This window comes from Phytopseudomonas argentinensis, from assembly GCF_900113905.1.
In the GTDB taxonomy this organism is placed as follows: Bacteria; Pseudomonadota; Gammaproteobacteria; order Pseudomonadales; family Pseudomonadaceae; genus Aquipseudomonas; species Aquipseudomonas argentinensis.
This window is the reverse complement of the sequence record NZ_FORC01000001.1, coordinates 1,355,713-1,412,325: the sequence shown is the minus strand read 5'-3', so window position 1 is coordinate 1,412,325 and position 56,613 is coordinate 1,355,713. Positions and strand designations below refer to the sequence as shown.

The 56,613-nt window shown below is 61.8% G+C and carries 50 protein-coding genes and 3 tRNA genes (2 of these 53 cut by a window edge); 23 read left to right on the top strand and 30 right to left on the bottom strand.

What is annotated here, in order from left to right:
• On the top strand, positions 1–945 hold the 3' portion of the coding sequence (locus BM154_RS06410) for an iron-containing alcohol dehydrogenase (RefSeq protein ID WP_074881509.1). 219 nt of this gene lie to the left of the window's left edge; only the last 945 of its 1,164 coding nucleotides appear in the window; its start codon lies beyond the left edge, outside the window; the stop codon is at positions 943–945.
• A 75-nt stretch (positions 946–1,020) separates the two neighbouring features.
• Positions 1,021–1,455, top strand: coding sequence for an acyl-CoA thioesterase (locus BM154_RS06405; RefSeq protein WP_074881508.1), 435 nt, complete (start codon positions 1,021–1,023; stop codon positions 1,453–1,455).
• A gap of 43 nt (positions 1,456–1,498) precedes the next feature.
• On the opposite strand, the gene BM154_RS06400 is transcribed toward BM154_RS06405, so the two are convergent.
• The 6 genes from BM154_RS06400 to BM154_RS06375 form a co-directional block, all read right to left on the bottom strand.
• Positions 1,499–1,933: a glycine zipper domain-containing protein gene (locus tag BM154_RS06400; RefSeq protein WP_074881507.1), complete on the bottom strand. Its 435-nt coding sequence runs from the start codon at positions 1,931–1,933 to the stop codon at positions 1,499–1,501.
• A 201-nt stretch (positions 1,934–2,134) separates the two neighbouring features.
• Entirely contained in the window at positions 2,135–2,854 is a 720-nt protein-coding gene (locus BM154_RS06395; RefSeq protein WP_074881506.1) for a TorF family putative porin, read from the bottom strand.
• 519 nt (positions 2,855–3,373) lie between these two features.
• Complete coding sequence (locus BM154_RS06390; RefSeq protein WP_074881505.1) at positions 3,374–5,695, bottom strand: FdhF/YdeP family oxidoreductase; 2,322 nt, start codon at positions 5,693–5,695, stop codon at positions 3,374–3,376.
• A complete protein-coding gene (gene fdhD, locus BM154_RS06385; protein WP_074881504.1) occupies positions 5,692–6,525 on the bottom strand; it encodes a formate dehydrogenase accessory sulfurtransferase FdhD in 834 nt (277 codons plus the stop codon). Before fdhD ends, BM154_RS06390 begins: the two co-directional genes overlap by 4 nt.
• A gap of 165 nt (positions 6,526–6,690) precedes the next feature.
• Complete coding sequence (locus tag BM154_RS06380; RefSeq protein ID WP_074881503.1) at positions 6,691–7,035, bottom strand: PilZ domain-containing protein; 345 nt, start codon at positions 7,033–7,035, stop codon at positions 6,691–6,693.
• Between the two features lie 9 nt (positions 7,036–7,044).
• Positions 7,045–9,312, bottom strand: a complete 2,268-nt coding sequence (locus tag BM154_RS06375) for a DUF1631 domain-containing protein (RefSeq protein ID WP_074881502.1) — start codon at positions 9,310–9,312, stop codon at positions 7,045–7,047.
• Positions 9,313–9,502: 190 nt separating this feature from the next.
• Between BM154_RS06375 and BM154_RS06370 the strand changes: the two genes are divergently transcribed.
• The 3 genes from BM154_RS06370 to BM154_RS06360 all read left to right on the top strand — a co-directional run bounded on the left by BM154_RS06370 (position 9,503) and on the right by BM154_RS06360 (position 9,745).
• Positions 9,503–9,578: transfer RNA gene (locus tag BM154_RS06370), tRNA-Asn, on the top strand.
• 9 nt (positions 9,579–9,587) lie between these two features.
• Positions 9,588–9,664: transfer RNA gene (locus tag BM154_RS06365), tRNA-Pro, on the top strand.
• 5 nt (positions 9,665–9,669) lie between these two features.
• Positions 9,670–9,745 (top strand) — tRNA-Lys (locus BM154_RS06360).
• Between the two features lie 201 nt (positions 9,746–9,946).
• On the opposite strand, the gene BM154_RS06355 is transcribed toward BM154_RS06360, so the two are convergent.
• The 7 genes from BM154_RS06355 to pilB all read right to left on the bottom strand — a co-directional run bounded on the left by BM154_RS06355 (position 9,947) and on the right by pilB (position 16,770).
• Positions 9,947–11,245, bottom strand: coding sequence for an NAD(P)/FAD-dependent oxidoreductase (locus BM154_RS06355; protein ID WP_074881501.1), 1,299 nt, complete (start codon positions 11,243–11,245; stop codon positions 9,947–9,949).
• Positions 11,246–11,487: 242 nt separating this feature from the next.
• Positions 11,488–12,015, bottom strand: a complete 528-nt coding sequence (locus BM154_RS06350; protein WP_074881500.1) for an MOSC domain-containing protein — start codon at positions 12,013–12,015, stop codon at positions 11,488–11,490.
• Positions 12,016–12,054: 39 nt separating this feature from the next.
• On the bottom strand, positions 12,055–12,255 hold the full coding sequence (gene yacG / locus BM154_RS06345; protein WP_070884463.1) for a DNA gyrase inhibitor YacG: 201 nt from the start codon (positions 12,253–12,255) through the stop codon (positions 12,055–12,057).
• Positions 12,252–12,860 (bottom strand): dephospho-CoA kinase, encoded by a 609-nt coding sequence (gene coaE, locus BM154_RS06340; protein WP_074881499.1) that lies wholly within the window; start codon positions 12,858–12,860, stop codon positions 12,252–12,254. The genes yacG and coaE overlap by 4 nt, the downstream gene beginning before the upstream one ends.
• Before the next feature lie 107 nt (positions 12,861–12,967).
• The gene (locus tag BM154_RS06335; RefSeq protein ID WP_074881498.1) at positions 12,968–13,840 is read right to left on the bottom strand and encodes a prepilin peptidase; all 873 of its coding nucleotides are present in this window, start codon (positions 13,838–13,840) and stop codon (positions 12,968–12,970) included.
• A gap of 3 nt (positions 13,841–13,843) precedes the next feature.
• Entirely contained in the window at positions 13,844–15,067 is a 1,224-nt protein-coding gene (locus BM154_RS06330) for a type II secretion system F family protein (RefSeq protein ID WP_074881497.1), read from the bottom strand.
• Between the two features lie 2 nt (positions 15,068–15,069).
• Positions 15,070–16,770, bottom strand: coding sequence for a type IV-A pilus assembly ATPase PilB (pilB, locus tag BM154_RS06325; protein ID WP_074881496.1), 1,701 nt, complete (start codon positions 16,768–16,770; stop codon positions 15,070–15,072).
• 260 nt (positions 16,771–17,030) lie between these two features.
• Between pilB and BM154_RS06320 the strand changes: the two genes are divergently transcribed.
• Genes BM154_RS06320 through BM154_RS06305 form a run of 5 tightly spaced genes read left to right on the top strand, consistent with a single transcriptional unit; the run spans position 17,031 to position 21,922 of the window.
• On the top strand, positions 17,031–17,459 hold the full coding sequence (locus BM154_RS06320) for a pilin (RefSeq protein ID WP_074881495.1): 429 nt from the start codon (positions 17,031–17,033) through the stop codon (positions 17,457–17,459).
• Positions 17,460–17,483: 24 nt separating this feature from the next.
• On the top strand, positions 17,484–19,442 hold the full coding sequence (locus tag BM154_RS06315) for a tetratricopeptide repeat protein (protein WP_074881494.1): 1,959 nt from the start codon (positions 17,484–17,486) through the stop codon (positions 19,440–19,442).
• Positions 19,439–20,290, top strand: coding sequence for a glycosyltransferase family 2 protein (locus BM154_RS06310; protein ID WP_074881493.1), 852 nt, complete (start codon positions 19,439–19,441; stop codon positions 20,288–20,290). The genes BM154_RS06315 and BM154_RS06310 overlap by 4 nt, the downstream gene beginning before the upstream one ends.
• 31 nt (positions 20,291–20,321) lie before the next feature.
• Positions 20,322–20,630, top strand: a complete 309-nt coding sequence (locus BM154_RS23760) for a hypothetical protein (RefSeq protein ID WP_139225393.1) — start codon at positions 20,322–20,324, stop codon at positions 20,628–20,630.
• A 2-nt stretch (positions 20,631–20,632) separates the two neighbouring features.
• Positions 20,633–21,922, top strand: a complete 1,290-nt coding sequence (locus BM154_RS06305) for a lipopolysaccharide biosynthesis protein (protein WP_074881492.1) — start codon at positions 20,633–20,635, stop codon at positions 21,920–21,922.
• Here BM154_RS06305 and BM154_RS06300 read toward each other — a convergent pair.
• The 5 genes from BM154_RS06300 to BM154_RS06280 form a co-directional block, all read right to left on the bottom strand.
• A complete protein-coding gene (locus BM154_RS06300) occupies positions 21,824–22,753 on the bottom strand; it encodes a glycosyltransferase (protein WP_074881491.1) in 930 nt (309 codons plus the stop codon). The genes BM154_RS06305 and BM154_RS06300 overlap by 99 nt on opposite strands.
• A 4-nt stretch (positions 22,754–22,757) precedes the next feature.
• On the bottom strand, positions 22,758–23,801 hold the full coding sequence (locus BM154_RS06295; protein ID WP_083414462.1) for a class I SAM-dependent methyltransferase: 1,044 nt from the start codon (positions 23,799–23,801) through the stop codon (positions 22,758–22,760).
• Positions 23,798–24,676 carry a glycosyltransferase gene (locus BM154_RS06290; protein WP_244157064.1) on the bottom strand — a complete coding sequence of 293 codons (879 nt, stop codon included), beginning with the start codon at positions 24,674–24,676 and terminating at the stop codon, positions 23,798–23,800. Before BM154_RS06290 ends, BM154_RS06295 begins: the two co-directional genes overlap by 4 nt.
• A gap of 74 nt (positions 24,677–24,750) precedes the next feature.
• Complete coding sequence (locus tag BM154_RS06285) at positions 24,751–25,824, bottom strand: glycosyltransferase family 4 protein (protein WP_244157062.1); 1,074 nt, start codon at positions 25,822–25,824, stop codon at positions 24,751–24,753.
• An 85-nt stretch (positions 25,825–25,909) separates the two neighbouring features.
• Positions 25,910–27,220, bottom strand: coding sequence for a nucleotide sugar dehydrogenase (locus BM154_RS06280; protein WP_074881487.1), 1,311 nt, complete (start codon positions 27,218–27,220; stop codon positions 25,910–25,912).
• 338 nt (positions 27,221–27,558) lie between these two features.
• Here BM154_RS06280 and BM154_RS06275 point away from each other — a divergent pair, with 338 nt between their 5' ends.
• Positions 27,559–29,961: a membrane-bound PQQ-dependent dehydrogenase, glucose/quinate/shikimate family gene (locus BM154_RS06275; RefSeq protein ID WP_074881486.1), complete on the top strand. Its 2,403-nt coding sequence runs from the start codon at positions 27,559–27,561 to the stop codon at positions 29,959–29,961.
• 86 nt (positions 29,962–30,047) lie between these two features.
• Here BM154_RS06275 and BM154_RS06270 read toward each other — a convergent pair whose 3' ends face one another.
• Entirely contained in the window at positions 30,048–31,631 is a 1,584-nt protein-coding gene (locus BM154_RS06270; RefSeq protein ID WP_074881485.1) for a peptide chain release factor 3, read from the bottom strand.
• A 166-nt stretch (positions 31,632–31,797) separates the two neighbouring features.
• Between BM154_RS06270 and BM154_RS06265 the strand changes: the two genes are divergently transcribed.
• The 5 genes from BM154_RS06265 to BM154_RS06245 all read left to right on the top strand — a co-directional run bounded on the left by BM154_RS06265 (position 31,798) and on the right by BM154_RS06245 (position 35,271).
• The gene (locus tag BM154_RS06265) at positions 31,798–32,229 is read left to right on the top strand and encodes a DUF192 domain-containing protein (protein WP_074881484.1); all 432 of its coding nucleotides are present in this window, start codon (positions 31,798–31,800) and stop codon (positions 32,227–32,229) included.
• A gap of 111 nt (positions 32,230–32,340) precedes the next feature.
• Positions 32,341–32,958 (top strand): GTP cyclohydrolase II, encoded by a 618-nt coding sequence (gene ribA, locus BM154_RS06260; RefSeq protein WP_074881483.1) that lies wholly within the window; start codon positions 32,341–32,343, stop codon positions 32,956–32,958.
• On the top strand, positions 32,955–33,368 hold the full coding sequence (locus BM154_RS06255) for an MFS transporter (RefSeq protein WP_074881482.1): 414 nt from the start codon (positions 32,955–32,957) through the stop codon (positions 33,366–33,368). The genes ribA and BM154_RS06255 overlap by 4 nt, the downstream gene beginning before the upstream one ends.
• A complete protein-coding gene (locus BM154_RS06250) occupies positions 33,368–34,165 on the top strand; it encodes a helical backbone metal receptor (protein ID WP_074881481.1) in 798 nt (265 codons plus the stop codon). Before BM154_RS06255 ends, BM154_RS06250 begins: the two co-directional genes overlap by 1 nt.
• A gap of 95 nt (positions 34,166–34,260) precedes the next feature.
• Complete coding sequence (locus BM154_RS06245; RefSeq protein ID WP_074881480.1) at positions 34,261–35,271, top strand: AI-2E family transporter; 1,011 nt, start codon at positions 34,261–34,263, stop codon at positions 35,269–35,271.
• A gap of 121 nt (positions 35,272–35,392) precedes the next feature.
• Here BM154_RS06245 and dxs read toward each other — a convergent pair whose 3' ends face one another.
• The 3 genes from dxs to BM154_RS06230 all read right to left on the bottom strand — a co-directional run bounded on the left by dxs (position 35,393) and on the right by BM154_RS06230 (position 38,521).
• The gene (gene dxs / locus BM154_RS06240) at positions 35,393–37,276 is read right to left on the bottom strand and encodes a 1-deoxy-D-xylulose-5-phosphate synthase (RefSeq protein WP_074881479.1); all 1,884 of its coding nucleotides are present in this window, start codon (positions 37,274–37,276) and stop codon (positions 35,393–35,395) included.
• A gap of 118 nt (positions 37,277–37,394) precedes the next feature.
• Entirely contained in the window at positions 37,395–38,282 is an 888-nt protein-coding gene (ispA, locus tag BM154_RS06235; RefSeq protein ID WP_074881478.1) for a (2E,6E)-farnesyl diphosphate synthase, read from the bottom strand.
• Positions 38,279–38,521 carry an exodeoxyribonuclease VII small subunit gene (locus BM154_RS06230; protein WP_013792851.1) on the bottom strand — a complete coding sequence of 81 codons (243 nt, stop codon included), beginning with the start codon at positions 38,519–38,521 and terminating at the stop codon, positions 38,279–38,281. Before BM154_RS06230 ends, ispA begins: the two co-directional genes overlap by 4 nt.
• Positions 38,522–38,659: 138 nt before the next feature.
• Between BM154_RS06230 and BM154_RS06225 the strand changes: the two genes are divergently transcribed.
• A complete protein-coding gene (locus BM154_RS06225) occupies positions 38,660–40,594 on the top strand; it encodes a DNA topoisomerase III (RefSeq protein WP_074881477.1) in 1,935 nt (644 codons plus the stop codon).
• A 73-nt stretch (positions 40,595–40,667) separates the two neighbouring features.
• Here the strand turns inward: BM154_RS06225 and BM154_RS06220 are convergent, their stop codons facing one another.
• Positions 40,668–41,546 (bottom strand): M24 family metallopeptidase, encoded by an 879-nt coding sequence (locus tag BM154_RS06220; protein WP_167364651.1) that lies wholly within the window; start codon positions 41,544–41,546, stop codon positions 40,668–40,670.
• Positions 41,547–42,172: 626 nt separating this feature from the next.
• Between BM154_RS06220 and BM154_RS06215 the strand changes: the two genes are divergently transcribed.
• Complete coding sequence (locus BM154_RS06215) at positions 42,173–43,585, top strand: amino acid permease (protein WP_074881476.1); 1,413 nt, start codon at positions 42,173–42,175, stop codon at positions 43,583–43,585.
• A 74-nt stretch (positions 43,586–43,659) separates the two neighbouring features.
• Here BM154_RS06215 and BM154_RS06210 read toward each other — a convergent pair whose 3' ends face one another.
• Both BM154_RS06210 and BM154_RS06205 read right to left on the bottom strand, forming a co-directional pair.
• On the bottom strand, positions 43,660–45,444 hold the full coding sequence (locus BM154_RS06210; RefSeq protein ID WP_074881475.1) for an IlvD/Edd family dehydratase: 1,785 nt from the start codon (positions 45,442–45,444) through the stop codon (positions 43,660–43,662).
• Between the two features lie 64 nt (positions 45,445–45,508).
• Complete coding sequence (locus tag BM154_RS06205; RefSeq protein ID WP_074881474.1) at positions 45,509–46,687, bottom strand: fumarylacetoacetate hydrolase family protein; 1,179 nt, start codon at positions 46,685–46,687, stop codon at positions 45,509–45,511.
• A gap of 115 nt (positions 46,688–46,802) precedes the next feature.
• Here BM154_RS06205 and BM154_RS06200 point away from each other — a divergent pair, with 115 nt between their 5' ends.
• The 4 genes from BM154_RS06200 to BM154_RS06185 all read left to right on the top strand — a co-directional run bounded on the left by BM154_RS06200 (position 46,803) and on the right by BM154_RS06185 (position 51,037).
• A complete protein-coding gene (locus BM154_RS06200) occupies positions 46,803–47,744 on the top strand; it encodes a LysR family transcriptional regulator (protein WP_074881473.1) in 942 nt (313 codons plus the stop codon).
• A 280-nt stretch (positions 47,745–48,024) separates the two neighbouring features.
• A complete protein-coding gene (locus BM154_RS06195) occupies positions 48,025–49,419 on the top strand; it encodes an MFS transporter (RefSeq protein ID WP_074881472.1) in 1,395 nt (464 codons plus the stop codon).
• Positions 49,416–50,159, top strand: a complete 744-nt coding sequence (locus BM154_RS06190; protein WP_208609415.1) for an SDR family oxidoreductase — start codon at positions 49,416–49,418, stop codon at positions 50,157–50,159. The genes BM154_RS06195 and BM154_RS06190 overlap by 4 nt, the downstream gene beginning before the upstream one ends.
• A gap of 29 nt (positions 50,160–50,188) precedes the next feature.
• A complete protein-coding gene (locus BM154_RS06185) occupies positions 50,189–51,037 on the top strand; it encodes an ureidoglycolate lyase (RefSeq protein ID WP_074881471.1) in 849 nt (282 codons plus the stop codon).
• Positions 51,038–51,093: 56 nt separating this feature from the next.
• On the opposite strand, the gene BM154_RS06180 is transcribed toward BM154_RS06185, so the two are convergent.
• On the bottom strand, positions 51,094–52,098 hold the full coding sequence (locus BM154_RS06180) for an ABC transporter substrate-binding protein (RefSeq protein WP_425272829.1): 1,005 nt from the start codon (positions 52,096–52,098) through the stop codon (positions 51,094–51,096).
• A gap of 337 nt (positions 52,099–52,435) precedes the next feature.
• Here BM154_RS06180 and BM154_RS06175 point away from each other — a divergent pair, with 337 nt between their 5' ends.
• A complete protein-coding gene (locus BM154_RS06175; protein WP_074881469.1) occupies positions 52,436–53,341 on the top strand; it encodes a LysR family transcriptional regulator in 906 nt (301 codons plus the stop codon).
• A 63-nt stretch (positions 53,342–53,404) separates the two neighbouring features.
• Here BM154_RS06175 and BM154_RS06170 read toward each other — a convergent pair whose 3' ends face one another.
• The 4 genes in view from BM154_RS06170 to BM154_RS06155 are tightly spaced (each overlapping or abutting the next) and all read right to left on the bottom strand, a layout consistent with a single transcriptional unit that may run on beyond the window.
• Entirely contained in the window at positions 53,405–54,490 is a 1,086-nt protein-coding gene (locus BM154_RS06170) for a DmpA family aminopeptidase (RefSeq protein ID WP_074881468.1), read from the bottom strand.
• Positions 54,483–55,343, bottom strand: coding sequence for an ABC transporter permease (locus tag BM154_RS06165; protein ID WP_074881467.1), 861 nt, complete (start codon positions 55,341–55,343; stop codon positions 54,483–54,485). Before BM154_RS06165 ends, BM154_RS06170 begins: the two co-directional genes overlap by 8 nt.
• Positions 55,340–56,227 (bottom strand): ABC transporter permease, encoded by an 888-nt coding sequence (locus BM154_RS06160; protein WP_074881466.1) that lies wholly within the window; start codon positions 56,225–56,227, stop codon positions 55,340–55,342. Before BM154_RS06160 ends, BM154_RS06165 begins: the two co-directional genes overlap by 4 nt.
• Positions 56,227–56,613: the end of an ABC transporter ATP-binding protein gene (locus BM154_RS06155; protein WP_074881465.1), read on the bottom strand. It continues 720 nt past the right edge of the window; only the last 387 of its 1,107 coding nucleotides appear in the window; the start codon falls outside the window, past its right edge — the gene reads right to left on this strand; it ends in the stop codon at positions 56,227–56,229. The genes BM154_RS06160 and BM154_RS06155 overlap by 1 nt, the downstream gene beginning before the upstream one ends.

Genomic DNA, 56,613 nt, shown 5'->3' with positions numbered 1-56,613 from the left:
GAAAACGTGATTGATGAGGCCGCGCAGTTCGCCACCGACGTTCAGGCCAATCTGGTGATCGGCTTTGGTGGCGGCAGCTCAATGGATGTGGCCAAGCTGGTCGCGCAGCTGGCGCACCCCGATTGTCAGCAGACGCTGAGTGACCTCTACGGTATCGACAAGGCGTCTGGACAGCGCCTGCCGCTGATTCAGGTGCCGACCACGGCCGGCAGCGGGTCCGAGGTGACGCCGATCGCCGTGGTGACCACCAAGCATGCCACCCGTGTCGCCGTGGTGTCGGCGCGCCTGCTGCCGGATCTGGCACTGCTCGATGCCGAACTCACCCTGCACTTACCGTCATCGATTACCGCCGCTTGCGGCATGTTGGCCATGGGGCATGCTGTAGAGGCCTATACCGGAGCGCGGCGCAAGAATCCGCTTTCCGACATGCTGGCCCGTGAGGCCCTGCGCCTGCTGGGTGCCAGCCTGGACGAGGCGGTCAGCAACGGCGCCAATCGTGAGGCTCGCCAGGCCATGCTATTGGGCGCCTGCCTGGCGGGGCAGGCTTATGCCAATGCGCCCCTGGCCGCGGTGCACGCCCTCGCTTATCCGTTGGGCGGGCATTGCCAGGTGCCCCATGGAGTCAGCACGGCGGTGCTGTTGCCCCATGTACTGGGTTTCAACGCCTCGGTGGCGGCGCCGCTCTACGAGGAGTTGGCGCCCTTGCTGCTGGGCGAGCGCCTGCGCGATGGTGATGCGACTGATCGCACCGAGCAGTTCATCATCGAACTGGCAGACCTTAGCGAGCGCAATGGCCTGCCAGGGCGTCTGCGTGATCTGAGCGTCGAGCAGGCGCTGTTGCCGCGCCTGGCCGCTGACGCCATGCTGCACGAGCGCCTGCTGGTCAACAATCCGCGGGAGATGACCCAGGCCCATGCGCTGGCCATTTATCAGGTTGCCTATTGATCAAATCGCCAGGTTGTCACTGACGCGGGAGGTCGGCAACATGCCGGCTTCCTTCTTCTGCAAGGTGTCGTTCCCATGCAACAGCCGCAGCACCTGCGCGAGCACTATCGGCATTTCCAGGCGATCACCACGCGCTGGCATGACAACGACCTATATGGCCACGTCAACAACGTTACCTACTACAGCTATTTCGACACGGCGGTGAATAGCTATCTCATCGAATTCGGCGGCCTGGATATTCAGGGCGGGGCGATAGTGGGGTTCGTGGTGAGCTCGAGTTGCGACTATTTCGAGTCCATTGCCTTTCCCGAGTGCATAGAGGTCGGCCTGCGTGTCGGCAAACTCGGCAACAGCTCGGTGCAGTACGACCTGGCGGTATTCCGCGAAGGGCAGATGCAAGCCTGTGCAGCGGGGCGCTTCGTGCACGTTTTCGTGGAGCGTGAGAGCAACCGACCGGTGGCGATTCCCCAGGCGTTGCGCCAGGCCATGGAGGGGTTGCTGGTGCGTTGAACGAGCAAGGGCGCTGCGGCGCCCTTGCTCGTGGAATGGATGATCAGCGGTGACGATGTTTGTGATGACGTTTATGGTGCTTCTTGCCATGGCGATGGCCGTCGTCACGATAGCGTGATTCATGGCGGTTGCTGTCCGCCACCTCATTGGCCAGCGCCCCACCGGCCGCGCCGCCCAGGCCGGCACCGATGGTGGAGCCGGTGCCGCCGCCGAACTGATTGCCCAATACCGAGCCGCCGGCCGCGCCCAGGCCGCCACCCAGGGCCGCCTCGGTCTTGTTGCGTGAGCTGATGGCACCACCCGCTGCGCCACCCAGGCCGGCGCCGATGGCGGCACCCGTGCTGCCGCCCAGGTGTTGGCCGACTATATTGCCCAGCGCGCCGCCCACCCCGCTGCCAATGGCAGTCTTGGTGGTGTCGGCATAGGCCAGGGGAGAAACCATTGCACTGAAGGCCAGTGCGGTAAGGAATGTACGCATCGCGCAACCCTCGAAAATGACCCTTGCGGGCGTAGCCCATGGCGAGGCCATGGTTCTAGCGGTCAACCGCGCAAGGCGGTGACATCACTTAGAGGAGCAGGAGGGGCAAAATTCCCGGCAGGGAATTTAAAGATACATGAATGAATGTATCAATATGTGTATAGGGGCGGATTTCTGCTGCTCAGGTTGCCCCCGCGAGGCCTAGAACAGTGACCTTGAGGCCTTGATCGAGAACCAGCCTTCGCACTCGGTGTTGTGGCCGGAGTAGGCCGAGCAGGCATCGCCGCTGAGGCTCGAGTCCGAGTAAGAGAAGTCGAAATCGATGCCCTTCCAAGGCCGCGAAAGGCTCAGCGACCAGTCGTTGAAGGAGCTGACCTGACCACCGCCGGAGATGTTCTTGGGGGTTTCGAGCAGGTGATTGCCGTAACGCACGATCACGGCCATCCCAAGCAGCTTTACCCGCCCCAGGTCAGCGAGCACGGTGCTGTTGAATCGATTTGGATCGTTGCTGAAGGAAAATCCGAAACGGCGCGCGTCGTAGGTCAGGCCGGCATAGACGTCCTGACTGTCGAGGTGGGTGTAGCCCGGATGGCTGTAGCGAATGGTGCCAACCTCGTAGCCCAGCGAGTCGACGAACTGCTGGCGATAGCCGACGTAGCTGTTTAGCTCCATGCGGCTGCCCGGGCTGATCCCCAGGTTGGGCGACCATTGCCCCAGATACCAGCCACTTGGGTGGCTCAGGTCGAGTCCGCCGTGAAAGGCACCGCCGCTCTGGGGCTTGACCAGCCCCTGTGCCATGCTGCGACTTGGCGTGGTGCCCAGATTGAGTTCGTAATCACCCAGCTCGCGTTCCATGATCGCCGCCTGGGCATTGATGCCCAGCAGCGCCGCCCCAAGCAGGACGGCAGATGAAAACCGCATGGTATTCCCTCCCGTTGCAGGCCAAGACTTCAGTGCCAGGCGGCGTGGTAGGGGCCTGGGCAGTCAGTGGCACGGTTGTCGCTCGTTTGGCAGAACCCGAAGGGCCACATCGTGGCTTGGGCTGAAACTACGCGCTACGTTCGAGCGCTTGGCAGGTACGTTAACCGAGGTAGGTAACGGCAAGGGGACATCAGAGGGGATTTTCGGCGATAAGTGCCGCAGTTTCCGACGAACTGCAGGCTGCTGCAGCAGATGCGGGGTGGTACTCCGCCTCGTGCCTGCGGCACCGAGGCGCAGAGCCAGTAGTTGGTCGTAGAGCCGTTCACGATACTTCTGAGGCGTAACCAACGTGCCACCTGCGTAAGCAGCAGCTGATCTACGACCTATGGGAGCGGGCCAGGCCTGCGATTCGCGTATATGGGCTCGGCACTTCCGTGTGCTCCTACAATGGATCGAACAGCCTTGTGACCGTCGATCCGTAGGCGTTGCGCTCCCAGCCGCAAGGATCGTGAACAGGCTTTACAGGATGCGCGCGGTTTCCTGGGCAGCGTGCAGGCGGATGGCCACGAACTTCGAGGTCGGCGTGTGGCTGCCAATACCAACGCTCTGCAGCGGTACCAGCGGGTTGGCTTCCGGATAGTAGGCGGCAGCCTGACCGGCCGGAATGTCAAAGGCCAACAGCGTAAAGCCCACCACCTTGCGCTCGACGCCGTCGTCCCACAGCGAGGTGATATCCACCTTCTGGCCCGGCTTGTAACCCAGGCGGGTGATATCGGCTTCGTTGACGAACAGCACGTCGCGCTGGCCACGAACGCCACGGTAGCGGTCGTCGAGGCCGTAGATGGTGGTGTTGTACTGGTCGTGGGAGCGCATGGTTTGCAGGATCAGATCCGGTGTCTGGCCACTGTTGCGCACTTGCGGTGGCAGCAGGTCGGCAAGCAGGGCATTGGACTTGAAATTGGCCTTGCCGGTGGTGGTTTTCCACTGGCGCGCGCCCGCCGAGTTGCCCAGGTAGAAACCGCCCGGGTGCTGCACGCGGGTGTTGAAGTCCAGGAAGCCCGGGATGGTGTCGGCGATCAGCTCACGAATGCGGCTGTAGTCGGCGATCATTGCATCCCAGTCGACCGGGTGATTACCCAGGGTCGCCTTGGCGATGCCGGCGACGATGGCCGGCTCCGAACGCATCTGCTTGGACAGCGGCTCCAGTTGGCCATTGGAGGCGTGGATCATGCTGAACGAGTCTTCCACGGTGATCGCTTGCGGACCGGTGGCCTGAATGTCGATATCGGTACGGCCCAGGCACGGCAGGATCAGCGCGTCCTTGCCGGTGGTCAGGTGGCTGCGGTTGAGCTTGGTGCTGATCTGCACGGTCAGGTCGCAGTTCTGCAGGGCCTGGTGGGTGCGCGGGCTGTCCGGTGTGGCCTGGGCGAAGTTGCCGCCCAGGGCAATGAACACCTTGGCTTGGCCGTCCACCATGGCATTGATCGCTTCCACGGTGTTGTGGCCGTTATCGCGCGGCACCTTGAACTGGAAGCGCTTCTCGAGGTTGTCGAGCAGCACCACCGGCGGGCGGTCGTTGATGCCCATGGTGCGGTCACCCTGCACGTTACTGTGGCCACGTACCGGGCACAGGCCGGCGCCGGGGCGGCCAAGGTTGCCGCGCAGCAGCTGCAGGTTGACGATCTCCTGGATGGTGGCGACCGAGTGCACGTGCTGGGTGATACCCATCGCCCAGCACATGATGACTTTCTCGGCGCGGCGGTACATCAGCGCGGCCTGTTCGATTTCCTCGAGGCTCAGGCCGGACTGCTCGACCAACGACTCCCAGGTGGTGGCGTCGAGCACGGCAAGGTAGGCGTCGACACCGTCGGTGTGCTCGGCGATGAAGGCATGGTCGAAGACCGGCTTGTCGCCCTTGGCGACCGCCTCGCGCTCCCACTGCAGCAGGAACTTGGCGATGCCGCGCAGCGCCGCCATGTCGCCGCCCAAGGCCGGGCGGAAGAACGCGGTGTTGAGGGGCTCGGAGCCGTTGGTAAGCATTTCCAGCGCGTGTTGTGGATGCTGGAAGCGCTCCAGGCCACGCTCCTTGAGCGGGTTGAAGGCGACCACCTGGGCGCCTCGCTTGACCGCCTCACGCAGCGGCTCGAGCATGCGCGGGTGGTTGGTACCCGGGTTCTGGCCGAGCACGAAGATGGCATCGGCGTGTTCGAAGTCATCGAAGGTCACGCTGCCCTTGCCGATACCCACGCTCTGGATCAGCGCGACGCCGCTGGCCTCGTGGCACATGTTCGAGCAATCGGGGAAGTTGTTGGTGCCGAATGCGCGCACGAACAGCTGATAAAGAAACGCTGCTTCGTTGCTGGCGCGGCCCGAGGTGTAGAACTCGGCCTGGTTGGGGCTCTCGAGGTTCTTCAGGTGCTTGGCGATCAGACTGAAGGCGTCGTCCCAGGAAGTCGGCACGTAACGGTCGGTGGCCGAGTCGTAGCGCATCGGCTCGGTCAGGCGGCCCTGGTACTCGAGCCAGTAGTCGCTCTGCTCGCGCAGCTGGCTGACGCTGTACTTGGCGAAGAACTTGGCGTCGACACGGCGCTTGGTGGCTTCCCAGTTGACCGCCTTGGCGCCGTTTTCGCAAAACTTGATGCGGCCATCTTCCGGCGAGTCGCCCCACGCGCAACCCGGGCAGTCGAAGCCGCCGTTCTGGTTGGTCTTGAGCAGTGCACGCAGGTTCTTGAACGGCTGTTTGCTGTCCAGCCAGAACTGGGTGACGCTGATCAGCGCACCCCAACCGGCGGCAGCGCCTTTGTAGGGTTTGTAACGCGGGTTAACGGGTTGCAGGCTCATGGCTGTTCTTCTCTTGCAGGCGGTGCGGGGCTATAGACCCGCGGCGCGCTGTGGTGGGGCAAATGGATCAGGTTGAGGTTGTGTCGGCGCGCCCATTGCACGGTCAAGGCGGTTGGGGCCGAGAGGCTGACCAGGTTGCCGATGCCGGCCCTGACCGCCTTGTGAATCAGTTCCAGACTGCAGCGGCTGGTAACCACCGCAAAACCCTGGCGCACCTCGTGCTTATCGCGCAGCAGGGCGCCGATCAGCTTGTCCAGCGCGTTGTGCCGGCCGATGTCTTCTCGGCAGGCGCGGATCTCGCCACTGGCGTCCACGTACAGTGCTGCGTGCAGCGCACCGCTGCGGCGGGCCAGATCCTGCACGGCGGCGATACGCTCGCGCAGGTCGAGCAGATGCGCAGCATTGGGCAGCTCGGCCTTTTCCAGGGTCGCCAGCTGGGGCAATGCCTGGTCTAGCGCCTCTACGCCACACAGCCCGCAGCCACTGGTGCCGGCCAGCTGCCGACGCTGCTGTTTCATCGCCCAGAACGCCCGGCTGCTGATCTCGACCTCGGCGCTGATGGCAGGGCCGAGATGGTGCAGGCGAATGTCATAAATATCGTTGATGGAATCGACGACAGCGCTGCTCAGGCTGAAGCCGGCAATGAAATCCTCCACCGCTGTCGGCGACACCATCATCACTGCATGGCTGATGCCGTTGTAGCTGATGGCCAGCGCACTCTCCTGGGCCAGAACGGCCGAGCCCGCAACTGCAGGGCTGCCCAGTTCGGTATAGGCGTAACCCTCCGCCTGGGGGGGGGCGGGCGCGGTATGGCTGGAATCGGTGGACATCTCGGCTGACCGGGGCACGGCAAGCTCCCCTGCGACGGATTGACACAGAGAAGCCTAGGCGTTTGCCAGGCAAGCGTCTAATCGCTGTTGCCGATACCTTGATCGACGGTGTTTATCATTGATGCGTGAAAGGCTCTGTGTCGGGGCCTCAATACAATTCCAGGCTCAGCTTATGGCCTGTAAATGCTGGAGTAGCCTGCCCAGGATCTGGGCATTGAGCGCGTCTATGTCGATGATCTGATAGCCCGCCCAGGATTGCTGGCCAGTTGCGCCTTCGCGGCTCCACAGGCAGTCGGCGGTGAACTGCAGATCGTCCACGCCTTGCAGCTCTGTGTTGCATGTCAGGCGACATTCCACCAGCGTATCGGCGGCCTGCGGCAGGGCGCTGCACAGCATGAAGCCTTCGCTGGACAGATCGGCGACGCGTCCCAGATAGCGCTTGCTATGTTGCTCATATAGCTCGAGCAGCGAGGCCGCCTGATAACGAGGGTGTTGGCGACGTTCATCCATGGGCGGCTCTCAGGTGGTTCGTCCGGTCAACTGCTGGAGAACACGGTAGACGGCGTTCAAGGCGCGGTCGACCATCGGCGCCGATCGATCAGGTTTGCTACGACGTGCGGTACCCAGCTGCATTTCTTCGAGCAGTTGGTCCGCCGATTTGACTGCCGCGCGCTGGCCGTTACGGTCGACGAACATGTAGTTGTGAGTGGTGGGGCTGTACCAGGACAACTTGAGCGTTTGCCGCTTGCCGCCCAGCAAAAAGTCGAACCAGGTGCCGAACTCGAGATTCTCCAGTTCGCGAACCAGATTCTGATCGGCCGGCTGGTGCGGGCGGCTTCTTCGCGAAGTCGCGAGAAGCGCCGCCTCGTCGTCGAGCATTGCACCCAGTGAATTGCGGCTTGGTGGCAGGCTCAGCTTGAAGGCGAGATGTGGTTGCCCAGCCTGCACGGCATGCTGGCAGGCCACCAAGTCCTGCAGCAGCCGGCGGATATCGCTTTCGTGATAGCCGCCGAGCAGCATCAGGCCATTGCGCAGTTCGTCGAGCATGGCGACGCGCAGGCGTTGCAGCCGGTCACGCTGGGCGGCATCGAGCAGCGTGCCGCTCCAGGCCAGTTGATCGGCTGTTTCGCACGCGCCCCGCCATTGCTCGCTCGCCGCGCCATGGCGCAGCTGGATGAACACCAGTACGTCGATCCAGGTGCGCTCGAGGAATTGCCGGATGATTGGCGGTGGCGCGCGCTTGGCCAGCGCCTGGGCAATCGCCTGCGCGGCGCTGTGGCGGGCGGCCATGAGCTTGTCGCGGCCTTTTGCGGTTTCCACGGCACGGCGCTCCTGCAGTTCCACCCGCTGCTTTATTCCATGTACGAATTCATCGAATTCGCCAAGCAGCGCTTCGAACAGGCGCAGGTCGCCGTTGAATTGTTGCACCACCTGGCGAACCACCCAGCGCACCTTGTTCAGCAATCCATGGCTATCATCCTGAGCGCCATATAGCGTGCCGGCCTGGGACATGGCGTCGATCAGTCTGCGCGCCGGATGCTGAGCTTGCTTGAACAGCGCACGATCGAGCAGGGCCACTTTCAGGCAGGGGGTGTGCAGGTGAGAGAGGGCGACCTTATAGGGTTGCGGCAGGCTGTCGTCATCAAGGATGAAATCGAAGAGCATGCCCACCAGGTCGATGACATCGGTGTCATGGTTGCCTACCCGGTATTGCTGGGGTGCATCGCTATGGCTGGCCAGTTGCTGGTTAAGGTCGGTCTTCAGGTCGTTGACCTGTAACGGGCGATCCGGATGCTGCGCCAGTTCGACAGCGGATGCGTGCTGCAGGCGATTGAGGGCGGCCAGCAGCTCACCGGCTTCATAGGTACGCCTGGCGCCCTGCGGCGCAAAACTGGCCATGCTGGGGCTGCCAGGCAGATCGATGGCATGTTGCTGCTTGCGGTACTCGGCCAACAGCCTGTCGAGACCTTCGGCCAGTTGGTCGGCATCCGCGGGAGGGTTTGCAGGCAGGTCGAGTGCCGGCGGCCCCGGGCGGCGGTCTGCCGTTGTGTTGGCGGCCGGCGTCGCGGGTTCGGGGCTACGCGTCGGTACGAACTTGAGGTTGGGCAGTACACCTGCGTCGATCAGGCGCTGGTTCAGGGCGTCGTAGAGGGCGTCCAGCCCCTGCATCAGTTGCTTGTCGAACAGGCCGTAGAGCACCAGCTTGATGCGCAGCGGTAACTCGCTTGGCTTCAAGGCCGTCAGCAAGGCGTGGGCAATGTGGTTGGGCGAAAGTGGATTGGCTTGCGGCGCTAAAGGCTGACCGTTATTGAGCAGCGCCAGGCGTTTGTCCAGCGCGAACAAGGCCTGCGCGCAGCGCGTCTGCACCCGGTGAGCCATATTGGTCACCTGGAGCATTTCTTCGTAATCCTCGTTTTCAATCAGCGCCAGATCCTCGGCGTGCAACTCGGTGGGTGCAGCCTTGGCGACCAGCTTGCCGTCGAGAAAATCACTGATGCCCTGTGAGATGCACTGGTGGTAGAGGCGTTCGATCTGCGGCCTTAGCTTGCGCATGTGACGCATGCTGTCGAAGAACATGGCCTGAACCTGATTGTTCTCCGCTTGCTCGGCGCATTGGAAGAGGGTGTCGTCGACCTGGGCGAAGGTGCGGGCCAGGTGGTCCGCCAGATGATTGAGCACCAGCTTGCGGCAGCTTTGACCCAACGCGTTGAAGCGCGGCTGGATGCCTCTGCTCGCCAGGGTGCTGGGCGAGCGGGTGGAGGACGGCGGCGTGCCCGGAGTAGTCATCTTTGATCCTGATTGCGGCCCGATGCGCTGCGTCTGGCTGTGCAGGTATGCCTCGAAGGTAATGCAAATGGCTACCCGTTCGCAAAGCATTGTCATAAAAGCAATTTAGGGGGTTGACAGCGGTTCGCGAAACCGTAAAATGGCGCGCCTCTGCAGCGGCAACGCAAACAGAGAAAAGAAAGAAAATAGTTCCGCGATAGCTCAGTCGGTAGAGCAAATGACTGTTAATCATTGGGTCCCTGGTTCGAGTCCAGGTCGCGGAGCCAATCTTTCCTCGGGGTGTAGCGCAGTCCGGTAGCGCGCCTGCTTTGGGAGCAGGATGTCAGGAGTTCGAATCCCCTCACCCCGACCATATTTGGGTCGTTAGCTCAGTTGGTAGAGCAGTTGGCTTTTAACCAATTGGTCGTAGGTTCGAATCCTACACGACCCACCATTTCAAGCACTGCTTGAGTAAAGAACCCGCCTAACGGCGGGTTTTTTGCTTTCTGGTTCCTGGTCAGCACGGCCCGCTCCTGCCGGCATCGCGGCAGGAACGGTGGATTTCACCTAAGCGACCTGACCCATAGTATGACCTGCGGGGATCGGTCGTAGGATGGGTGAAACCCATCAACTACCTGTTCGGCGCCCTGTGGAATCAGTGCAGCTTCAGGCGCGGGTCGGTACTGCGGCCAATGCGGTCGCTGAGCATCAGCAGCAGCGTGCGGAAGGGGCCGTACAGCGCCATCTGGTGCATGCGATACAGCGAGACGTAGAACATCCGCGCCAACCAGCCCTCCAGCTTCACACTGCCCATCAGGTTGCCCATCAGATTGCCGACGGCGCTGAAGCTCGACAGCGAGATCAGCGAGCCGTAATCCTTATAGGTGTAGCTCGGCAGTGGCTGGTTCTGCAGGCGCAGGGCGAGCGATTTGACCAGCAACGAAGCCTGCTGGTGTGCGGCCTGGGCGCGCGGTGGCACGTTACGCTCGCTGCCGTCACCCATCGGGCAGGCCGCGCAGTCGCCAAAGGCAAAGATGTTTTCGTCGCGCGTGGTCTGCAGCGTACTGGTGACGACCAACTGGTTGATGCGGTTGCTTTCCAGGCCGTCCAGCTCCTTGAGAAAGGCCGGCGCGCGAATGCCGGCCGCCCAGACCTTGAGGCTGGCGGGAATGGTTTCGCCGTTGGCCAGCACCAGCCCCTCGGCGGTGACCTCTTTCACCGCCGCGCCGGTCATGACGTTCACGCCGAGTTTTTCCAAAGTCCTGTGCACGGGCGCGCTGATGCGCTCCGGCAGGGCAGGCAGCACTCGCGGCCCGGCTTCGACCAGGCTGATGCGCATGTTCTCCGGGCGAATGCGGTCCAGGCCGTAGGCCGCCAGTTCCCGCGCGGCGTGGTGCAGCTCGGCAGCCAGCTCGACCCCAGTGGCGCCGGCACCGACGATGGCGACGCTGATCTGGTCATTGTCACCGTTGCCTGCGTGGGCGCGCAGGTAGTGACTGAGCAGCTTGCGATGGAAGCGCTCGGCCTGCTCCCGGGTGTCGAGGAAGATGCAGTGGTTGGCCGCGCCTTCGGTACCGAAATCGTTGGTGGTGCTGCCTACCGCGATCACCAGCGTGTCGTAGGGCAGTTCGCGGGCGGGCACCAGTTCGCGGTTCTCTTCGTCCAGGGTGGCGGCCAACTGAATGGTCTTGCGTTCGCGATCCAGCCCGCTCATGCGGCCGAGCTGGAATTCGAAGTGGTTCCATTTCGCCTGGGCCACGTAATTCAGCTCGTTCTCCGTGGAGTTCAGCGAGCCGGCGGCTACTTCGTGGAGCAGCGGCTTCCAGATATGGGTGAGGTTGGCGTCGGCGAGGGTGATGTGCGCCTTGCCGCGCTTGCCGAGTTTCTGGCCCAGGCGGGTAGCCAACTCCAGGCCGCCGGCGCCGCCGCCGACAATAACGATTCGATGGGTCATGGTGAGTCTCACAAGGCTAGGAAATCGGTGGCGAGTCCGGGCGAGCGAGGCTCCAGCGCCGGGCGACTCATGTGCCAATACGCGCAGGCTGGTGCCTGCGCGTCAGAAATCGTGTCGTGCTGCATCGAGGCTGCGTGCGTTGCGTCAACTCATCGACAGAAAGCCTGCCGCCTGGGTTCAATTCCTCCGCGACGCGTCCGCGCATTCTAACAGTGTGGCGCGCACCGGGAGCGAGGGCGTGGCTATTGCAGCTGCTCCAGCGGCTCGACCTCGAGCGAGTCGCCCAGGCGGATGATTCCGCTGTGAATCACCCGCGCGGTAATCCCGCCATGGCCTCGAACGGCCTGGAACGTGCCCAGGCCCAGGCGCTGTTCGAGCTTGGCACAGGGCTGGCACCAGCCGGTGGTTTCCAGGATCGCCTGTCCGATGCGGAAGCGCCGGCCCTTGAGGCTGAACAGATTGATGCCGCTGACGGCGATATTGCGCCTGAGATCCTCGGGCTTTATCCCATGCGCGGGGTCGCGGCCAAGCAGGGCGCTGACCACGGCCAGGTGCTCCCACTGGATCAGCGTGACCTGGCGGGCATTGCGCGGGCCGGGGCGAGCATGGTCGCCGGTCAGGCCTGCTTCGCGGCGGGCCTCGACCGCATCGAGAATCAGCATGTCGCCAAGCCTTTCAGGTCGCACGCCGATCCAGCGCACTTGGCCGCGTTGCGGCACGGCGGCGATCAATGCCTGGAAAGGGCTGGCCGGGTAGGTGTCAGGCCTCAAGGCGTGGTTCCGCCGTCACCGGGGACAAGGAACTGTGGCTCAGTGCCGGCTGGGCGGCAGGTCGTCGGAGAACAGATCGTCCTCCAGCGGATTGCCCGGGATCGCATGTTCTTCCGAGGCCCAGGCACCCAGGTCGATCAGCTTGCAGCGCTCGGAGCAGAATGGGCGGCTCGGGCTCTGCGGGCCCCATTCCACGGGCGCTGCACAGGTTGGGCAGGCGACGAGAGTAGGTGTGGTCATGGTTGGCCTCCGTTCAAGGTCAGGTAAAAGGCATGCAGGCGTTCGACCTCCTGTTTGACCCAGGCCAGGTCGCGGTCGTTTACCAGTACGTCGTCGGCATGGCTCAGGCGGGCCGCGCGGGTGGCCTGGGCGGCCATGATCGCGTGCACCTGTTCGGCAGACAACCGATCACGCTGCATGGTGCGCTCGATCTGCAGCTGCTCGGGCACATCGACCACCAGGATGCGCTGCGCCAGCTTGTACTGGCCGGACTCGATCAGCAACGGCGAGACCGTGATGGCGTAGGGCGACTTGGCATTGGCCAGAAACTGCGCGGTTTCCGCGGCGATCAGCGGATGCAGCAGTCCCTCCAGCCAGCTGCGTTCTGCAGGCGATTGGAAGATCAGTTCGCGCAGTGCTGGGCGGTTCAAATGCCCGTCTGCTTGCAGGACCTGATCGCCGAAGTGCTCGGCTATCGCTGCCAGTGCCGGGCGACCTGGCTCGACGACCCAGCGAGCGGCCTGGTCCGAGTCGATCACGTCGACGCCCAGTGCGGCGAATTGCGCGGCCACGGCACTTTTGCCACTGCCGATACCGCCGGTAAGCCCGAGCGTCCAGGGTTTCATGGTGAGCTGCCCCTCAAAAAATCAGGGGCGGATTGTAAGGGAGTCGGGCGTATGTGGCGAATCAGGGCGACCGTAGACAGGATTAAGCGTCAGGGCCATTGGGCGTGTCAGTTGAAACCCGCGAAGCGCAGATAACCTTCGGTAATCTGCTTGCCCCAGAGCAGCGCGATAAATCCGGCAATGGCCAGGTACGGGCCAAAAGGAATCGGTGTGCTGGTTCTGGCGTCACGCAGGCGCAGCATGATAACCCCGAGCACGGCGCCGACCACCGAAGACAGCAGAATGGTCAGCGGCAGAATCTGCCAGCCGCCCCAGGCGCCAAGCATCGCCAGCAGCTTGAAGTCGCCATAACCCATGCCTTCCTTGCCGGTCACCAGCTTGAACAGCCAGAACACCGACCACAGGCTCAGGTAGCCCGCCACAGCGCCCCATAGAGCATCTTCCAGGCTGGTAAACAGCCCGAAGTTGTTGGCGATCAACCCCAGCCACAGCAGCGGGAGCACCAGCGAGTCTGGCAGCAACTGGTGATCGGCATCGATCAGGCTCATCGCCAGGAGGCCCCAGGCCAGCACCAGCATGCCCGCCGCTTGCCAGCCGAAGCCGAAATGCCAGGCGATATAGGCCGAGATAAGGCCGCAGCTCAGCTCGACCAGTGGATAGCGCAGGCTGATCTTCGCCTGGCAGCCAGAGCACTTTCCGCGCAGGAAGAGATAGCTGATGACCGGGATGTTTTCCCAAGGGCGGATTTCATGCTGGCAATGGGGGCAGCTGGAGTGGGGGAGTACCAGGTTGTAGGTTTCACCAGCAGGCTCGGCTGGTAGCTCAAGCACTTCACGCGCTTGAGTGCGCCAGTCGCGCAGCATCATCTTTGGCAAGCGGTGAATGACTACGTTGAGGAAGCTGCCAACCAGCAGGCCGATGATCAGCACGCAGAAAACAAAGGCCGGCGTATTGCCGGCCAGAAAGTCGATGATGGTCATGGGTCAGACGACGGAGCCCAGTTGGAAGATCGGCAGGTACATGGCGATGATCAGGCCGCCGACCAATACGCCCAATACGGACATGATCAACGGCTCCATCAGCGCGGTCAGGCCGTCTACCGCGTTATCCACTTCGGCCTCGTAATAGCTGGCTACCTTGTCGAGCATGGAGTCCAGTGCACCGGATTCCTCACCAATCGCCGTCATTTGCACGGCCATGGCCGGGAAGGCATTGGTCGAGCGCATGGAAAAGTTCAGCTGCATACCGCTAGTGACATCCTGTTTGACCTTGGCGACGGCATTGCGGAACACCACGTTACCGGTCGCGCCGGCCACCGAGTCCAGAGCCTCGACCAGCGGCACGCCGGCGGCGAAGGTTGTCGATAGCGTGCGCGCATAGCGGGCAACGGCCGCCTTGTAAACGATATTGCCGACGATAGGGGTCTTGAGAATGGTGCGATCCAGCGTATCCCGGAACTTCTCCGAGCGCTGTTTGGCCTGTATGAAGGCGTAGCCCGCACAGATCAGGGCAATAAGGAAAATGAACCACCACTCTTGCAGCCCTTCGGATATACCAATAACAAAGAGTGTAAATGCAGGCAGTTCGGCGCCGAATCCAGCAAAAACCTCTTTGAACTGCGGCACCACTTTTATAAGCAAAATACAAGAGACAATGATCGCGACCGCAATGACGGCAATCGGATAATTCATGGCTTTCTTGATCTTGGCTTTGAGTGCCTCGGTTTTTTCTTTATAGGTGGCGACCCGGTCAAGCAGGCTCTCCAGTGCGCCGGATTGCTCACCTGCATCAACCAAGTTGCAGAACAGGTCGTCGAAATACTGGGGTTTGGTACGCAGCGCGGCAGCAAAGCTGTTACCTGCTGCCACGTGCTGTTTGAGCTCGTCCACCAGCTTACGCATGGCAGGCTTTTCCACACCGTCGGCGATGATATCGAAGGACTGCAGTAGCGGCACGCCAGCCTTCATCATGGTGGCCATCTGGCGCGCGAACAGGGCGATATCCAGCGGTTTGATCTTCTTGCCCGTGCCGCCCAGGCTCATGCCTTTCTTGCGGACCTTGGTCGGGTTGATACCTTGCTTGCGCAACTGCGCCTTGACCAGCGCCGGATTCTGGCCGTTTAGCTCGCCTTTGACGATGCTGCCCTTGCGATCCTTGCCTTCCCAGACGAAGGTGCTGGTCTTGGGCGCTTTTGCTGCTGCTGCCATGGTTAATCCTTGGTCACGCGGTTGACTTCCTCAAGGCTGGTCACGCCTTGCATGGCCTTCACAAGGGCCGAGGTGCGCAGGTCGTTAAAGCCGTCTTTGCGCATTTGCGCGGCAATATCGATCGAGTTGCCTTCCTCCATGATAATCCGCTGCAGGCTCGGCGTGTTTTTAACCACTTCATAAATACCGACACGACCTTTATAACCGTTCTTGCAGTTTTCGCAGCCAACCGGGCCATAAATCTTAAAGCTACCGATCTTGTCTTCCGGGAAACCTTCCTCCAGCAGCACCTCGCGTGGCACATCCGCTTCCTTCTTGCAGGAGACGCACAATTTGCGCGCCAAGCGCTGGGCAATGATCAGGTTCACCGAGGTGGCGATGTTGAAAGAAGGCACGCCCATATTGCGCAAGCGGGTGAGGGTCTCCGCGGCGCTGTTGGTGTGCAGGGTCGACATCACCATATGTCCGGTCTGCGCGGCTTTGATGGCGATGGATGCCGTATCCAGGTCACGAATCTCACCAACCATGATGATGTCCGGATCCTGGCGCAGGAATGCACGCAACGCCTGGGTAAAGTCCATGCCCTGCTTGGGGTTGACGTTGACCTGGTTGATGCCTTCCAGGTTGATTTCTACCGGGTCTTCGGCCGTGGAGATATTCACATCCGGGGTGTTGAGGATGTTTAGGCCGGTATACAGGGATACGGTCTTGCCCGAGCCGGTCGGGCCTGTGACCAGAATCATGCCCTGAGGCTGTTTGAGCGCATTGAGATACAGCTCCTTCTGGCTCTCCTCATAGCCCAGAGCATCGATCCCCATTTGCGCACTTGAAGAGTCGAGAATCCGCATCACGATCTTCTCACCCCACAGGGTGGGCAAGGTGTTGACGCGGAAGTCGATGGATTTGCTCTTGGAAATCTTCATCTTGATACGGCCGTCCTGCGGCTTGCGCCGCTCGGAAATATCCAGACCGGCCATGACCTTCAGGCGCGCAGAGATACGGGGTGCCAGCTGAATCGGCGGACGCGCCGTCTCGTGCAGGATGCCGTCGGTACGAAAACGCACACGGTATGTCCGCTCGTAGGGTTCGAAATGAAGGTCAGAGGATCCACCCTTGATGGCGTCGAGCAGCATCTTGTTGACGAAGCGCACCACTGGGGCGTCATCGGCATCCTGGCCGCCCTCCGGCTTCTTGTCATCGTCGACGCTCTCGGTTTCCAGCCCGTCCAAATCCACATCGCCTAAGTCCTCCAGCCCGCTATGGCCGGTATCGAAGAACTTCTCGATGGCGTCGCCCAGCTTGTCGTCCTCGACTAGCAGCGCCTCGGTAGAAAGGCCGGTGCTGAATTGAATATCGGTAACAACCTGGTGGTTGGAAGGGTCGGAGATGCCAATAAACAGCTTGTTGCCCCGGCGCCACAAGGGCAGGGCGCGGTGCTGGCGCACCAGCTTTTCGCTGACCAGGTCTTTCGGCTGGCTTTCCTTGTCCAGGGCGTTGAGGTCGAAATAAGCGATGCCGAACTGATCCGCCGTCAGCTCCGCTAGGGCGCGGCTTTTCACCAGCTTGTTTTGAGCCAGATAATGAACAAGAGAGAGCTTGTTGCGTTTGGCTTGCACCTGCGCCTGTTGAGCGGCCTTTTCGTCCAGCAGCTCAGCCAGTACCACCTGCTTGGCCAGGCCGGAAAGGGGAATGTTCTCGCTCATGGGCACCTCAGCATCAATAGATGGGTGCGTTATAGCGTAGATGTCAGGGGCTGCCAAATTGCCAATGCCAAGGTGACGCAAAGTGTCACAAGGTGCGCATCAATGCGTTTGGCGTAATGGCCATGGCGTCGCCGGGAGTGGTGACTATGTGAGGGCGTTGGCAGTAATTATGGCCAGCCGCCGGCGTTCAAGACTTGGCACGGCTTCTGCTATGTCATCGTCAGGCTTGTCTGCCTGATACTTAATGACTGGAGAGTTACATGAAAGCTCAAATGCAAAAGGGTTTTACCCTGATTGAATTGATGATCGTTGTTGCGATCATCGGTATTTTGGCTGCCATTGCGCTGCCTGCCTACCAGGATTACACCAAGCGTTCTCACGTTTCCGAAGGCTTGAGCCTCGCTGGTGGTGCCAAGGCTTCCGTATCCGAGTTTTTGTCCAGCAACAATCGTTATCCTGCTAACAATACCTCCGCTGGGCTGGCTACCAATACATCCATCACAGGCAATGCTGTTACTAGCGTTACTGTTGCGAATGGCCTTATCACTATCGCGTTTAATGATAAGGTATCCAGTGGCGCTACCTTGGCGCTGAGCCCAACTACTAATGCTGGCGGTATTCGCTGGAAGTGCAAGCCAGGCGCCACCACTCCGATCGATACAAAGTTCATTCCTTCGAACTGCCGATAATATCGTAGGTTTCAGAGGGAGGCGATGCTTATTTATAAGCATCGCCTTTTTATTTTTATGAAGAATATATTTGTAGTGCAGCCATTTTTGTTGCTGTCTGTCGTGTTGTTAAGTGTCTGCTTTGTCTATTGGCCTGGCCTAAGTGGTGGTTTTTTATTTGATGATCAGCCCAACCTGGAGACAATGGGAGATCTCGGTGGCGTAAGCAACTTAGAAACCTTTCGGGCTTTTGTTTTTAGTGGCTGGGCCGGTCCGACAGGGCGCCCTTTATCGCTAGCCAGCTTTTTGCTGGATGACAATACCTGGCCAAGTTACGCGCCGTGGTTCAAATACACCAATTTGCTGATTCATATATTGTGCGGCTTGTTGCTGTGTTGGGCAACGCTATTGCTGATGCGCAATCTCAAGTCAGTCAGTGAGCGGCAGGCACAATGGATTGCCGTTCTGACCTGTGCGCTTTGGGTATTGCACCCCTATATGGTGTCTACCACGCTGTATGTGGTGCAACGTATGGCGCAACTGGCCACGCTGTTCTGCTTAGTGGGAATTGTGCTTTACCTGTCTGCGCGCTTGCAGATGGCTATACGCACTAGGCGTGCCTATGTGCTGATGACGTTGGCGATAGGTGCAGGCACGCTGCTGGCCACTTTCAGCAAGGAAAATGGTGCTTTGCTGCCGTTGCTTATTCTGGTTATTGAGTTCTGTCTGCCGAAGGATGGCAAGCCTGTCTGGCAGTGGCGGGCTGTATTTCTCTGGCTTCCCTCCGTTGCTATCGCCGTTCTATTGGCTCGCTACATTGACTTTTCCGATAACCCGTGGCCGAGTCGCAACTTTAATCAGGTTGAACGTCTGCTAACCGAAGCCCGAATTGTCTGCGAGTACCTGCTTCATCTGTTTGTGCCCAGAATTGAAGGCAATGGCCTGTATCAGGATGGTTACGTTATTTCCAATGGGTTGTTTGAGCCGGTTAGTACTTTTTTTGCCATTGTTTTCTTGTTTGCTCTTGTTGTGTTTGCCTTCTTACTGCGTAAAAAAACACCTCTGATCAGTCTGGCTATTCTGTTTTTCTTTGCGGCCCACTTGATGGAATCCACAGTGGTTGGGTTGGAGTTGTATTTTGAGCACCGCAATCATTTGGCAGCCCTGTTTCTATTTCTACCGTTGGCCTATCACTGCGTCATTTTGACTGGCCGCTTCAAACTGCTGCCAGTCGTTGCGGTTGCCATTCTTGGTGTTCTGGCCTCCATGACTTGGCTGCGCGCATCGCTTTGGAGTAATAGCGAAAAGCTGGAGCTGTACTGGATGCAGGCTGCCACTGAATCGCCGCGCGCCATCAACAGTATGACAGCTTATTACATGAAAAATGGGCAGTACGAGAAAGCTAACGAGTATTTGTTTGCGGAAAGTGAGCGGTTGTCCCATAGCTCACTGCTAACAGTCCGTCTCTTGCTGCAAAAGGTATATGTAGGAGCGGCTTCAGAGCAGGACTTTATTGAAGCCGGCGAGCGGCTCAAGGTGCAGCAGTTTGATGCACAAACTGTGAAAGGCGTGCGCACCATTGTTGAGGCAGTGCTGGAAAGTAACTCGCCAGAGTATGTTCGCTATACCTTGAATTTATTGGGTGCGATGGATAGCAGTATTGTCTACAATCAATTTCCCTTGTTTATTCGCTTAGTGGCTTACCTGCGTGCCCAGATTTACCTGCATCTTGGTGATACTGCCCAAGCATATGAATACTACAGCCTGGCGATGAGTCTCTACCAGGAAACCGATGCAGCCTTAGCCATGGTGGCGGAAGTGGCGTCTGGTGGACACCCCAAAGAGGCATTAGCTCTGCTCGAGCAAGCTACCAAAGTGTTGGCACAGCAGGATTCGCGCAAGCTGAAGCGTTCGCGTACTTCCTATGAGCAAGATATAGCCTATCTGGATAGCGCCTTGAAAGAGGCAATAAAAACCGAGAACCCTGCTACGGAAGCGCCATGAATATAAGCATCGTCCTCCCCGCCAAAAATGAGGCGTTAGCCATTGGTGCAACTGTGGCTGGCATTCGCCAGTTCTACCCGGATGCCGAGGTGATTGTGGTCAATGACGGCTCCACTGACAGCACGGCAGAGGTTGCTGCCGCAGCGGGAGCCAGGGTTGTGCATCATCCCTACAGCAAGGGTAATGGTGCTGCGATCAAGAGCGGGGCACGTGCCGCCACGGGCGAGGTAATTGTGTTTATGGACGCCGACGGCCAGCATGATCCAGCGGATATCCCCCGTCTGCTGGTGTTGACTGAGCAGGGGCACGACATGGTAGTGGGTGCGCGTCAGAAAGGCTCACAAGCCAGCATTGGGCGTGGGTTTGCCAATGGCCTGTACAACCGCCTTGCAAGCTGGATGACGGGGCACCGAGTTGAAGACCTAACGTCGGGTTTTCGCGCTGTACGGGCAAATAAATTCCGCGAATTTCTCTATCTGCTACCCAACGGGTTTTCCTACCCCACTACCAGTACCATGGCTTTTTTTCGTGCCGGTTACTCTGTTGCCTATGTGCCGATTCATACGGCCAGGCGTATCGGCAAAAGCCATATTCGCTTGTTGCACGATGGCTCTCGCTTTTTGTTGATTATTTTTAAGATCGGCACGTTGTTTTCACCGTTAAAGATATTTGCGCCGGTGGCGGTGATCATGTTCATGCTGGCCTCCGGTTGGTACGGCTATACGCTCAGCACAGAAGGTCGCTTTACCAATATGAGTGCCTTGCTTTATAGCGGGGCTGTGATGGTGTTCTTGATGGGGCTGATCTCCGAGCAGATCACCGCCTTGATGTACAAGGATAAGGGCTGAACTCGGCAACGCGGAAGGCGGTGCGGTGCTAGTGGGTTACGATAATCAAGGCCAGGCTGTAGGTATCCAGCGCGCGCAAAAATTGCTGGAAGAGATTCCGAACAAAGTGCGCGATGTACTGTGTATCGTGATCGACGTGAATCTGCAGTTGCACGGTGCGTTGGAGATTCTGGAGGTCATTACGGCCAATCAACCCGTTAACGCAAGCGCAATAGCTGCCCCTTATCCCGCAGGTTACTCAAAGAACCATCGAGCGCTGCCAAAAAAACTGCGCGAGCAAGGGGAAATAGAATTTCAGAGCGCACCTAAAATGGGTGGCTACTTCGTAAAAGAACACTGATCATGTTTAGAGGTCCGATCGCTTTAGCCGCTCTACGCACCAGTGTGGTACTGGGGCTGCGCCTGATCGTACAGGCCGGCATCTTGTTGTTGGTGGCGCGGATGCTTGGCCCCGGGCAATTTGGCAGCTTTGTCGGTGTCGCTGCGTTAGCGGTGCTGCTGGGTACGCTATCTACCTTCGGTACGCATCTGGTGCTGTTAGGTGCGATGTCTAAAGACCCGGTCAGCCGAGCGCAAATACTGTCGTATGCTTTGCCGACCACCTTGCTGTGCGGCGGCGCGCTGCTGATCGCCTTTGTATTGATTTGTACCCAGCTACTGCATGCCAGTGGCGTGGGTTGGGGCGTGTTGTTGGCGCTTGGGGTGGCAGAGATGCTGCTGATGCCGCTGTCGGCCCTGGCGGTGGTTGAAGTGCTGGCGGCTGAACATACGGCGCGCTCCCAATTGTTGCAGACGCTACCATTGGCGCTGCGCCTGGTGGCGGCCGCAGCTGTGGGCTGGCTGGCACCGGAAGATCCACTGACGGTCTACGGCTATGGCTACTGTATGGCGACTGCAATTGGTTTGCTGGTGATGCTGGCGTGCCTCCCGCGCCGCTGGCCGCACCCACGTGTGTGGCGCCGGCCGAGTGGGCAGGAGCTGCGTGAGGCGGCCAGTTATGCCGCGCTCAATATCTCGGCGATTGGGCCGGCAGAGTTGGACAAGACGCTGGCTATCAGATTGCTGCCCTTGCCTGCCGCGGGCTTATACGCGGCGGCTGCACGTGTGGTGGGGGCAGTCACACTACCTGTGACTGCCTTGATGCTATCGGCATTGCCTCGCTTGTTCCGCGAAGGGCATGAGCAACCGCAACGCACTGCGCGCCTGTTACGTTGGATTTTTGGCGCTACAGCTCTTTACGGTATGGGGCTGGCGGTGGCGCTTTGGTGCTGTGCGCCGTTATTCGCCTGGCTGCTGGGGGGAAAATACGAAGGGGTGGATGAGGTGGTCCGCTGGTTGTGCCTTGCCGTGCCCGGTATGGCCCTGCGCATTGCGGCTGGCAATGCGCTGATGGCGCTGGGCAAGCCCTGGATGCGAGCAGGGTTCGAGGTGGCTGGTTTGGTGGTGTTGAGCGTGGCGGCCATGCTGCTGACGGCATATATAGGCATATTTGGTATGGCCTTGGCGCTGGTGTGCTCCGAATGGGCAATGGCGTTATTGGGGAGTGGGTTGGTGGTGCGGGTTTGTTGTGGTCGGCGGTGGCGTAAGGCTTCGGCATCTTCCACACAATACATCGAAAGTTGCCATAAGTAAGCCCTTCCAAGCGACCAGTGACCGAAAGCGCAAACTCCGTATCAGGGCACGTAAAGGTAGCGTCATGCACCGAGCTGTGATGAACGCGCACAGCTCCAGCCGGTTGCGAGCCAGCTTGCAGGCCAGCAACCAGTGTGACCGGTTGATGTGGTATTCGTAGAACAGCGAGCCGTTCTTGGCGCTGGACGAAGTGGCGTGTGAGGCACTTGCTTGCGGGCATTCCTGTTCGGCGATCTGGTTTTGCTCTGTAGTAAAGCCAAGCATGACGTCCTCACCATAGAAGAAGAAATCCTGATCAAACAACGGTGCATGCGCTTGATCGACGCGAACCAAGAGGCAGCAGCCGCTGGCATGGCGCAATGGCATGGCGTAGGGCTTGCGCGTGATCAGACCTAACAAGCGGTCGTAGTAGGCGAAGGGTGATGTATGCGTTTCATTGCCTTGCGCAATGCGCGGCGCCACGATGGCGGCGGTTTGCAGCGCACGGCGCATGTGGCTGAGTGCGCAGGGGGTCAGTTGTGCATCTGAGTTGATTAGCAGTACGTGGCTGGCTTGGCTGGCAGCAATATGTGCAAGCCCCATATTGACGCCAGCTGCAAAGCCGAGGTTGCGCCCAGGGTTCAATACCTCTGTATCAAACCCGGCGTTGTGCAGCGCATCCAGATCGTCCTGCATAGCTGCGATGGATTGCCCACCATCTTCTGAGTTGTCTACGACGATGACCTTGCGGATACCTTCCTGCTGAAGGGATCGTAGACAGACCAGTGTTTTTTCTGGTGTACGAAAGTGAAGAACAAGACCGGTGATTGGTGTGTTGGTATTTGCCTTCATCGAATCAATCCGGCTTTCGCGCTAATAGCACTGTTTCTTCAGTTCGGTACGGGCTGATTGTTGCCAGGGCATCAGCGAGCAAGCGCCAAGCGAACAAGCGGCCAGGCGACGGAGCGACAATGACTTCTCGTTGAGCAATGGCTTGGGAGATTCGCCATATCTGACGAACATGCGCACCACGCCTTAAGAGTTGTATCTCGGAGAAACCTTGTTCCTTGAGCCAGTTCGTAAGGATAGCTTGGCTGGGAATACACAGGTGATAAGGCGGGTGCAAGGCATGCCAAGCTGAGTTGGATACGAACAGCCCAATGCTCTGAGGGTTGGGTACTGCCAACCAGAGCCAGCCGCCAGGACGAAGTAGGTCGTGAGCGCGCTGCAGCAGGGCCGGCTGGTCATGCACATGCTCAATCACATGGCTCATGGTAATGACGTCGAACGATTGTTCGACCAGTTGCGGCGCAAAGGCATCGCCTTCGATCACGTCAATGCCAATGCTACGGCAGGCGGCAACGGCTTTGGGATCGATCTCGCAGCCGTGAACCTGCCAGCCCATGCTCTTGGCGCGATCCAGAAAAGCACCATTGCCGCAGCCGATGTCTAGTAAACATCCGGGCCTGCCGACGCGGTTGTATGTCAGGTGCCTGCCGTAGTAGTCGAGCTTGAGCCGCCAAGGCTCAATGAGCGAGAAAATGGCATACCCCCATCCGGATTCAGGTTGGCGGTGCATGCCAAAGCGTCGGTTGAGGTAGCCGTTGATCAGCCTCCACGCTAGACCGCTGCCGCCGTTTTGCGGCACATCGTCGGCCTCGGTGTCGTGTGTGTAGTAATCGTCATAGGCACGCGGCAACGATTGTGCATCCGGACGCGGGTCAAGCCAGATGGACTGGCAATCGATGCACTGCACCATGCGCCATAGATCGGGCATAGCACCTTCGTTGTCGCGACGTGTGAAGTTGGCTACAGCACGATTCTCGCTACTGCAGGCAGGGCAGTTCGCAACGGATTCCAGTTGGCCGCGTGACCATTGATTTTGCTGGGCAATGTTCATTTTTTGCCAAATCCTTGTCGTAATCCGTACCACATGTTTTTGATTTGCTGCCAGCGTGACGGCCCTGTTATCGCCATGACGAGGGTGGTGAACAGTAGCTTTATCGCGGCCCAGGTTTTCCACACCATGGGCACGTAGGGGCGTTTCATCAGCATGGCCGCGTTGCGGTACAGGTAGTAATGCCGGTGTGGCGGGCGTACTGGCCACACGCGCCATCCCAGCAGCCAGAAGCGCACGCTGGCCTGACCCATACTGTGCGCGAACACCGCGCTCGGGATGCCCCATAGGCTGTAGCCATGTGCCATGACGCGGAATGCCCATTCAGTGTCCACATGGTCGATGAATAAGGCCTCATCGAGTCCGCCTAGCTGCTGAAATAGTGCCAGTGGTACCAGCGTGCCGCTGCCGTTGAGGTTTGCGCACGGTACGGGAGTGGCAGTACCGGCAAGTGGGTAGGCCCGTGTCCAGCGCCAGCGGGTGCTTTGGTGAAACCCGTGCGTCAGGCCGGTGTCTGGGTCGGCCAGCAGCGGTCCCACGCAACCCACCTTGTGCCCTTTGGCCCGCAACTGACCGAATCCAGCAAGCAGCGTTGCAATGCTGCCTGGCTGCGGCTCACTGTCCTGATCGAGCAAGAGCACGAACTGGGGAGTGGGTGTCAATGTGGCCAACCAATCCACACCATAGTTGAGGGCGGCTGCCAGGCCAAGATTGGTTTCACTTCGTATCAGATGGATGTTTTGAAACTTGCCGGCGAGAGCTACAACTTCTTCCCAGATATCCGGCTTGGATGCGTTGTCCACAATGACCTTGATGCAGTGTGCGGGTAAGACGTGCAATTGCGCTTGAAGCTCTGCCAGGGAGGGGTTGAAGGTCACGGTAACTGTCGCCAGGTCTCCGGGAGCTGTAGCTGTGATAAAGATCGGCTCAGATGGGGAAGGTTGGGACGTGGTCATTCTGAGTCAGCCATTAAAGCGGTACCTATACGTTGGCCAAAATATGACCATGCAAACTCTTGAGCAAAAAGGGTTGTCGTGTTGGTGTGCTCTGCTGTCTTGCCACTGGTAAGAATCTGCAGTACTGCCTGAGCCAGCTTCGCATAGTCTCCAGACTCAACAAGATGCCCGGACTGCCCCTCAGCAACTGCATCGACCACGCCACCCGTGGCAAACGCCACGGTCGGCAACCCGTGCGCGGCAGCCTCGATGGCCACCATGCCAAAACCTTCCGGGTCATTGGGGATATGGCGTACAGGGAACACGTGTACATCGGCAGCCTCGTAGGCCGTGGCCAGTAAGGCCTTGTCGGTGATTACACCCAGGAACCTGATCTGCTCACATACGCCGGAGTGTTCTGCCTGGACTTGGATGCTTTCGACAGTCTGGATGCCGGCCCCCAGAGAGTTCTTCGGCGCTTCTCCAATTAAAACCAGCATGGCATCAGGCTCAGCTTTTACTATGGCGGGCAGGGCCAGCTCTACGAATTCGCGCAGGCCTTTGCGAGTGGTCAGACGCCCCACGGACAGCAGGATTTTTTTGCCGGTTAGCCCATACTTTTCTTTAAACGCAGCGATGCTTTCTGCCGGCTGTGATGCTTCTGGCAAGCTCACACCTGGATAGACAATGCTGATGTTGTTCTGGCTGACACCGGCAGCGATAGCCAGTGCTTGTGTGGGTGTGCTGTTGACGATGATCCGATCCAGCTTCTTGAAGGCCGGTCGCCAGAGCCTGCGATACGGGCCGTGATTGACGGTGATGTCGAAGCCATGCAAGTAGGCTGCCGAGCGAGCGCCACACCATTTGCTCAACAGCCAGGCGATAGGGGCGGTCAGGCCGCTGCCAGCAAGAATAACATCGGGTTTCCAGCGTAGGGCAATCCATAATCCTTTGAGAAAACTCAGCAGCAGGAATAGCGGCAGGGGTTTGAGTGGTACCTCGTCCAAGGTTACTGTCTCGGGTTTCAGTGCTGCAGCCCCAGAGGGGCCAACCACGCGAACACTAGCCTGCTTGCTGAGCTCATCAGCCATATGCCAATTCAGCCGCTCCATACCGCCCACTAGGGGCGGTAGATTGCGGGTAACGATCAGAATTTTTGGCTTGCGAGTGTGTGTCTCAGGCTGAGATGACATTTGCAGCCCCCGTCAGCCTGCCCCGGGTGTCGATTAGAAGTCTGGCGTGACTTTGCAGCAGGAGGTAATCAAAGGCATCATGATCCGTTGCTAAAACGATACAGTCGTAACTGGCAATGCCTTCGGCATCCAGCGTTACTGAGTTAAGATCAAAATGGTGGTCGCGCTTTTTCGGAAAATTCGGCACATGTGGATCACAATATTCGATTAATGCTCCTTTTTCCTGTAGCAGTTCCATGATTTCAACGGCCGGAGACTCACGACTGTCGTCGATATTTTTCTTGTATGCGAGTCCTAATATCAGGATACGGCTGCCTTTAACTGATTTGCCGTGATCATTGAGGGCATCTGCCACCTTTTGTACTACCCATCGGGGCATGTAGTGGTTGATTTCACCTGCAAGCTCGATAAATCTTGTGTTGATTCCATATTCCTTTGCCTTCCAAGTAAGGTAAAAGGGATCAATGGGAATGCAGTGCCCGCCAAGGCCTGGGCCTGGATAATAAGGTGTGAAGCCAAAGGGCTTAGTGGCCGCTGCACGGATGACTTCGTGTATATCGATGTTCATCTTGTCGGCCACGATTTTCATCTCATTGACCAGTCCGATATTCACTGCTCTATGTATGTTTTCCAGCAGTTTAGTCATCTCAGCAGTGCGGGTATTGCTCACGGGAACTAGCGTCCGAATGGCATGCTGATAGAGTGCTTGGCCGATCTCGAGGCAGCTTGCACTCATACCCCCTATTATCTTGGGGATGTCCTGAGTACCATAGTTCGGATTTCCTGGATCTTCTCGCTCTGGTGAAAACACCAGCGCGCAATTTTCGCCAGGAACGAAACCGCTTGCTAAAAGTCTGGGCGCCAGTTCTTCGTCGGTGGTTCCGGGCCAGGTAGTACTTTCTAAAGAAACTAATTGACCTTTTCGGAAGTGAGGAAGAATTGCCTCTACCGTTTTTATGACATAGCTTAGATCGGGCTCCCGGTGATTATTAAGTGGTGTGGGTACACAAATTATAAGTGCGTCAGCCTCGGCAGTTCTGGAAAAGTCGACGGTTGCTTCGAATCCTTGTTTAAGGGCTTCTTTTATCCGGTCAGGCGTCAGTCTTTCTATGTAGGTTTTTCCAGCCAGAAGGGTATCGACCTTAGCTTGATCGATGTCAAAGCCTATAACTTTGATACCTACTTCAGAAAAGCGTAACGCTAGTGGCAACCCTACATAGCCCAGGCCATAGATACCTACGATGGCTGTGCCCGAGGTTACCCGCTCGCGCAAGGTGCTGAGGAATTCGCTCACTTGGATTGCTCGGCTCTATAGTGGTATTGGTTCCGCATAATGCCAGAAGATCATTGGTAACCGCAGTGTGCTCAGTCACGCTTCTTAGGGATACAAAATCTAGTAAGTCACCATGGATCTCGCGCTAGCACGCCAAACTCAACGTTTGGCTTTCAGGCCAGTTTGAAGATTTCGCGTGTTGGATGGTTACCCGCTAGGGATGCCGGCTTCATTGCCTGCCTACTTTTCCCCAAAAACCTGAACCAACCGCGCCGCCCTTGCTCCACTGCTCTCTGACCTAGCCTTTGTTGCCTAAAATTTCGCTACGTCAGGTGTGACGAATCGTAGGGGAGTGCGCCATGAGTATCGAATACCGCCGCCCATTTTGGGTGACTCTTACCGCTTTGTCGGTTTTGCTGCTGGGCGCAGTTATGGCCGCAGGCGGCGGTTATTTGGTGAGCTTGGGCGGCTCTTGGTATTACCTGGGCGCTGGCATAGGCCTGCTGCTCGTAGCCAGCCTACTATTCGCCCGCCGCCGTTCCGCCATCGCGCTTTACGGCCTACTACTTCTAGGCACCCTGGCTTGGACCCTCTACGAAGTCCGCTTCGACTGGTGGCAGCTGGCGCCGCGGATCGACCTGTGGTGCATACTCGGGCTCTGGTTGTTCCTGCCTTTCGTAAATCGACAGGTGGGCCGTAGTGGCGTGTGGCGCGATGGCGCCACGGGCGTTCTGGGCCTGGGTATTGTGGCCGGTGCGTTGATGGCCAGTTATTCGCTGACGCAGGATGACCATTCCATCGACGGCGAATTCAGTAATGCGCAGATGCAGGGTGATACGGCTGGCGGCATCGCGCAGCGTTCGGCGAGTGAGTGGCCGGCCTATGGTGGCTCCAGGCACAGTGATCGCTATTCCACGGCTGATCTAATTACGCCGGAAAATGCCGGCAAGCTGGAGAAGGCCTGGGAGTTTCATACTGGGGATTTGCCGGGGGAGGGCGACCCCCATGAGCTGACCAATCAGGTCACGCCGCTGAAGGTTGGCAATACCCTGTTTATCTGCACGCCCCATAGCGTGGCCATCGCGCTGGATGCGGACACCGGTGAGGAGCGCTGGCGCTTCGATCCGAGCATCAACCGCGATGCCGAGTACTACCAGCATATGACCTGCCGTGGCTTGGCGTATCACGATGGCGCCGCTGTTGCGGCAACCGCCAATGCCGCCGAGCAACCCAACCAACCTGCTGCGCGCTGTGAAAAGCGCCTGTTCCTGCCGACCAACGACGGCACCCTGATGGCGCTGGATGTCGAGGACGGCCAGCCATGCGAAGACTTCGGTGATGCCGGCACGGTCGATCTCAAGGCCGGGCTGGGTGAGGGTGCGCTGGGTGTCTATCTGCCGACCTCGCCACCCGTGGTGACCAGCAAGCTGGTGATCCAGGGCGGTTCGATTACCGATAACGGTTCGGTTGATTCACCCGGCGGCGTGGTCCGCGCCTATGACGTGAAGACCGGCGAACTGGTGTGGAATTTCGATCCTGGCAAGCCGGATGCCACCGAGCCGCTGGCACCGGGCGAAACCTATGTGCGCAGCACGCCCAACGTCTGGACGATTCCCACCGCTGACGAGGCGCTGGGGCTGGTGTATTTGCCGATGGGCAACCAGACCCCGGATCAGTGGTCGATCCCGCGCGATGAGCTGGCCGAGCGTTTTACCGATACCCTGGTCGCGCTGGATCTGGCGACCGGCAAGGTGCGCTGGGAGTTTCAGACCGTGCACCACGACCTGTGGGATCGTGACCTGCCATCACAGCCGACCCTGGTGGATATCGATGGCGCGCAGGGTAAGGTGCCGGCAATCATCCAGCCGACCAAGCGCGGCGATCTGTATGTACTCGACCGCCGTACCGGCGAGCCCATCGTGCCGGTCAACGAGATGCCGGTGCCCCAGGGCACCGACTACGGCGATACCACCGCTGCGACCCAGCCTGCTTCGGCCTTGAGCTATGCGCCACAGGGGCCACTGCGCGAGCGGGACATGTGGGGTGGTACGCCGATCGACCAGATGATCTGCCGCATCCAGTTCCGCAAGCTGCGTTACGAGGGCGATTTCACCCCGCCATCGCAGCAAGGCTCGCTGATCTATCCGGGCAACGTCGGCGTGTTCAACTGGCCGTCGGTGGCGGTGGATCCGCAGCGGCAGCTGTTGTTCGGCGCGCCGAACTATCTGGCGTTCATATCGCAGATGGTCAAGCGCAGCGAGGTCGATCCCGATGAGCAAATGGGCGGTGGGGAAACCGGCCTGCAGCCCAACCTGGGGGCGCCTTATATGGTGCGCTTGCAGCCCTTCCTGTCTGTGCTCGGTCTGCCGTGCCAGTCGCCGCCCTGGGGTTATGTGACCGCTGTGGACCTGCGCACCATGAAGAAGGTGTGGATGCACAAGAACGGCACCAGCCGTGATAGTGCGCCGCTGGGTTTGCCTTTCCCGGTGGGTACGCCGGCGCTCGGTGGGCCGATCGTCACCGCCGGTGGCGTGGCATTCATGAGCGGTACGCTGGACTACTACCTGCGTGCCTATGACCTGAAGACCGGCAAGGAACTGTGGAAAGGGCGCTTGCCGGCGGGTGGCCAGGCGACGCCTATGACCTATGTCTCCGAGAAGACCGGTAAGCAATACGTGGTGCAGATGGCCGGCGGGCATGGCTCTTTCGGCACCAAGATCGGCGATTCGGTGACTGCCTGGGCACTGCCCGAGGATAAATAAACAGGAAGCCCCGCTCGACCCAGTCTATGAAACGCCCAAAAAAACGGCCCATTCAGGGCCGTTTTTTTGAGCATGAAAAAGCGCGATCAATGGTGCTCGCGCGTCGCGCGGAATTTCACATCCGGCCAGCGTTCTTCCATCAGGCTCAGGTTGACGCGGGTCGGCGCCAGGTAGGTGAGGTGGCCACCGCCGTCGAGGGCGAGGTTTTCCACGGCCTTGTTGGAGAATTCCTCGAGCTTCTTCTTGTCGTCGCACTCGATCCAGCGCGCCGACCATACGGTGATCGGCTCGTAGCCGCACTCGACCTTGTATTCCTCCTTCAGGCGGCTTGCGACCACGTCGAACTGCAGCACACCGACCGCGCCGAGGATGATGTCGTTGCTGCGCTCGGGAAAGAACACCTGGGTGGCGCCTTCCTCGGCAAGCTGCTGCAGGCCCTGGCGCAGCTGCTTGGATTTCAGCGGATCCTTCAGGCGCACGCGGCGGAACAGCTCCGGGGCGAAGTGCGGGATACCGGTGAAGCCCAGCGCCTCGCCTTCGGTGAAGGTGTCGCCGATCTGGATGGTGCCGTGGTTGTGCAGGCCGATGATGTCGCCGGCCCAGGCCTCCTCGAGCATTTCCCGCTCGCTGGAGAAGAAGGTCAGGGCATCGCCGATGCGTACGTCCTTGCCGGTGCGCACGTGGCGCATCTTCATGCCTTTCTCGTACTTGCCCGAGCAGATGCGCATGAAGGCCACGCGGTCGCGGTGCTTGGGATCCATGTTCGCCTGGATCTTGAACACGAAACCGGTGAATTTCTCCTCGGTCGGCTGCACCGGGCGCTCATTGGCGACCCGCGGCAGTGGGCGTGGTGCCCAATCGACCACCGCGTCGAGCACATGGTCGACGCCGAAGTTGCCCAGTGCGGTGCCGAAGAACACCGGGGTCAGCTGGCCGTTGTTGAATTCGTCTTGGTCGAACGGGTGGCAGGCGACCTGCACCAGCTCCAGCTGCTCGACGAAGCGCTCGTACTCGTCGCCCAGGTGGGCGCGCGCCTCATCGGAGTCGAGTTTCTCGATGATCTTGGTTTCGGTGCGCTCGTGGCCGTGGCCGGCGGTGTAGACGATGATGTAGTCGCCTTCGAGGTGGTACACGCCCTTGAAGTCGCGGTAGCAACCAATTGGCCAGGTGATCGGCGCGGCCTTGATCTTCAATACCGCCTCGATCTCGTCGAGCAGTTCGATGGGGTCGCGGATGTCGCGGTCGAGCTTGTTGACGAAGCTGACGATGGGCGTGTCGCGCAGCCGGCACACGTCCATCAGGGCGATGGTGCGCGGCTCGACGCCTTTACCGCCATCGAGCACCATCAGTGCGCTGTCCACCGCGGTCAGGGTGCGGTAGGTGTCTTCCGAGAAATCTTCGTGGCCCGGGGTGTCGAGCAGGTTGATCATGTGCTCGCGGTAGGGGAACTGCATCACCGAGGTGGTGATGGAAATACCACGTTGCTTCTCCATTTCCATCCAGTCGGAAGTCGCATGACGGTCGGATTTACGCGACTTCACCGTACCGGCCACCTCGATCGCCTTGCCCATCAGCAGCAGCTTTTCGGTGATGGTGGTCTTACCGGCGTCGGGGTGGGAAATGATCGCGAAGGTGCGGCGCTTGGCGACTTCGGCGGCCTGAGTGGTCATGGATGCGTGCCTGCTTGAAAGCGTGAGCGGGCCAGGGCGGCCCGGAAAAATGCGCGATTATAGCGGTAAATGCGGGTGCGCTGGGGCATCCGCTGCGCACGTCTGTCGCGTTGCCGGTGCTGCTAATGGCGTAGGATCGGCACTCTGTTCACGCCTGGGATTGCTCATGAAGCCTTCAGCTCTTTTGTGCGTCGCCCTGGGGCTTGCCTCGAACGCTGCACTGGCACAGCTGCCCGAGTGCCGGGTTGGCTTTCCTTCCGGCGCAGAGCGCGACCTGCCGCTCGCCGCCACTCCTGAGGCGCGCACCCTGGGGCTTTCCGGTCGTGACGAGGTAGGCGATGGCATGCTCTTCGCCTGGCCAAATGAGGGGCTGCGCGAGCTATGGATGAAGGACACCCGCGTCGCGCTGTCGGCCGCCTTCATCGATGCCAGCGGCAACGTACGCAAGGTGGTGGACATGCGCCCCTTCAGCCTGCAGCGCCACGGCTCCGATGCGCCGGTGCGCTATATCATCGAGGTCGCCAAGGGTGAGTTCGCGGCGCTTGGGGTGGTATTTGGCAGTCGCGTGAGCATCGACTGTGAGCAGGCCGAAGACTGAGTCGGCCCTCGATCCTTTTGATCGGTAATTCGGCTGACGCGGCTCTTGACGCTGCTGTTACACTATCACCCCTCGCAAATCCGCATCCCTTTCCGCTATCAGGAGCATCCGGTGCCCGTCGTGTTCGTCGCCGCCTCCCAACTGCCGACTCCGTTCGGTGTGTTCACCATGCATGGCTTTCTCGAAGAGGCCACGGGCAAGGAGCATGTCGCGCTGACCTTCGGCAATGTGGCCGACGGTGAGCCGGTACTGGGGCGCTTGCATTCCGAGTGCCTGACCGGTGATGCGCTGTTCAGCCTGCGCTGCGATTGTGGTTTTCAGCTCGAGGGTGCCCTGCGTGCCATCGCCGAGGAAGGCCGCGGCGTGCTGCTGTACCTGCGCCAGGAAGGCCGTGGCATCGGCCTGCTCAACAAGATCCGCGCCTACGAGCTGCAGGATGGCGGCGCCGACACCGTCGAAGCCAACGAGCGCCTGGGCTTTGGTGCCGACATGCGCGACTACGCGATCTGCCTGCCGATGCTCAAGCACCTGGGCATCTCCTCGCTCAAGCTGATGACCAACAACCCGCGCAAGGTCAAGGCGCTCGGCGACATGGGCATTCCGGTGGCCAACCGCGTGCCGCTGCAACTGGGGCACAACCCGCACAACAGCAAGTACCTGGCCACCAAGGCCGGCAAGCTCGGGCACATGCTCGGCAAGCTGCATCAGGGTGAGGTCGAGCGGCCTTGACCCGCGCCGCGGTCAAGCGTCGGTTGGCCCTGCTCTGGTGGCGGCAACTGGCACTGAACCTGGCGCCGCTGTTGCTGATCAATCTGTTGTTCGGTGCCGGGCGCCAGCCGGGCGTGCTGGCCATGCCGCTGTTCATTGCCGGCCTGGCCTCGTTGTTCGTCAGCCTGCCATTGTTCAGCGCGTACAAGCGCGCCTTGTTCGCCCTCGCCAAAGCGCTGAATACCATCGACGAGCCCGCCGCCTGGCTGAGCCTCGCCGAGCGCCGGCGTCCTGCTTTGCTGGGGGCCGGATTACCAACCTGGATCGCCGCCCTGGCGGTATTCGCCGGGCTGGAAGCGGTGCCGCAGATTCTGCTGGCGCTGGCCAGCGTCGTGGTGCTCTACCTTTACCGCGTTCCCCGGCAGCTCTGATGCGCGGTGTGTTGCTTGCGCTGCTGTTGCTGCAGGCGACCTCACTGGCAGCTGCCGAGCGAGTGGTCAGCCTGGCGCCGTCGCTGAGTGAAATCGTCCTCGAACTGGGTGCCACCGACAAGCTGGTCGGCGTGCTCGATGGGGGCGAGCGTCCTGCAGCGCTGGCGCATGTGCCGTCCGTGGGGCGCTACGGGAATCTGGAAATGGAAACCCTGCTCGCTCTGCAGCCGGATCTGTTGCTGGTGTGGCCCGGCAGCGTCAGCGCTGCCCAGCGCGAGCAACTGCAAGGTTTCGGTATTCCCATGCTGGTGCTCGAACCGCGCTCGCTGGATGAGCTGGCCCGGCAATTCCTGCTGATCGGCGAGCGGCTTGGCCGGCCAGAAGCGGGGCGGCGCCTGCATGATCGCTTCGTCGCTGGGCTCGAAGCGCTGCGGACGCGTTATCGGCGTAACGAGCCTTTGCCGGTTTTCTATCAGGTGTGGGACGCACCGCTCTATACCGTCGGCGGTCGGCAGATCATCAGTGATGCGTTGCAGGTGTGCGGAGCACGCAACCTGTTTGCCGACCTCGACCTGCCAGCACCCAAGGTCAGTGTGGAGGCTGTGCTGCAGCGCGACCCGGCGCTGATCATCACCGGTGATGCGCGCCAGTTGCAGTCTTGGCAGCGCTGGCCGCAGCTGCGCGCCGTACGCCGCGAGCAATTGCGCGTGCTGCCGGACAAAGGCCTGGAGCGGCCAAGCTTCCAGATGCTCGCCGCCACGGCCCGGCTTTGCGAGGTACTGGCGCCGGCCAGGTGATCGCCGTCAATGCCTGCGTTCAAGTCGTGCGATGACACTGGTAATGCGCGCCGCCAACTGGCAGATTGAACGCCTTCCCGTTCATTGCAGACCTTATGAAAGCCCCTGTATCCCCCTGGTTTTCCCCTGCCAGCGCCCTGATCGTTGGCGTCGCGCTCCTGCTGGTCTTCCCCCTCAAGCTGCTGCCCAGTCTGTTGGCCGGCCTGCTGGTGTTCGAACTGGTCAACCGCCTGGCGCGGCCGATGCAGCGCCTGTTGGCGGGCAATATGGGCCGTTTGCTGGCCGTCGGTGTGCTCAGCGTGCTGGTAATCGCCGTGCTCGGGCTGATCTTCGCCGGCGGCTTCTCGCTGTTGATGCACGAACTCAACAACCCGGGGCGGATGATGGGCAAATTGCTTGGCGTGATCGACCGCGCCCGCGAGCAGTTACCCGAAGCGCTGGTGGCGTACCTGCCGGCCAACGTCGATGACATCCGCGTGGCGCTGCACGACTGGCTGCGCGGGCATATCAGCGAACTGCAACTGCTCGGCAAGGGCGCCGTGCACATGTTCGTCACCGTGTTGATCGGTATGATCCTCGGTGCGGTGATCGCCTTGCAGAGCGTGCCCGATCCCGACCAACTCAGGCCCCTGGCCGGCGCCCTGCTGACCCGCGTGCAGCGTTTCGTGGAGGCGTTTCGCAACATCGTCTTCGCGCAGATCAAGATATCCCTGCTCAACACCACCTTTACCGCGATCTTCCTCATCGGCGTGCTGCCGCTGTTTGGCGTGCATCTGCCGCTGACCAAGACGTTGATCGTGATCACCTTCGTGGCCGGCCTGCTGCCGGTGGTTGGCAACCTGATCTCCAACACCGCGATCTTCGTGGTCGGCCTGTCGCTGTCGATCTGGGTAGCGCTGGGCGCACTGGCTTACCTGATCGTGATCCACAAGGTCGAGTACTTCCTCAACGCACGCATCGTCGGCGGGCAGATCAAGGCGCGGGCCTGGGAGCTGCTGCTGGTGATGCTGGTGTTCGAGGCCGCGTTCGGCATCGCCGGCCTGGTCGCCGCGCCGGTGTACTACGCCTACCTGAAAAGCGAGCTCAAGGCCCAAGGCTGGGTATAGACGCTAGCGGGCAATGGCATGTGCCCAACCTGTGGCGCTGGTCAGGCTTTGATGGGATAAGGGCGCAGCGTAGTTCGACCTGCCGCTCATGGAGCGCCAGGCCGACTCTCTAGGCAGGTGTTTAGCCGAGGCGAGCGCGAATCGCCGCCTCGATGCCGGCCTCGTCCAGGCCGCATTCGGCCAGCATCTGCTCGGGGCGAGCGTGCTCGACGTAGTAGTCGGGCAGGCCCAGGTGCAGCATCGGCTTGAGGGTGCCCTGGCCGGCGAGGAATTCGCTGACGGCGCTGCCAGCGCCGCCCATCACGCTGTTTTCCTCGATGGTCACCAGCAGGTCGTGGCCTGCGGCCAGTTCGCTGACCAGTGCTTCATCGAGGGGTTTGACGAAGCGCATGTCGACCACCGTGGCGTCCAGCGTTTCGCCAACGCGCAGGGCTTCGGGCAGCTGTACGCCGAATACCAGCAGGGCAACGCCCTTGCCTTGCCGGCGTACTACGCCCTTGCCGATCGGCAGTGGCGTCAGCTTGCGGTCGATGGGCGCGTTCGTGCCGCTGCCGCGCGGGTAGCGCACAGCCGCCGGACCAGTGAACTGGTAACCGGTGGTGAGCATGTGGTGCAGCTCGTTTTCATCGCTCGGCGTCATGATCAGCATGCCGGGGATGCAGCGAAGGTAGGAGAGGTCGAAGCTGCCCGCGTGAGTCGGCCCGTCTTCGCCGACCAGGCCGGCGCGGTCGATGGCAAACAGCACGTCGAGGTTCTGCACTGCGACGTCGTGGATCAACTGATCGTAGGCGCGCTGCAGGAAGGTCGAGTAGATCGCCACCACCGGCTTGGCACCTTCGCAGGCCATGCCGGCGGCCAGCGTCACCGCATGCTGTTCGGCGATGGCCACGTCGAAGTAGCGATCCGGGTGGCGTTCGCTGAACGCGATCAGATCGGAGCCTTCCTTCATCGCCGGGGTGATGGCCATCAGGCGTTCGTCATGGGCGGCCATTTCGCACAGCCACTGGCCGAACACGCTGGAGTATTTCGGGCCGGACGGTTTCTTCACCTTGGCCGGCGCATTGATCGGCTCCAGCTTGGAGATCGCGTGGTAGACGATCGGGTCGACTTCGGCCGGTGCGAAACCCTTGCCCTTCTTGGTGACCACGTGGAGGAACTGCAGGCCCTCCAGGTCGCGCATATTGCGCAGGGTGGCCAGCAGGGTCGGCAGGTCGTGGCCGTCGATGGGGCCGATGTAGTTCCAGCCCAGCTCTTCGAACATGGTGCCCGAGACCAGCATGCCCTTGGCGTGCTCTTCGGTCTTGCGGGCGATTTCCCAGGCGCCCGGCAGCTTGGACAGCACCTTCTTGCTGCCCTCGCGCACGTTGGCATAGGTGCGGCTGGAGAGAATCTTGGCCAGGTAGTTGGACAGGCCGCCGACGTTCTTGGAGATCGACATGTCGTTGTCGTTGAGTACCACGAGCATGTTGGCCTTCACGTCTGCTGCGTGGTTGAGTGCTTCGAAGGCCATGCCGGCGGTCAATGCGCCGTCGCCGATCACCGCCACCGATTTGCGTTTGCTGCCCTGGCGCTGGGCGGCGATGGCCATGCCCAATGCGGCGCTGATCGAGGTGCTGGAATGGCCGACGCCAAAGGTGTCGTACTCGCTCTCCGAGCGACGCGGGAAGGCGGCGATGCCGTCCTTCTGGCGCAGGCTGCCCATGCGCTCGCGGCGGCCGGTAAGGATCTTGTGCGGGTAGGCCTGATGGCCGACGTCCCATACCAGGCGGTCGTCGGGCGTATCGAAGACGTAGTGCAGGGCGACGGTCAGTTCGATCACCCCGAGGCCGGCACCGAAATGCCCGCCGGTCTGGCCGACCGTATAAAGCAGGTACTGGCGCAGTTCATCCGCCAGGGTCTCCAGCTCGGCCTCGCCAAGGCGGCGCAATTCGTCCGGCGTGTTGGCGCGGTCGAGCAGCGGCGTCAGCGGGCGTTCGCGGGGAATCTCGTGGAAAGTCGTCGGCATCAGGCGAGTCGTTATAAGAATTCGAAAATAGTGGGGCAGTCTACCTGATGCGATGACCCTAGCCCAAGGGAGGACTTGGGCGTGGTTGCCGCAGCAGCGATGTCAGATAGACAGCGGTTCAGTTGCGCCGTTCGACGATATAGTGAGCCAGCGCGCGCAGCGGCTCGGCAGCCTCGCCGAACGGCTGCAGCGCGTGCAGCGCCTGGTCGCGCAGCTCCAGGGCATAGGCCTTGGCGGTGGCCAGACCGAGCAGCGCCGGGTAGGTGGGTTTGTCGTTTGCCTGGTCCTTGCCCTGGGTCTTGCCCAGGGTCGCGGTATCACTTTCCACGTCAAGAATGTCGTCCTGCACCTGGAAGGCCAGGCCGACGGCGCGGGCATAGGTGCTCAGCGCGGCCAGGCTGTGCTCGTCGGCACGGCCGCTGGCCAGGGCCCCGAGGCGCACGCTGGCTTCGATCAGCGCACCGGTCTTGTGCCGATGCATGGTTTCCAGCGCTGGTTGCAGCAGTTGCTGGCCTACCGAGCCGAGGTCGATGGCCTGGCCGCCGACCATGCCGGCAGGGCCTGCAGCCTGGGCCAGGGCCTGGAACATGCTCAGGCGAATCTCGGCGCTCTGCGGGTTGTGCTCCGTGCTGGCTAGCACCGCGAAGGCCATGCTCTGCAAGCCATCACCGGCGAGGATGGCGGTGGCTTCGTCGAAGGCGATATGGGTGGTCGGCTGGCCGCGGCGCAGGTCGTCGTCGTCCATCGCAGGCAGGTCGTCATGCACCAGGGAGTAGGCGTGGATCAGTTCCACTGCGCAGGCCGCGCCATCGGCCTGTTGTGCTGTGCCGCCAAGGGCTTCACAGGCCCCATAGGCGAGCAGCGGGCGTACCCGCTTGCCGCCGTTGAACACGCTGTAACGCATGGCCGCATACAGGCGCTCGAGTTCGGCGCATGGGGCGCTGAACAGCGGCTCCAGGGCGGCGTCGACCTGCTTCTGGCAGCGCGCCTGGTAGGCGGCGATCATAGCGGCTCGTCCGTTTCGAATGGCGCCGCTTCGAGCGCGCCATCGCGCTCCAGGAGGATCTGTACCTTCTGCTCGGCCTGGGTCAGGGCGGCCTGGCATTCACGGGTCAGACCGATGCCTTGCTCGAAGGCGCTCAGTGACTCCTCAAGCGACAGCTCGCCGTTTTCCAGGCGCTCGACGATGGTTTGCAGTTCGGTGAGGGATTGCTCGAAGTCGAGCGCGGCTTTCTTGCGGGCCATGGTCAGCAGGTCTCAGGCGGGTTCGCGGTCGCCGCGACACTAGCAGAGGGCTCTGTTGCGAGCAAATCGATCCGGGTGGGCGATTTGTATGGATATACAGTATTCTTGCCGCTATCCATTTCCTGCTGGCCCGAGCCAATGCGTCTGTTTCTCTGCGAAAAACCCTCACAAGCCAAAGACATCGCCAGCGTGCTCGGTGCCACGCGGCGTGGCGATGGCTGCTGGTTGGGCAGTGGCGTGACGGTCACTTGGTGCATCGGTCACCTGCTCGAAACCGCACCGCCGGATGCCTACGACGCACGCTATAAGCGCTGGGTGCTGGACGACCTGCCGATCGTGCCGCAGCAATGGAAAATGCGCATCAAGCCCAAGACCGCCGCGCAGTTCAAAGCGGTCAAGCGCCTGCTCGGCGAAGCCGGCGAACTGGTGATCGCCACCGATGCCGACCGCGAAGGCGAGATGATCGCCCGCGAACTGCTCGACCATTGCCGCTACCGCGGGCCGATCCAGCGCCTGTGGCTGTCGGCGCTGGACGACGCCTCGATCCGCAAGGCCCTGGCCGCGCTCAAGCCCGGCGCCAGTACCTACAACCTCTACCAGTCGGCGCTCGGTCGCTCGCGGGCCGACTGGTTGATCGGCATGAACATGAGCCGCCTGTTCACCCTTCTGGGGCGCAAGTCCGGCTATCAGGGCGTGCTGCCGGTCGGCCGCGTGCAGACGCCGACCCTGCGCCTGGTGGTGGACCGTGACCGCAGCATCGCCGACTTCGTGCCAGTGCCGTTCTGGGCCATCGACGTCACCCTCGATGGCAATGGCACGCCGTTCACCGCCGGGTGGCGCGCGCCCCAGGACGACTGCGACGAGCAGGGCCGCTGCCTCAAGCAAGCGGTGGCGCAGCGCGCCGCCGAGGCCATGCAGGGCGCCGAGCATGCCGTGCTGAAAAAGTTGAAGACCGAACGCATGCGTGAAGCGCCGCCGTTGCTGTTCGATCTCGGTACCCTGCAGCAGGTGTGCTCGAAGAAGCTCGGCCTGGGCGCCCAGGAAACCCTGGACATCGCCCAGAAACTCTACGAGACCGACAAGCTGATCACCTACCCGCGCAGCGACTGCGGCTACCTGCCGTTGAGCCAGCACGCCGAAGCGCCGACCATTCTGGCTGCGCTGGGGCAGGCCGACCCGGCGCTACGCGAGGTGCTGGCGCACACCCAGGCCGGGCGCCGTTCGCGGGCCTGGAACGATGCCAAGGTCAGCGCGCACCACGGCATCATCCCGACCCTGGCCGCCGGCGGCCTGGCGCGGCTGAGCGGCCGGCCACGCGCAGTCTACGAGCTGATCCGCGCCCGCTACCTGGCGCAGTTCCTGCCCAACCACGAATACGACCGCACCCAGGCGGATTTCGATTGCGCCGGCCATGATCTGCGCGCCGTCGGCAAACAGATCGTCGAGCCAGGCTGGAAACGCGCACTGCCTGAAGCCCTTGCGCCTGCCAGGGGCCGCGAGACGCCAGCGCCCCAGGCACTGCCTGCGTTGCGAGAAGGCCAGCAGTGCAGGGTCCGCGAGGTGACCCTCAAGGATCAATTCACCCAGCCGCCCAAGCCGTTCACCGAGGGCGACCTGATCCAGGCCATGAAGAACGTCGCGCGGCTGGTCGAGGATCCGCTGCTCAAGCAGAAGCTCAAGGACACCACCGGCATCGGCACCGAAGCCACCCGCGCCGGGATCATCCAGGGACTGATCGACCGCGGTTACCTGAGCAAGCAGGGCAAGGCGCTGGCGGCCACCTCGGCGGCGTTCGGTCTGATCGATGCAGTACCGCGGGCGATTGCCGACCCCGGCACCACGGCGATCTGGGAGCAGGCACTGGACATGGTGCAGAGTGGCGAGATGCCGCTTGAAGATTTCGTCGCCAAGCAGTCGGCCTGGATGGCCAAGCAGATCGAACGCTGCCGGGGGCTGCAACTGACCATCAGTGGCCCGCCGCCGGGCGGCAAGCCGGCGTGGCGAGGTAAGCGCAAGGGCAGTGCTGGCAAGGGCGGCCGATCATCGCGCAAGGCACCGCGTGCGACGAAGTAGAAGCTTGAGTGCTGGTAGGCGCGGCGACATCCCGGGGCTGATTGCGACGTGGTTAATCTCGGCCCAGAGGCTTCTAGTCCACCCATTCACTGAGCAACCGGTGACCTTCTTGAGTCACCTCCACCATCGCTGAGAACACCACCGCCTCCTTACCGTCCTGAGTAAAAACCTCTTGGAAATTTTGGGTGTCGAACCGTACGCCCCTTACGCCCGGCTTGGCAGGGACCAGGACGTTGAGAATTTGGCCCACCTGAAGGCGCTCGTTTTTTGAATAATTATTCCGGTAGCAGAGAATCAAGGGTGACTGCATACGATCCTTGCCCATCCCATGGCCTGAATATTCGATGACAGGCTGCAGGTCATGGGCATCGAGTACCTCGGCTATCGCATCGCCAATAGCGTCTACACGTTCTCCTGGCCGAATGCAGGCTACGCCGGCCTTGAGCGCCTGGCGTCCTGTCTCGAGCAGTGCGAGCTGCTTTGCTTCGGCCTTCGCGCCTGCAAAGGTCCAGCTTTGTGCCAGGTAGGCGGTGCTTGAGGCTGCAACCATCTCTATGGTCACTAGAGCGTTGTCGGGTAGCGGATTGGCTGTCGGAAAGCCGCTCAGAACGGCTTTGCCAATCGAAATCGGTACGGCCGCGGGATAACCCTTGTACCCCACCAGCATGGGCTGCCAGCCCAGGCGCTCGAACTCCTGGACAATCTGGTCCTGCAGGGCAAGGCCGTTGCTTTGCGGACCAATGAGCGGCGCCAGGTCGCGTAGCAACCTGGAGACCGCTGGCGCTTGTTCGCGAATCGAATCGAGCCGTTCGCGGTCTGGCAGCAGCGCAATGCGCGCTGCCAACTGCTGATTCTTGGTCTGGTAGCGCTCGATGAGCGTGGCAGCTGATTCAGGCTGACGGCTAAACCGGCGACCAAGCTCGCGCAGGGCTTTATCGAGAAATGCGGGCATGAAGACGTCCTTGTTGAGGTCTGGCAGAGACATCGAGTTGTCGCCGATCTGAAGTGCTAAGCACACAGGCTGTTCATGCTCTCAGAGCTGGACCGATGAGGCAAACCAGGCTCGGATACCGCCAGCGTTGCCACTGCCGCCCATCCGTCCGTTGCATGCGCGGAGTATTCCCAAATGGAAATTTTCCGTTACCATCCGGCCCCGTTGAATTTAACGAACGGGTTTCATTCGCCTGTGCGAGGGTGGATTAATCGCGTTGGTGGCGATCTCTGCAGGGATTTTCACCTGTTGGTGGCACTGGTTTCAGCAGCGAACGCTGAGCTGAATAGGGCCTGGTTTCGATCGAGTTGTGGAGTAAAACGAACATTCAAACCGGTGCGCCGGCGTTTTCTCAGGTAGCACCGCTGCGGTAAATGGCTCGGCAGTCAGGGTAGTGACGGAGCTTTCTCTGCTTCAACCGGATGGATTTCGGCAAGGAACTGTTGCCCGAGGCCGGTTCGCCGGATCCGGAAACGCTCACATGGACAGCGATCACACAGCGAAGCCTGCTGGCGCGCCGCATAGCGTCGTGCGCAGCGGCCCGGCTTCAACTGTTTCCAGCAAAATCAATAAGAGGTAGTCCTTCTATGGATGCGGTATCAGCCGAACAGGCAAAGCAGGAGCCTGAGAGCAAGCTCAGTGCGTCATTGAAGCCCCGGCACCTCACCATGATGTCCATCGCCGGTGTGATCGGCGGGGCGTTGTTCGTCGGTTCCGGCAGCGTGATCCACAGCGCCGGGCCGGCAGCGGTACTGGCCTACCTGGCGGGCGGCATCCTGGTGGTGCTGATCATGCGCATGCTCGGTGAGATGGCCACCTCCTCGCCGGACACCGGCTCGTTCTCCACCTACGCCGAGCGCGCCATCGGCCGCTGGGCCGGTTTCACCATCGGCTGGTTGTACTGGTGGTTCTGGGTCATCCTGATGGCCTGGGAAGCCTACGTGGCGGGCACCATTCTCAACGGCTGGTTCCCGGAAGTCAGCGTCAACGTCTTCGTGCTGACGGCCACCCTGGTGCTGATCAGCATCAACTTCTTCAACGTCAAACACTACGGCGAGTTCGAGTTCTGGTTCGCGCTGATCAAGGTGGTGGCGATTATCTGCTTCCTGGCGGTCTGCACCCTGGCGGTGCTCAGCCTGTGGCCGACCGGCGAGACGCGCGGCTTCAGCAACCTGACCGCACAGGGTTTCATGCCCAACGGTATCGAGTCGGTGGTGGTGGCCATCCTCGGCGTGATGTTCGCCTTCCTCGGCGCCGAGATCGTCACCATCGCCGCCTCGGAAGCCAAGGATCCGGCCAACCAGATCGTCAAGGCGACCAACTCGGTGGTCTGGCGGGTGTGCCTGTTCTACATCGGCTCGATCTTCCTGATCGTCTGCCTGGTGCCCTGGAACGACCCGCTGATGGCGCAGTCTGGCTACGGTTCCTACCGCCGCACCCTGGAGCTGCTGGGCATTCCCTACGCCGAGCTGGTGATGAACTTCGTGGTGCTGACCTCGGTGAGCAGCTGCATGATTTCCGCCCACTACACCGCCTCGCGCATGCTGTTCTCGCTGTCCACCCGTGGCGACGCGCCGCGCTTCCTGAAGATCACCCGTACCGGGACCGGCGTGCCGGTGTTTGCGATCATCGCTTCCTGCTCGGTGGCCATCTTCGTGGCGCTGATCAACTTCAGCGAAACCCTGCGCCCGAAAGACGTGCTCGACACCCTGATGAACACCACCGGCATGATCGCCCTGCTGGTGTACTTGGTGATCGCCTTCTCGCAACTGAAGATGCGCCGCAAGCTGGAAGCCGAGGGCAAGGACATCCGCCTGAAAATGTGGCTGTTCCCCTGGCTGACCTACCTGGTGATCCTGTTCATCGTCGGCTCCCTGGTGACCATGGCGTTCGTCGAGGAATACCAGGTGCTGGTCATCTCTACCGGCGCCGCCGCGGCTGTTGTTGTCGCGTTGGGCGTGATGGTGCACCTGCGCGCGGCGAAGAAGCTCGCAGGCTGAGCGCAACCCTGTGAGCGAAAAAAAGGGGCGCACCTGGGAAGGTGCGCCCCTTTTTCATGTCGGCTGACAGGCCCCTAGTGTGAATGACGCGGCATGCCGCCGCTGCGCGCGATGATGCGCATGTGCAGGGTGGCCGGTTCCAGGCAGCCGCCGGTGGAGAGCTGGCCGACCAGTTGCCGGTACAGTTCCTGCCACGGCGTTTGCGAGGCCGGGTAGCTCGGCTTCCAGGCGGCGCGGCGACGCTGCATCTCCTCGTCGTCGATCAGCAGGTTCACCGAGCGGGCGTTGAGGTCGACGCGCAGCACGTCGTTGGTCTGCAGCAGCGCCAGGCCGCCGCCCACTGCCGCTTCCGGCGACATGTTAAGGATCGACGGGCTGGCCGAGGTGCCGCTCTGCCGGCCATCACCCAGGCACGGCAGGGAGGTCACGCCCTGTTTGATCAGTGCCGCCGACGGGTCCATGTTGACCACCTCGGCGCTGCCCGGGTAACCCACCGGCCCGGCGCCGCGCACCACCAAGATGCAGCGCTCGTCGATATCCAGCGCCGGGTCGTTGATGCGCGCGTGGTAGTCCTCGGGGCCCTCGAAGACGATGGCCCGCGCCTCGAAGCTGTTTTCCTTGCCGGGTTCGGACAGGTAGGTCTTGCGGAAGGCTTCGCCGACCACCGACATCTTCATGATCGCGCTATCGAAGAAGTTGCCGCTGAGCACGATGAAACCGGCGCTGTGCTTGAGCGGCTCGTCGTAAGGCAGGATCACCTCGCGGTTGCCGGTCACCTTGTCGGCAACGATCTCGCCGATGCGGCTGCCGCTGACCGTCATGCAGCCTTCGTGCAGGCGGCCGGCCTTCTGCAGTTCGTGCATCACCGCCGGCACGCCACCCGCGTGGTGGAAGCCTTCGCCGAGGTACTTGCCGGCGGGCATGCAGTTGACCAGCAGCGGTACGCTTTCGCCGATGCGCTGCCAGTCCTCGAGGCTCAGCTCGATGCCCATGTGCCGGGCGATGGCGATCAGGTGCGGCGGGCAGTTGCTCGACGCGCCGAGGGCCGAAGCCACGGCGATGGCGTTCTCGAAGGCTTCGCGGGTCATGATCTGCGAGGGGCGTACGTCCTGCATGACCAGCTCGCAGATGCGCTTGCCGGTGGCATAGGCCATCTGCCCGCGCTCGCGGTAGGGGGCGGGGATGCTCGCGCAACCGGTCAGCGACATGCCCAGCGCTTCGGCCAGGGCATTCATCGACAGGGCCGTGCCCATGGTGTTGCAGTGGCCCACCGACGGCGAGGCAGCGGTGGTCATTTCCATGAAGCCTTCGTAGTCGATCTCGCCAGCGGCCATCAGCTTGCGTGCATGCCAGAGCACGGTGCCCGAGCCGATCAGCTCGCCCTTGTGGTGGCCGTCGAGCATCGGCCCGCCGGACAGCACGATGGCCGGCAGGTCGGTGGTGGCGGCGGCCATCAGGCAGGCCGGGGTGGTCTTGTCGCAGCCGGTGGTCAGCACCACGCCGTCGAGCGGGTAGCCGTGGAGGATTTCCACCAGCCCCAGGTAGGCCAGGTTGCGATCCAGCGCGGCGGTAGGGCGACGGCTCTGCTCGGCGATGGGGTGCACCGGAAATTCCATGGGAATGCCGCCGGCATCGCGGATGCCGGCCTTGACCCGCTGGGCCAGCTCCAGGTGGTGGCGGTTGCAGGGCGTCAGGTCACTGCCGGTCTGGGCGATGCCGATAATCGGCCGGCCCGACTGCAGCTCGGCGCGGGTCAGCCCATAGTTCATGTAGCGCTCGACGTAGATGGCGGTCATGTCGGCGTGATTGGGGTCATCGAACCACTGCTGGCTGCGCAGCGGGCGTTTGAGGTCGGTCATGATGGGTTTCTCTTGTTCTTGAATGAATCGCGTCGTGCGGGCTGTCAGCTCAGGGCCGGACGACCTAGCCCAGCAAACCGCGGGCGCTGAGGTTTTTCAGCAGCGCCGTAACGCCGAAGGTCCAGGGGGCGGCCTTGTCACTGGTGGTCACCTGATTGTGCAGGGCGCCCAGGCGCGGGCTGCTGATGCTCACGCGGTCGCCGATCTTGTGGGTAAAACCACTGCCGGGGTGATCGCGATCCTCGGTGGGGGCGAACAGGGTGCCGAGAAACAGCAGGAAGCCGTCGGGGTACTGGTGCGAGGCATTGAGCGTCTGGCCTGCCAGGTTCTGCGGATCACGGCTGATCTGGTCCATGGAGCTGGAGCCCTTGAGCGTGTAGCCGTCGGTGCCTTCGACTTGCAGCTCGACCACGCAGGTGCGCACGCTGTCCAGGTCGAAATGCTCATCGAACAGGCGAATGAACGGGCCGATGGCGCAGGAGGCATTGTTGTCCTTGGCCTTGCTGAGCAGCAGGGCGCTGCGGCCTTCCACGTCGCGCAGGTTGACGTCGTTGCCCAGGGTGGCGCCGTGGATTTGCCCGCGGCTGTTGACCGCCAGCACCACCTCCGGCTCCGGGTTGTTCCACTGCGAGATCGGGTGGATGCCGATCTCGCTGGCGCTGCCCACCGCGGCCAGAATCGGCGCCTTGGTGAAGATCTCCGCATCGGGGCCGATGCCCACTTCCAGGTATTGCGACCACATGTTCTGCTCGATCAGCAGCTCCTTGAGGCGCATTGCCTGGGGCGAGCCGGGCTGCACGGCGCGCAGGTTGTCGCCTATGGCGTCACGCACGATGGCTCGCACGCTCTGCGCCTTGGCAGCATCGCCGGCGGCTTTCTCCTCGATCACCCGCTCGATCATGCTGGCGGCGAAGGTCACCCCGGCGGCCTTGATCACCTGCAGGTCGGCGGGCGCCAGCAGATATGCCTGACTCGGGTCGGCGTGGGAGCCGGTGTTGGCCAGCAGCGCCTCGATGCTGCCGACGAAGGTGCCGGGCGTGTCGCGCACCGCCTGCAGAGGATCATTGAGTTCCAGCAACTGGCTGAGGGTGGCGAAGCGGGCGGACAGGTCGAACACGCCGTCAGCGCGCAGCACGATGGGCGAGGGTCCGGCGACGGTGCCGGGAATCCAGGCGCGGCCGATCAGCGTGGCCGTGGCGGCGTCAGCGGGCAGGGTGTTTTCAGGAGTCAGTCGGATCGACATGGCGATGAATTCCGGGGTGCATGAAAGCTGCACGCTAGGCGGCGATGTGGATAAACTCCAATGGCATATTTTCAATTATCAATAACCTGACGTTATTGAATCGCTGGAGCTGCCCATGTCGGATCTGTCGTTCTCGAGCTTCTGCAACTGGCTGAAATTCCGCCACCTGACGCTCCTCGATACCCTGGGCCGCACCCGCAACATGCACCTGGCGGCGCAGCAGATGAACCTCAGCCAGCCGGCGCTGAGCAAGATGCTCAAGGAGATCGAGAGCCTGCTCGGCTTCGCCGTGTTCGAGCGTTTGCCGCGCAGCATGCAGCCCACGCCGCTGGGTGCCCAGGTGCTGCGCTACGCTCACCTGGCCTTGAACGACGCACGCACCTTCGTCGAGCAGATCAACAACCTCAGTGCCGGCGGCCATGGTCATCTGAAAGTCGGCGGCATCTTCGCCGCCACCGCGGTGGCCCTGCCCGAGGCCATCGTGCAGATCAAGCAGCGCTGGCCGCTGCTGGCCATCGAGGTGGTCGAGCAAACCAGCGACCACCTGATGGAAATGCTCGAAGAGCGCAACCTGGACCTGGCCATCGGCCGCTTCACCGAACAGAGCCAGCAGCAGCGCTATGACTTCCAGCCGCTGGCGCCGGAGCCATTCTGCATCGTGGTCAATAGCCGCCATCCGCTGTGCGAAGCAGGTCCCATGACCCTGGAGCAACTGGTGACCTGGCCGTGGATTCTCTACCCCAAGGGCACGCCGATCCGTGGGCGCATGGAAGAAGTGTTCGCCAGGGCGCAGGTGGCCGTGCCGCGCAACACCATCGACACCATCTCCATGCAGACCTTTCTCAAGGTTCTGCAGGGCGGGCCGATGATCGGCATGTTGCCCGAGGCCATGGTGGTCGAGCACCTGGAAAGTGGCCTGCTGAAAAAGCTCGACACGCCGTTCTACCTGATGCCCCAGGACTACGGGATTCTCACTCGCAAGGGCGATCAGCTGCTCGGCCCGGCTCGCGAGTTCGCCGACATCCTGCTCGCTAATGCACAGCGCGAGCGGGACTGATTCGATAACGCAACGTTATCGATTAATCAGCAAATGCCATTGGGATTGAATCGATCCGCGGCATAGATTACCGGCCATCGTCACCACGGTCGAGTAAGCACCATGGCCGTTGATTCCCTGCACAACGCTGCGCCATGGGGCGTGCCGCTGCCTGCCGGGGCGGCCCACTTACCAGCCAGGGAGCCTTATCTGCTGTAACCGCAGTGTCGCCAGGCACCGCCCGGCGAAGCCCATTTCAATAAAAACAATCAGCATGCACGCATGCCCAAGGGTCATCACCATGCAATCACGTACCGAGCAATCGGCCGCGCCAGCACGCGACCACGACAGTTCCTTCGAGGATCGCACCTACCGCAAGGTCATCTTGCGCATCCTGCCCATCCTGCTGCTGTGCTACATGGCAGCCTACCTCGACCGGGTCAATATCGGCTTCGCCAAGCTGGATATGCTCGAAGACCTGCAGTTCAGCAACACCGTCTACGCCCTCGGCGCGAGCATGTTCTTCTGGGGCTATTTCCTGTTCGAAGTGCCGAGCAACCTGTTGCTGCACCGCCTCGGCGCGCGCTTCTGGATCGCCCGCATCATGCTGACCTGGGCGCTGGTGTCGATGGCCGTGGCCTTCACCGTGCCGCTGGCGCAGTTCTTCGGCATCCAGTCGAGCACCATGTTCTACAGCCTGCGTTTCCTGCTCGGCATCTGCGAAGCAGGCTTCTTCCCGGGCGTGATCCTGTACCTCAACTACTGGTTCCCGACCCACCGGCAGAGCCGCGTGATGTCCGGCTTCCTGCTGGCGCTGCCGATCAGCCTGGTCATCGGCGGCATGCTTTCCGGCTGGCTGATGACCGCCATGCAGGGCGTGCACGGGCTGTCCGGCTGGCAGTGGATGCTGCTGATCGAGGGCCTGCCGTCGATCGTCATGGCGGTCGTGGTGATCGTCTGCCTGTGCGACAACATCGACAAGGCCAAGTGGCTGTCCGCGGCAGAGAAGGCCATGCTCAAGGCCAACCTGCAGCAGGACAACAGCGGCAAGGCGTCGCGCCTGAGCGAAGCCTTCCTCAACCCACGGGTGTGGTTGCTGGTGCTGATCCTGCTGACCTTCAACACCGGCTTCTACGGGCTGGCGTTCTGGATGCCGTCGATCATCAAGAGCGCCGGTATCACCAGCAGCTTGCACATCGGCCTGCTGACCGCCATCCCCTACGGCGTGGCCGCGGTGGCGATGCTGCTCAATGCCCGCCACTCCAACCGCACCGGCGAGCGCCGCCTGCACGCCGCGATCCCGGCCTTCATCGGCGGTGTCGGGCTGATGCTCAGCGCCTACTTCGCCCATAACATCGTGCTCTCGGTACTGTTCCTGAGCGTCGCCGCCTCCGGCATCCTCAGCCTGATGCCGATCTACTGGACGCTGCCCGGCACCGTGCTGTCCGGCATCGCCGCGGCGGCCGGCATCGGCATCATCAACTCGTTCGGCAACCTGTCCGGCTTCACCGGCTCGATGATCACCGCCATGGCTGAAACCATGACCGGCGACATCAACAACGGCACCTACGTACTGGCTGGCTGCCTGTTCGTCAGCGGCGCGCTGATCATGGCCATCCCGCGCAGCATGCTCGGCACGCCCAGCCGCACGCCGGTCGCCACGCCTACGGGCAGCCTGACCCTGGAGAAAGCATGAGCGAGATGCACGGCAAACGCGTGCTGATCACCGCCGCCGGCCAGGGCATCGGCCTGGCCAGCGCCCGAGCCTTCGGGGCCACGGGCGCCGAGGTGATCGCCACCGACATCGACATCAGAGCACTGCAGGATGTGCCGGGCCTTACGGCCTTGCACTTGGACGTTACCTCGCCCCAGGCCATCGCCGCCCTCAGTGAGCAGGTCGGTGCGGTGGACGTGCTGTTCAACTGCGCGGGCTACGTGCACGCCGGCAGCATTCTGGACTGCGACGAGGCCGCCTGGGAGCGCTCGCTGCAGCTCAACGTCACCGCCATGTACCGGATGATCCGCGCCACGCTGCCGGGCATGCTGGCCCGCGGTGGTGGCTCGATCATCAACATGGCCTCGGTGGCGTCGAGCATCAAGGGCGTGCCCAACCGCTGCGCCTATACCGCCAGCAAGGCAGCGGTGGTCGGCCTGACCAAGTCGGTGGCCGCCGACTACATCGGCCAGGGCATTCGCTGCAACGCGATCTGCCCGGGCACCGTCGACTCGCCCTCGCTGCGTGCGCGCATCGCCGAACAGGCGGCGCTGCAGGGCGTGGCCGAGGAGCAGGTATACGGCCAGTTCGTCGCCCGCCAGCCCATGGGGCGCCTCGGCAGCGCCGAGGAAATCGCCCGGCTGGTGCTGTACCTTGGCTCCGACGCGTCTTCCTACACCACCGGTGCGCTGCACGTGATCGATGGCGGCATGAGCATCTGATCGTCTTGAACCTGAACAAGGACCCCCACATGAAACTGCTACGTTACGGCGCCAAGGGCGCAGAGAAGCCAGGCCTGCTGGACGCCGACAACAGGATTCGTGACCTCTCCGGGCATGTGGCCGATATCGCCGGCGACGTTCTGACACCGGCGGGCCTCGCCGCATTGGCGCAGCTCGACCCGGCCAGCCTGCCGCTGGTGACCGGCAACCCGCGCATCGGCGCCTGCGTCGGCCAGGTCGGCAAGTTCGTGTGCATCGGCCTCAACTATGCCGATCACGCCGCCGAGTCGGGGATGGAGGTGCCCAAGGAGCCGATCATCTTTAACAAGTGGACCAGCGCCATCTGCGGCCCCAACGACGCCGTCGAGATTCCCCGCGGCTCGACCAAGACCGATTGGGAAGTGGAGCTGGGCGTGGTGATCGGCAAGGGCGGGCGCTACATCGACGAAGCCAACGCCATGGAGCACGTCGCCGGCTACTGCGTGATCAACGACGTCTCCGAGCGCGAATGGCAGCTCGAACGCGGCGGCAGCTGGGACAAGGGCAAGGGCTTCGACACCTTCGGCCCGCTGGGCCCGTGGCTGGTGACCCGCGACGAAATCGCCGACCCGCACGCGCTGGACATGTGGCTGGAGGTCGACGGCCACCGCTACCAGCAGGGCAACACGCGCACGCTGATCTTCAACGTGCCGCAATTGATCGCCTACCTGAGCCGCTGCATGAGCCTGCAGCCGGGCGACGTGATCTCCACCGGCACCCCGCCGGGCGTGGGCCTGGGCATCAAGCCCAACCCGGTATTCCTGCGCGCCGGACAGACCATCAAACTGGGCATCGCCGGGCTGGGTGAACAGCAGCAGGTCACTGTGCAGGCTGACTGAAGCGAGAATGAAAAACGCGGGCCATGGCCCGCGTTTTCGCTCATGCCGCTAGCCGATCAGCGTGCGGCCCAGCCATTGAAGCGCTCTTCCAGTTCCTCGCCGTGGTCGATCCAGAACTCGGCATTCACCAGCTGCGCGCCGGCCATGTTGGCCTCGGCGGTCGGCAGTTGTGCCTGCACGTCGGCCGGCAGTTGCGGCAGCGTCTGCTTGTGTACCGGGCCGTAGGGGATCTGGCTGGAGAACACCTTCTGCGTATCCGCCTGGCTGGCGAACTTGATGAAGCGTTCGGCCAGGGCCTTGTTCGGGCTGCCCTTGACGATGGCCCAGTGCTCGGGGTCGTAGAGGCTGCCGTTCCAGGAGATCTTCAGGTTGGCGCCTTCCTTCTGGGCCACGCCGATACGCCCGTTGTAGGCGGCGGAGAGGGTCACGTCGCCGGCCAGCAGCCACTGCGGCGGCTGGGCACCGGCTTCCCACCATTGGATCGACCCTTTGATGGCGTCCAGCTTCTTGAAGGCGCGGTCGACGCCTTCCGGCGTGCCGAGCACCTTGTACAGTTCCTCGCGGCTCACGCCGTCAGCCAGCAGGGCGGCTTCGAGGCTGTACTTGGCGCTCTTGCGCAGGCCACGCTTGCCGGGGAATTTCTCCAGGTCCCAGAAATCCGCCCAGGAGGTGGGGGCGGTCTTCAGCTTGTCGCCGTTGTAGGCCATCACCATCGACCACACGTAGGTGGCCACGCCGCATTCGCTCAAGGTGCCTGGGATGTACTGGTTGGCATCACCGAGAATGGCCGGGTCGATGCGCTCGAACAGCCCCTCTTCGCAGCCACGCTGCAGCTCCGGGCTTTCCACCTCGACCACATCCCAGGCCACCTGGCCGACATCGACCATGGCTTTGACCTTGGACAGCTCGCCGTTGTATTCGCCAGCCACCACCCGGGCGGCACCGCTCTGCTCGAAGGGTTTGAAGTAGGCGGCGGTCTGCGCGACCTTGGTGGCGCCGCCGAAGGAAATCACCGTGAGGCTGTCGTCGGCCAGCGCCGCGCTGCTGGCGCCGGCCAGCATGGACAGGCCGATGGCGGCGCGGATGGATGGACGCAAGTGCTTGAACATGGAAACTCCCTCGCTGTTTTTTCGTTGTAGTGAGAACAGGGGCAGTAGGGCCGAAGCGGCGAAGCGGCGCGTTGTGTCACGCGTCAGCGAAATCTTTGTTGTTGTGCCGCCAGGTGTGCGTGCCGGGCGGGAACTGGCGTTCAGGTGAGGGCCATGGTGCGTCAGTCGGGCAAGAACGAAAATTAGTAAAAATATGCTCGGGACTTACGAAAAACCTTTGCAAGGCAGAGCGTCGCCAAGGCGCCGTGTTGGAGTAAGGTGCAGGCAGTAATTGCAGCGAGATCGACACGTGGCTTCCTATACCCTGCGGCAACTCAAGTACTTCGTCACCACGGTGGAAGCGGGCAGTGTGGCCGAGGCCTCGCGCCAGCTGTACATCGCCCAGCCGTCCATCTCCACGGCGATCAAGGGGTTGGAAGAGAGCTTCGGCGTGCAGCTGTTCATCCGCCACCACGCCCAGGGCGTGTCGCTGACGCCCAGCGGCGCGCGCTTCTACGAGAAGGCCCAGCAACTGCTGCGCATGGCCCGCGAGTTCGAGCAGAACGCCCTGGCCGACAACGACATCGTCGCCGGGCAGATCGATATCGGCTGCTTCGAAACCGTGGCGCCGCTGTACCTGCCGCAGCTGATCGCCGGCTTTCGCGAGCGCTATCCGGGCGTGGACATCCGCATCCGCGATGGTGAGCAGCAGGAGCTGGTACAGGGCCTGACCGCTGGCGCATTCGACCTGGCGTTTCTCTACGAGCACGACCTCGACGGCACCATCGCCACCGAACCCTTGATGCCGCCGCAGAAGCCTTACGTGCTGTTGCCCGAGAAGCATCGCTTCGCCGGCCAGGCCCAGGTGTCGCTGCGCGACCTGTGCCTGGAACCGATGATCCTGCTCGACGTGCCACCGAGCCGTACCTACTTCGTCAGCCTGTTCCACGAACTGGGGCTGACCCCCAATATCGTCTTCAGCTCTCCGTCCATCGAGATGGTGCGCGGCATGGTCGGCCAGGGCTTCGGCTTCTCGCTGCTGGTCACCAAACCGCATTCGGAATGCACCTACGACGGCAAGCGCGTGGTAACCGTGGATATCACCGAGCCGGTGGCCACCTCAGGGCTGGTGGCGGCACGGCTCAAGCGTGGCCAACTGACCAAACCGGCGCAGCTGTTCGTGGATTTCTGCAAGGCGCACCTGGCGCATCTGTAAGCGCGGTTGCGGCGTTGTACGCCTGGCAGAGCCAGGCAGTCCGCTAACGGCAGATGGCCAAATTCAATGGCTGGCGAGTACCAACTCCTGCAAACGCCTGCCATCGATGGCGCGGCAGAGGCCTTCGGGCTTCTGCATCGGTGAGTCTTCGGCGGCGAGCATGGCGTTGAGCACTGCCTCGTCGGTGGCCTGTACGGTAGCCAGGTACAGGGCGTCGAAACACTCGTCGTTGAGGTAGTCGAGGTTCAGCCGCGTTGGCGACACCTGCGGCAAGGGCCGCGGGTTGGCCACGCTGAAGGCCAGGAAGATGTCGCCGGAGTTGTTGCCACCGGGCGTGCCGGCCAGGGCGATGCCGAGGCCGGCGCGCTGCGCCAGGCGCTTGAGCTGATGCGGCAGCAGCGGCGCATCGGTGGCGAGGATGACGATGATCGAGCCGCGCTCGCGCTCCAGCCCGGCCGGCAGTTCATCTTCCAGGCGCTCGCCGACCGGCACGCCGCAGACCTTGAGCCAGGCGCGCTGGCCATGGTTGGCCTGCACCAGGGCGCCGAGGGTGTAGGTCTGGCCGTCGATCTCGACAAGGCGCGAAGCACTGCCGGTGCCGCCCTTGTAGCCGTAGCAGATCATGCCGTTGCCGCCGCCGACGTTGCCTTCGGCGATGGCGCCGCCCTTGGCCGCATCCAGCGCAGCCAGGGCATCGGCTTCGCTGACGTGCTGGCCGTTGATGTCGTTGATCACCCCATCGTAAGTCTCGGCCACCACCGGCATGGCCCACAGGTGCTCGCGCTGCCAGGAATCGGCGTACTGGCGGATGGTCCAGCGCGTGGCGGCGTGGTGGACGATACCGACGCTGTGCGAGTTGGTGATGCACAGCGGGCCGACGAAGTAGCCGCCGTGCTCGATCCAATGCGTGCCGGTCATCTCGCCATTGCCGTTGAGCGCATGGAAGCCCGCCCACACTGGCTGCGGTTCGCTATCACGGCCACGCGGCAGGATGGCGGTGACGCCGGTCTGGATGCGCCGGCCGCTAGCGGCCACGCCATCGAGGGTGCGGTAGCCGACCAGCACGCCGGGTACGTCGGTGATGGCGTTGTACGGGCCGGGCGTGCCGGGCAGCGGCAGGCCGAGTTCGCGGGCGCGAGGTTTAGCCATGGGAGTCATCCTGAGAAGTGGCGGGCTTGCGATTGCGCAGGTACAGGCCGAGGGCGGCGATCAGCAGCGAAGCGATCAGCAGCAGGGTGGCGATGGCGTTGATCTCCGGCTTGATGCCGCGGCGGATCATGCCGTAGATGAAGACCGGCAGCGTGGTGGAGTCCACACCGGCGATGAAGTAGGTGATCACCAGATCGTCCATCGAGATGATGAACGCCAGCAGCGCGCCACCGACCACGCCCGGCAGAATCTGCGGCAGGGTCACCCGGCGAAAGGTCGTCCAGGGCGAGGCGCCAAGGTCGGCCGAGGCCTCTTCTAGGCGCGTGTCCATGCCGGCCAGGCGCGCGCTGACGATCAGGAACACGTAGCTGATCAGGAAGGTGCAGTGGCCGATGATGATCGAGCCCTTGCCCAGCGGCATGCCGACGCCGACGAAGAAGATCAGCAGGGCGATGCCGAGCACGATGTCGGGCATCAGCATCGGCATGAACAGCAGCACCCGGTAGAACGTCTGCAGGCGGAAGCGATAGCGCGCAATCGCCAGCGCGGTGAGCGTGCCGATCACCGTGGAGATCGCCGTGGTGGTCAGCGCCACCACCAGGCTGGTGCGCAGCGCGGCCAGCAACTGGTCGGTGGATTCGACGTACAGCGCGTTCTCGCTGAGGCGGGTGGACAGGCCGAACAGCGAGCGGTACCAGTCCAGGCTGAAACCATCCCAGATCATCATGTTGATCGGGTTGCTGTTGAACGAGTAGGCGACGATCAGGCCGATCGGCAGGTACAGGAAGACGAAGAAGGCCAGGCTGTAGCCGCCCAGCAGGCGGCGCCCGAGGTTGGCGAGCAAGGTGTTCATCGGCTGGCCTCCTGTGCGCTGTTGCGCCCTTGCGCCAGCACGTAGAGCACCAGGCACACCAGCACCGCGGCCATCAGCAGCATCGCCAGGGCAGCGCCGAACGGCCAGTTGCGCGCGGCGAGGAACTGCTGCTCGACCAGGCTGCCGATCATCAGCACGCGCGCGCCGCCGAGCAGCGACGGCACGATGAAGTTACCCAGGCTGGGGATGAAGACGATGATCGAGCCGGCGGCGATACCCGGCAGGGTCAGCGGGAAGATCACCTTCCAGAAGCTCTGCCAACGGCTCGCGCCGAGGTCGGCCGAGGCTTCCAGCAGGCGCTTGTCGAGCTTCTCGACGCTGGCGTAGACGGGCATGAACATGAACGGGATGAAGATGTAGGTCATGCCGATCAGCACCGCAGTCTCGGTGTAGATCAGCTCCACCGGGTTGTAGAAGCCCAGCGCCGCCAGCGCGGTATTGATCACGCCGCTGGGACGCAGGATCAGCAGCCAGGCGTAGAGGCGCACGATCAGGCTGGTGAAGAACGGCAGGGTGATCAGGAACAGGCAGAAGTTGCGCATCCGCTCCGGCTGCCGCGCCACCCAAAAGGCCGCCGGGTAGCACAGCGCCAGGGTCGCCAGTACGGTTAGCGCGGCCAGCTTGAACGAGCGCAGGATGATTTCCAGGTAGACCGGATCGAACTCCTCGTTGACCCCATCGGCCCAGCCCAGCACGCGGCCGAAGTTATCCGGGTAGAAGTTCCACTCGACGCCGCCGTAGAGCCCCGGCTCAAGCAGGCTATACAGCGCCATGATGCTCAGCGGGGCGAGAAAGAACACGCCGATGATCAGCGTCACCGGGGTCAGCAAACCGACCAGGCGCAGGCGCTCGCGCAATGGCATCAGGCACCTCCGGGGATCAGGTGCGCGGCTTCCTGGCCGTACCAGAGCTGCACGTTGTCGCCGAGGCGCAGGTGTTGCGGCGCGGCGTCACGTAGCGCTGCCTTGACCAGGCGCCCGTGGCTGGTGCGCAGCAGCAGCTCGAAATCCTTGCCGATGAATAGCAGTTGCTCCAGGCGCCCTTCCAGTGCAGCGAAGCCCTCGCCGGGGCAGTGCAGGTGGAACTGCTCGGGGCGCAGCATAAGCTGGGCGTACTGGCCGAGCTGCAGGTCGGGGTGACGCGCCTGTAGCAGATCACCCTGGCTGTCGAGCAGGTAGGCGATGCCGTCGTCGACCGAGCCGACGTGCACGTCGAACAGGTTGCTCTCGCCGATGAAGCCGGCGACGAA

Excerpts from the sequence above, each read along its gene's own strand:
- BM154_RS06405 (WP_074881508.1), top strand. The coding sequence starts at position 1,021 with ATGCAACAGCCGCAGCACCTGCGCGAGCACTATCGGCATTTCCAGGCG.
- BM154_RS06400 (WP_074881507.1), bottom strand. The coding sequence starts at position 1,933 with ATGCGTACATTCCTTACCGCACTGGCCTTCAGTGCAATGGTTTCTCCC.
- BM154_RS06395 (WP_074881506.1), bottom strand. The coding sequence starts at position 2,854 with ATGCGGTTTTCATCTGCCGTCCTGCTTGGGGCGGCGCTGCTGGGCATC.
- BM154_RS06390 (WP_074881505.1), bottom strand. The coding sequence starts at position 5,695 with ATGAGCCTGCAACCCGTTAACCCGCGTTACAAACCCTACAAAGGCGCT.
- fdhD (WP_074881504.1), bottom strand. The coding sequence starts at position 6,525 with ATGTCCACCGATTCCAGCCATACCGCGCCCGCCCCCCCCCAGGCGGAG.
- BM154_RS06380 (WP_074881503.1), bottom strand. The coding sequence starts at position 7,035 with ATGGATGAACGTCGCCAACACCCTCGTTATCAGGCGGCCTCGCTGCTC.
- BM154_RS06375 (WP_074881502.1), bottom strand. The coding sequence starts at position 9,312 with ATGACTACTCCGGGCACGCCGCCGTCCTCCACCCGCTCGCCCAGCACC.
- BM154_RS06355 (WP_074881501.1), bottom strand. The coding sequence starts at position 11,245 with ATGACCCATCGAATCGTTATTGTCGGCGGCGGCGCCGGCGGCCTGGAG.
- yacG (WP_070884463.1), bottom strand. The coding sequence starts at position 12,255 with ATGACCACACCTACTCTCGTCGCCTGCCCAACCTGTGCAGCGCCCGTG.
- coaE (WP_074881499.1), bottom strand. The coding sequence starts at position 12,860 with ATGAAACCCTGGACGCTCGGGCTTACCGGCGGTATCGGCAGTGGCAAA.
- BM154_RS06335 (WP_074881498.1), bottom strand. The coding sequence starts at position 13,840 with ATGACCATCATCGACTTTCTGGCCGGCAATACGCCGGCCTTTGTTTTC.
- BM154_RS06330 (WP_074881497.1), bottom strand. The coding sequence starts at position 15,067 with ATGGCAGCAGCAGCAAAAGCGCCCAAGACCAGCACCTTCGTCTGGGAA.
- pilB (WP_074881496.1), bottom strand. The coding sequence starts at position 16,770 with ATGAGCGAGAACATTCCCCTTTCCGGCCTGGCCAAGCAGGTGGTACTG.
- BM154_RS06320 (WP_074881495.1), top strand. The coding sequence starts at position 17,031 with ATGAAAGCTCAAATGCAAAAGGGTTTTACCCTGATTGAATTGATGATC.
- BM154_RS06315 (WP_074881494.1), top strand. The coding sequence starts at position 17,484 with ATGCTTATTTATAAGCATCGCCTTTTTATTTTTATGAAGAATATATTT.
- BM154_RS06310 (WP_074881493.1), top strand. The coding sequence starts at position 19,439 with ATGAATATAAGCATCGTCCTCCCCGCCAAAAATGAGGCGTTAGCCATT.
- BM154_RS06305 (WP_074881492.1), top strand. The coding sequence starts at position 20,633 with ATGTTTAGAGGTCCGATCGCTTTAGCCGCTCTACGCACCAGTGTGGTA.
- BM154_RS06300 (WP_074881491.1), bottom strand. The coding sequence starts at position 22,753 with ATGAAGGCAAATACCAACACACCAATCACCGGTCTTGTTCTTCACTTT.
- BM154_RS06295 (WP_083414462.1), bottom strand. The coding sequence starts at position 23,801 with ATGAACATTGCCCAGCAAAATCAATGGTCACGCGGCCAACTGGAATCC.
- BM154_RS06285 (WP_244157062.1), bottom strand. The coding sequence starts at position 25,824 with ATGGCTGATGAGCTCAGCAAGCAGGCTAGTGTTCGCGTGGTTGGCCCC.
- BM154_RS06275 (WP_074881486.1), top strand. The coding sequence starts at position 27,559 with ATGAGTATCGAATACCGCCGCCCATTTTGGGTGACTCTTACCGCTTTG.
- BM154_RS06270 (WP_074881485.1), bottom strand. The coding sequence starts at position 31,631 with ATGACCACTCAGGCCGCCGAAGTCGCCAAGCGCCGCACCTTCGCGATC.
- BM154_RS06265 (WP_074881484.1), top strand. The coding sequence starts at position 31,798 with ATGAAGCCTTCAGCTCTTTTGTGCGTCGCCCTGGGGCTTGCCTCGAAC.
- BM154_RS06250 (WP_074881481.1), top strand. The coding sequence starts at position 33,368 with ATGCGCGGTGTGTTGCTTGCGCTGCTGTTGCTGCAGGCGACCTCACTG.
- BM154_RS06245 (WP_074881480.1), top strand. The coding sequence starts at position 34,261 with ATGAAAGCCCCTGTATCCCCCTGGTTTTCCCCTGCCAGCGCCCTGATC.
- dxs (WP_074881479.1), bottom strand. The coding sequence starts at position 37,276 with ATGCCGACGACTTTCCACGAGATTCCCCGCGAACGCCCGCTGACGCCG.
- ispA (WP_074881478.1), bottom strand. The coding sequence starts at position 38,282 with ATGATCGCCGCCTACCAGGCGCGCTGCCAGAAGCAGGTCGACGCCGCC.
- BM154_RS06230 (WP_013792851.1), bottom strand. The coding sequence starts at position 38,521 with ATGGCCCGCAAGAAAGCCGCGCTCGACTTCGAGCAATCCCTCACCGAA.
- BM154_RS06225 (WP_074881477.1), top strand. The coding sequence starts at position 38,660 with ATGCGTCTGTTTCTCTGCGAAAAACCCTCACAAGCCAAAGACATCGCC.
- BM154_RS06220 (WP_167364651.1), bottom strand. The coding sequence starts at position 41,546 with ATGCCCGCATTTCTCGATAAAGCCCTGCGCGAGCTTGGTCGCCGGTTT.
- BM154_RS06215 (WP_074881476.1), top strand. The coding sequence starts at position 42,173 with ATGGATGCGGTATCAGCCGAACAGGCAAAGCAGGAGCCTGAGAGCAAG.
- BM154_RS06210 (WP_074881475.1), bottom strand. The coding sequence starts at position 45,444 with ATGACCGACCTCAAACGCCCGCTGCGCAGCCAGCAGTGGTTCGATGAC.
- BM154_RS06205 (WP_074881474.1), bottom strand. The coding sequence starts at position 46,687 with ATGTCGATCCGACTGACTCCTGAAAACACCCTGCCCGCTGACGCCGCC.
- BM154_RS06200 (WP_074881473.1), top strand. The coding sequence starts at position 46,803 with ATGTCGGATCTGTCGTTCTCGAGCTTCTGCAACTGGCTGAAATTCCGC.
- BM154_RS06195 (WP_074881472.1), top strand. The coding sequence starts at position 48,025 with ATGCAATCACGTACCGAGCAATCGGCCGCGCCAGCACGCGACCACGAC.
- BM154_RS06190 (WP_208609415.1), top strand. The coding sequence starts at position 49,416 with ATGAGCGAGATGCACGGCAAACGCGTGCTGATCACCGCCGCCGGCCAG.
- BM154_RS06185 (WP_074881471.1), top strand. The coding sequence starts at position 50,189 with ATGAAACTGCTACGTTACGGCGCCAAGGGCGCAGAGAAGCCAGGCCTG.
- BM154_RS06180 (WP_425272829.1), bottom strand. The coding sequence starts at position 52,098 with ATGCTGGCCGGCGCCAGCAGCGCGGCGCTGGCCGACGACAGCCTCACG.
- BM154_RS06170 (WP_074881468.1), bottom strand. The coding sequence starts at position 54,490 with ATGGCTAAACCTCGCGCCCGCGAACTCGGCCTGCCGCTGCCCGGCACG.
- BM154_RS06165 (WP_074881467.1), bottom strand. The coding sequence starts at position 55,343 with ATGAACACCTTGCTCGCCAACCTCGGGCGCCGCCTGCTGGGCGGCTAC.
- BM154_RS06160 (WP_074881466.1), bottom strand. The coding sequence starts at position 56,227 with ATGCCATTGCGCGAGCGCCTGCGCCTGGTCGGTTTGCTGACCCCGGTG.